At 63.3% G+C, this 56618-nt stretch carries 49 protein-coding genes, 3 tRNA genes and 2 pseudogenes (1 of these 54 running past the window's edge); 10 read left to right on the top strand and 44 right to left on the bottom strand.

The annotated features are described in order from the left end of the window. The 10 genes from B7G52_RS08580 to rpsB all read right to left on the bottom strand — a co-directional run. Positions 1-133, bottom strand: partial view of an OmpH family outer membrane protein gene (locus tag B7G52_RS08580; protein ID WP_096697197.1) — the 5' portion only. The gene continues 374 nt to the left of window position 1, outside the view; the window shows 133 of its 507 coding nt (coding positions 1-133); the start codon lies at positions 131-133; its stop codon lies beyond the left edge, outside the window. Beyond that, entirely contained in the window at positions 133-2439 is a 2307-nt protein-coding gene (gene bamA, locus B7G52_RS08575; protein WP_096697196.1) for an outer membrane protein assembly factor BamA, read from the bottom strand. Before bamA ends, B7G52_RS08580 begins: the two co-directional genes overlap by 1 nt. 13 nt (positions 2440-2452) lie before the next feature. Next, positions 2453-3805: an RIP metalloprotease RseP gene (gene rseP, locus B7G52_RS08570; RefSeq protein ID WP_096697195.1), complete on the bottom strand. Its 1353-nt coding sequence runs from the start codon at positions 3803-3805 to the stop codon at positions 2453-2455. 13 nt (positions 3806-3818) lie between these two features. Continuing rightward, positions 3819-5006, bottom strand: coding sequence for a 1-deoxy-D-xylulose-5-phosphate reductoisomerase (gene ispC / locus B7G52_RS08565; protein ID WP_096697194.1), 1188 nt, complete (start codon positions 5004-5006; stop codon positions 3819-3821). A gap of 12 nt (positions 5007-5018) precedes the next feature. After that, entirely contained in the window at positions 5019-5855 is an 837-nt protein-coding gene (locus tag B7G52_RS08560; protein ID WP_096697193.1) for a CDP-archaeol synthase, read from the bottom strand. Next, positions 5855-6604 (bottom strand): polyprenyl diphosphate synthase, encoded by a 750-nt coding sequence (gene uppS, locus B7G52_RS08555; protein WP_096697192.1) that lies wholly within the window; start codon positions 6602-6604, stop codon positions 5855-5857. Before uppS ends, B7G52_RS08560 begins: the two co-directional genes overlap by 1 nt. A gap of 27 nt (positions 6605-6631) precedes the next feature. Then, positions 6632-7192, bottom strand: coding sequence for a ribosome recycling factor (gene frr / locus B7G52_RS08550; protein WP_096697191.1), 561 nt, complete (start codon positions 7190-7192; stop codon positions 6632-6634). A gap of 229 nt (positions 7193-7421) precedes the next feature. Next, positions 7422-8132, bottom strand: coding sequence for a UMP kinase (gene pyrH / locus B7G52_RS08545; RefSeq protein WP_096697190.1), 711 nt, complete (start codon positions 8130-8132; stop codon positions 7422-7424). Positions 8133-8194: 62 nt separating this feature from the next. After that, positions 8195-9109, bottom strand: a complete 915-nt coding sequence (gene tsf, locus B7G52_RS08540; protein WP_096697189.1) for a translation elongation factor Ts — start codon at positions 9107-9109, stop codon at positions 8195-8197. 115 nt (positions 9110-9224) lie between these two features. After that, a complete protein-coding gene (gene rpsB, locus B7G52_RS08535; protein WP_096697188.1) occupies positions 9225-9977 on the bottom strand; it encodes a 30S ribosomal protein S2 in 753 nt (250 codons plus the stop codon). A 361-nt stretch (positions 9978-10338) separates the two neighbouring features. Here rpsB and B7G52_RS08530 point away from each other — a divergent pair, with 361 nt between their 5' ends. Further along, positions 10339-11610: a D-amino acid dehydrogenase gene (locus B7G52_RS08530; RefSeq protein WP_096697227.1), complete on the top strand. Its 1272-nt coding sequence runs from the start codon at positions 10339-10341 to the stop codon at positions 11608-11610. A 17-nt stretch (positions 11611-11627) separates the two neighbouring features. Next, a complete protein-coding gene (locus B7G52_RS08525; protein ID WP_096697187.1) occupies positions 11628-13199 on the top strand; it encodes an NAD(P)H-hydrate dehydratase in 1572 nt (523 codons plus the stop codon). Here B7G52_RS08525 and B7G52_RS08520 read toward each other — a convergent pair. Next, a complete protein-coding gene (locus B7G52_RS08520; protein WP_096697186.1) occupies positions 13146-13694 on the bottom strand; it encodes a YggT family protein in 549 nt (182 codons plus the stop codon). The two genes, B7G52_RS08525 and B7G52_RS08520, sit on opposite strands and share 54 nt — an antisense overlap. A 51-nt stretch (positions 13695-13745) precedes the next feature. Then, on the bottom strand, positions 13746-16034 hold the full coding sequence (rnr, locus tag B7G52_RS08515) for a ribonuclease R (protein WP_240523372.1): 2289 nt from the start codon (positions 16032-16034) through the stop codon (positions 13746-13748). A gap of 275 nt (positions 16035-16309) precedes the next feature. Here rnr and B7G52_RS08510 point away from each other — a divergent pair. Beyond that, a tRNA-Leu gene (locus B7G52_RS08510) sits at positions 16310-16394 on the top strand. A 111-nt stretch (positions 16395-16505) separates the two neighbouring features. On the opposite strand, the gene rimO is transcribed toward B7G52_RS08510, so the two are convergent. The 5 genes from rimO to B7G52_RS08485 form a co-directional block, all read right to left on the bottom strand. Further along, entirely contained in the window at positions 16506-17915 is a 1410-nt protein-coding gene (gene rimO, locus B7G52_RS08505; protein WP_096697184.1) for a 30S ribosomal protein S12 methylthiotransferase RimO, read from the bottom strand. Between the two features lie 63 nt (positions 17916-17978). Next, on the bottom strand, positions 17979-18515 hold the full coding sequence (phaR, locus tag B7G52_RS08500; protein ID WP_096697226.1) for a polyhydroxyalkanoate synthesis repressor PhaR: 537 nt from the start codon (positions 18513-18515) through the stop codon (positions 17979-17981). Positions 18516-18736: 221 nt separating this feature from the next. Then, positions 18737-18813 (bottom strand) — tRNA-Val (locus B7G52_RS08495). A 76-nt stretch (positions 18814-18889) separates the two neighbouring features. Further along, a complete protein-coding gene (locus B7G52_RS08490) occupies positions 18890-21124 on the bottom strand; it encodes a bifunctional (p)ppGpp synthetase/guanosine-3',5'-bis(diphosphate) 3'-pyrophosphohydrolase (protein ID WP_096697225.1) in 2235 nt (744 codons plus the stop codon). A gap of 98 nt (positions 21125-21222) precedes the next feature. Beyond that, positions 21223-22122 carry an alpha/beta fold hydrolase gene (locus tag B7G52_RS08485; RefSeq protein ID WP_096697224.1) on the bottom strand — a complete coding sequence of 300 codons (900 nt, stop codon included), beginning with the start codon at positions 22120-22122 and terminating at the stop codon, positions 21223-21225. A gap of 92 nt (positions 22123-22214) precedes the next feature. Between B7G52_RS08485 and B7G52_RS08480 the strand changes: the two genes are divergently transcribed. Further along, positions 22215-22997: a 3-hydroxybutyrate dehydrogenase gene (locus B7G52_RS08480; RefSeq protein ID WP_096697183.1), complete on the top strand. Its 783-nt coding sequence runs from the start codon at positions 22215-22217 to the stop codon at positions 22995-22997. A 349-nt stretch (positions 22998-23346) separates the two neighbouring features. Beyond that, positions 23347-23961 carry a porin family protein gene (locus B7G52_RS08475; protein WP_096697182.1) on the top strand — a complete coding sequence of 205 codons (615 nt, stop codon included), beginning with the start codon at positions 23347-23349 and terminating at the stop codon, positions 23959-23961. A 55-nt stretch (positions 23962-24016) separates the two neighbouring features. On the opposite strand, the gene B7G52_RS08470 is transcribed toward B7G52_RS08475, so the two are convergent. The 10 genes from B7G52_RS08470 to uvrB form a co-directional block, all read right to left on the bottom strand. Next, positions 24017-24091: transfer RNA gene (locus tag B7G52_RS08470), tRNA-Val, on the bottom strand. A 34-nt stretch (positions 24092-24125) separates the two neighbouring features. Next, the gene (dnaQ, locus tag B7G52_RS08465) at positions 24126-24833 is read right to left on the bottom strand and encodes a DNA polymerase III subunit epsilon (RefSeq protein ID WP_096697181.1); all 708 of its coding nucleotides are present in this window, start codon (positions 24831-24833) and stop codon (positions 24126-24128) included. Positions 24834-25024: 191 nt separating this feature from the next. Continuing rightward, positions 25025-25363 carry an ISC system 2Fe-2S type ferredoxin gene (fdx, locus tag B7G52_RS08460; RefSeq protein WP_096665493.1) on the bottom strand — a complete coding sequence of 113 codons (339 nt, stop codon included), beginning with the start codon at positions 25361-25363 and terminating at the stop codon, positions 25025-25027. Between the two features lie 19 nt (positions 25364-25382). Then, positions 25383-27257: a Fe-S protein assembly chaperone HscA gene (gene hscA / locus B7G52_RS08455; RefSeq protein WP_096697180.1), complete on the bottom strand. Its 1875-nt coding sequence runs from the start codon at positions 27255-27257 to the stop codon at positions 25383-25385. Positions 27258-27292: 35 nt separating this feature from the next. Continuing rightward, a complete protein-coding gene (gene hscB / locus B7G52_RS08450) occupies positions 27293-27814 on the bottom strand; it encodes a Fe-S protein assembly co-chaperone HscB (protein ID WP_096697179.1) in 522 nt (173 codons plus the stop codon). A gap of 139 nt (positions 27815-27953) precedes the next feature. Further along, positions 27954-28277 (bottom strand): iron-sulfur cluster assembly protein IscA, encoded by a 324-nt coding sequence (gene iscA / locus B7G52_RS08445; protein ID WP_096665502.1) that lies wholly within the window; start codon positions 28275-28277, stop codon positions 27954-27956. A 17-nt stretch (positions 28278-28294) separates the two neighbouring features. Beyond that, a complete protein-coding gene (gene iscU / locus B7G52_RS08440) occupies positions 28295-28690 on the bottom strand; it encodes a Fe-S cluster assembly scaffold IscU (RefSeq protein ID WP_096697178.1) in 396 nt (131 codons plus the stop codon). Positions 28691-28721: 31 nt separating this feature from the next. Then, positions 28722-29939 (bottom strand): IscS subfamily cysteine desulfurase, encoded by a 1218-nt coding sequence (locus B7G52_RS08435; RefSeq protein ID WP_096697177.1) that lies wholly within the window; start codon positions 29937-29939, stop codon positions 28722-28724. A gap of 98 nt (positions 29940-30037) precedes the next feature. Continuing rightward, positions 30038-30574, bottom strand: a complete 537-nt coding sequence (gene iscR / locus B7G52_RS08430; protein ID WP_096665511.1) for a Fe-S cluster assembly transcriptional regulator IscR — start codon at positions 30572-30574, stop codon at positions 30038-30040. A gap of 264 nt (positions 30575-30838) precedes the next feature. Further along, positions 30839-32941: an excinuclease ABC subunit UvrB gene (uvrB, locus tag B7G52_RS08425; protein WP_096697176.1), complete on the bottom strand. Its 2103-nt coding sequence runs from the start codon at positions 32939-32941 to the stop codon at positions 30839-30841. 173 nt (positions 32942-33114) lie between these two features. Between uvrB and B7G52_RS08420 the strand changes: the two genes are divergently transcribed. Continuing rightward, positions 33115-34311: an amino acid aminotransferase gene (locus B7G52_RS08420; protein ID WP_096697175.1), complete on the top strand. Its 1197-nt coding sequence runs from the start codon at positions 33115-33117 to the stop codon at positions 34309-34311. A gap of 182 nt (positions 34312-34493) precedes the next feature. Here the strand turns inward: B7G52_RS08420 and B7G52_RS08415 are convergent, their stop codons facing one another. Then, positions 34494-34859 carry a nuclear transport factor 2 family protein gene (locus B7G52_RS08415; protein ID WP_096697174.1) on the bottom strand — a complete coding sequence of 122 codons (366 nt, stop codon included), beginning with the start codon at positions 34857-34859 and terminating at the stop codon, positions 34494-34496. A gap of 20 nt (positions 34860-34879) precedes the next feature. Next, on the bottom strand, positions 34880-35734 hold the full coding sequence (ygiD, locus tag B7G52_RS08410; protein ID WP_170954718.1) for a 4,5-DOPA dioxygenase extradiol: 855 nt from the start codon (positions 35732-35734) through the stop codon (positions 34880-34882). A 245-nt stretch (positions 35735-35979) separates the two neighbouring features. On the opposite strand from ygiD, the gene B7G52_RS08405 reads away from it, so the two are divergent. Both B7G52_RS08405 and rsxB read left to right on the top strand, forming a co-directional pair. Beyond that, a complete protein-coding gene (locus B7G52_RS08405; protein WP_096697172.1) occupies positions 35980-37374 on the top strand; it encodes a polyhydroxyalkanoate depolymerase in 1395 nt (464 codons plus the stop codon). A 27-nt stretch (positions 37375-37401) separates the two neighbouring features. Beyond that, complete coding sequence (gene rsxB / locus B7G52_RS08400) at positions 37402-38064, top strand: electron transport complex subunit RsxB (protein ID WP_096697171.1); 663 nt, start codon at positions 37402-37404, stop codon at positions 38062-38064. An 8-nt stretch (positions 38065-38072) separates the two neighbouring features. Here the strand turns inward: rsxB and B7G52_RS08395 are convergent, their stop codons facing one another. From B7G52_RS08395 to scpA, 12 genes and pseudogenes are all read right to left on the bottom strand, one after another. Then, positions 38073-38513: a cyclic nucleotide-binding/CBS domain-containing protein gene (locus B7G52_RS08395; RefSeq protein WP_096697170.1), complete on the bottom strand. Its 441-nt coding sequence runs from the start codon at positions 38511-38513 to the stop codon at positions 38073-38075. A 295-nt stretch (positions 38514-38808) separates the two neighbouring features. After that, entirely contained in the window at positions 38809-39864 is a 1056-nt protein-coding gene (locus B7G52_RS08390) for a 2-oxoacid:ferredoxin oxidoreductase subunit beta (RefSeq protein WP_096697169.1), read from the bottom strand. After that, the gene (locus tag B7G52_RS08385; protein ID WP_096697168.1) at positions 39861-41708 is read right to left on the bottom strand and encodes a 2-oxoacid:acceptor oxidoreductase subunit alpha; all 1848 of its coding nucleotides are present in this window, start codon (positions 41706-41708) and stop codon (positions 39861-39863) included. Before B7G52_RS08385 ends, B7G52_RS08390 begins: the two co-directional genes overlap by 4 nt. Before the next feature lie 118 nt (positions 41709-41826). Then, entirely contained in the window at positions 41827-43728 is a 1902-nt protein-coding gene (locus B7G52_RS08380) for an FAD-dependent oxidoreductase (protein ID WP_096697167.1), read from the bottom strand. A gap of 200 nt (positions 43729-43928) precedes the next feature. After that, the gene (locus B7G52_RS08375) at positions 43929-44426 is read right to left on the bottom strand and encodes a VOC family protein (RefSeq protein WP_096697166.1); all 498 of its coding nucleotides are present in this window, start codon (positions 44424-44426) and stop codon (positions 43929-43931) included. Further along, a complete protein-coding gene (locus B7G52_RS08370) occupies positions 44423-44704 on the bottom strand; it encodes a cupin domain-containing protein (RefSeq protein ID WP_096697165.1) in 282 nt (93 codons plus the stop codon). The genes B7G52_RS08375 and B7G52_RS08370 overlap by 4 nt, the downstream gene beginning before the upstream one ends. 18 nt (positions 44705-44722) lie before the next feature. Then, on the bottom strand, positions 44723-46846 hold the full coding sequence (locus tag B7G52_RS08365) for an acetyl/propionyl/methylcrotonyl-CoA carboxylase subunit alpha (protein WP_096697164.1): 2124 nt from the start codon (positions 46844-46846) through the stop codon (positions 44723-44725). Between the two features lie 114 nt (positions 46847-46960). After that, positions 46961-48493, bottom strand: a complete 1533-nt coding sequence (locus tag B7G52_RS08360; RefSeq protein WP_096697163.1) for an acyl-CoA carboxylase subunit beta — start codon at positions 48491-48493, stop codon at positions 46961-46963. Positions 48494-48514: 21 nt separating this feature from the next. Beyond that, a complete protein-coding gene (meaB, locus tag B7G52_RS08355) occupies positions 48515-49534 on the bottom strand; it encodes a methylmalonyl Co-A mutase-associated GTPase MeaB (RefSeq protein ID WP_170954720.1) in 1020 nt (339 codons plus the stop codon). Positions 49535-49762: 228 nt separating this feature from the next. Continuing rightward, a pseudogene (locus B7G52_RS24010) lies at positions 49763-49972 on the bottom strand (GIY-YIG nuclease family protein); the annotation flags it as partial. Positions 49973-49977: 5 nt separating this feature from the next. Continuing rightward, a complete protein-coding gene (locus B7G52_RS23270; RefSeq protein WP_141397409.1) occupies positions 49978-50475 on the bottom strand; it encodes a hypothetical protein in 498 nt (165 codons plus the stop codon). 76 nt (positions 50476-50551) lie between these two features. Continuing rightward, positions 50552-52720, bottom strand: a complete 2169-nt coding sequence (gene scpA, locus B7G52_RS08350) for a methylmalonyl-CoA mutase (RefSeq protein WP_096697161.1) — start codon at positions 52718-52720, stop codon at positions 50552-50554. A gap of 141 nt (positions 52721-52861) precedes the next feature. On the opposite strand from scpA, the gene B7G52_RS08345 reads away from it, so the two are divergent. After that, positions 52862-53497: a GntR family transcriptional regulator gene (locus tag B7G52_RS08345; RefSeq protein ID WP_096697160.1), complete on the top strand. Its 636-nt coding sequence runs from the start codon at positions 52862-52864 to the stop codon at positions 53495-53497. Positions 53498-53515: 18 nt separating this feature from the next. Here the strand turns inward: B7G52_RS08345 and B7G52_RS08340 are convergent, their stop codons facing one another. The 3 genes from B7G52_RS08340 to dusA form a co-directional block, all read right to left on the bottom strand. Next, entirely contained in the window at positions 53516-54136 is a 621-nt protein-coding gene (locus B7G52_RS08340) for a hypothetical protein (RefSeq protein ID WP_205853038.1), read from the bottom strand. A 78-nt stretch (positions 54137-54214) separates the two neighbouring features. Beyond that, on the bottom strand, positions 54215-55132 hold the full coding sequence (locus B7G52_RS08335; protein ID WP_096697159.1) for a DMT family transporter: 918 nt from the start codon (positions 55130-55132) through the stop codon (positions 54215-54217). Continuing rightward, positions 55125-56156 (bottom strand): tRNA dihydrouridine(20/20a) synthase DusA, encoded by a 1032-nt coding sequence (gene dusA / locus B7G52_RS08330; protein WP_240523369.1) that lies wholly within the window; start codon positions 56154-56156, stop codon positions 55125-55127. Before dusA ends, B7G52_RS08335 begins: the two co-directional genes overlap by 8 nt. A 180-nt stretch (positions 56157-56336) precedes the next feature. On the opposite strand from dusA, the pseudogene B7G52_RS23775 reads away from it, so the two are divergent. Continuing rightward, positions 56337-56618: pseudogene (locus B7G52_RS23775) on the top strand (hypothetical protein); the annotation flags it as partial.

Below are 56618 nucleotides of genomic sequence, written 5' to 3'. Positions count from 1 at the left end.
CCTTGGCACTGTTGGCTTCGCGAAAGATGCGGTCAATGACGACGACGCCGATCTTGAAGTCCTGCGCGCCTGCCGCAGACGCGGCCAGCGCCATCACGGCAGCGAGGAGGAACTTGGATGAAAAGGATTTCATTAGAAGGATGTACCAATCTGGAATTGCAGTCTCTGGATTTTATCCGTCGGCTTCTTGTTCAAAGGATGGGCAAACGCCAGGCGCAGGGGCCCGAGCGGCGAAATCCAGCTCACGCCAAAACCCACCGATGAGCGCATCTCGCCGAGTGAATATTTCTCATTCTCGCCAAACACATTGCCCGCGTCCACAAAACCGAAGAGGCGCAGGGTCCTGTCGTTGCCCGCGCCGGGAAACGGCGCCAGCAATTCGGCGTTCAGTGTGATCTTTTTCGGTCCACCGATGGAGTTGTTCTGGCTGTCACGCGGGCCCAGGGTGCCCGGCTCATAGCCGCGCACCGAACCCAGGCCGCCGGAATAGAAATTCTTGAACACCGGGAAAGGTTGTCCGTTCAGGCCCTTGCCCCAACCCAGTTCGGTGTTGAGCGCAATGGTGAACTGCTTGTTCAGCGGGATGTACTGCTGGAACTGGTAGTTGCTGCGCAGGAATCGGGCGTCACCGGCAACGCCCCAGTCGCCGTAAACGCGCTGGAAACGCCCCTTGGTCGGGACGATGGCGCTGTCGCGCTCATCGCGCGACCAGCCAATGGTCAAGGGCACGGAGTTGCTCTTGGCGCCAAAGGTGTTGACATAGGTCTGATAGACCGCCGGGAGGTTGGTGCCGGAAATGTCGATCTGCTCCACGCCGCCGCCGAAGTACACCGTATCGACTTCACTGAACGGCACGCCGAAACGCATGCTGGCGCCGGTGGTTTTGAGTGCATAGTCGGTGTTCACCACGCCGATCTGGCTGCTGTAGGGCCGCGAGGTGCGGGTGTACACGTCGATGGTCCGTGAAATGCCGTCGTTCGTGAAATAAGGGTCCACGGTGCTCAGCACCATTTGCCGGTTGTACTTGCCGGTGTTGACCTCCAGGCCCAGGTAGTTGCCGGTGCCAAAAGCATTTTCCTGCTTGAAACCGAACACCAGCGACAAGCGGTCGGCGCTGGAAAAGCCGGCGCCGAGCTGCAGGTTGCCCGTGGGTTTTTCCGCCACGGCCAGGTTCAGGTCCACCTGGTCGGGCGTGCCCGGCACTTCCTGCGTGTCGATATTGACTTCGGTGAAAAATCCGAGGCGGTCCACGCGGTCTCGCGACAGGCGGATCTTGTCGCCGTCGTACCAGGAGGCCTCGAACTGCCGGAACTCCCGGCGCACCACTTCATCGCGCGTGCGGTTGTTGCCGCTGATGTTGATGCGTCGAACATAAGCGCGGCGCGAGGGCTCGCCCTGCAGCACAAACGCCACGCGGTTGTTGGCCCGGTCGATTTCGGGCTGGGCCTCGACCTTGGCAAAGGCGAAACCGAAACTGCCGTAATACTCGACGAAGGCCTTGACGGTCTGGGCCACCTGGTCGGCGTTGTAGGGCTCGCCGGGCTTGATGGTGACCAGCGACTTGAACTCCTCCTCGCGCTCGAGGAAGTTGCCTTCGAGCTTGACACCGGAGACCGTGAAACGTTCACCCTCGGTGATGTTGACGGTCACCGAAATATCCTGTTTGTTCGGGGAGATGGCGACCTGGGTCGAGTCGACCTTGAACTCCAGGTAGCCGCGCGTCAGGTAGTAGGAGCGCAGGGTTTCGATGTCTGCATTGAGCTTGGCCCGCGAATAACGGTCCGACTTGGTGTACCAGCTGAGCCAGCCGCCGGTGTCCAGGTCGAACAGGCCGCGCAAGGTGGACTCGCTGAACACCTTGTTGCCGACGATGCGGATTTCCTTGATCTTGGCGACATCGCCTTCGGTCACGCTGAAGGTCACATTGACCCGGTTGCGCTCGATCGGGGTCACGGTGGTCACCACCTCGGCGCCGTACAGGCTGCGGTTGATGTACTGCCGCTTGAGCTCCTGCTCGGCGCGGTCTGCCAGCGCCTTGTCGAAGGGCCGGCCATCGGTGAGCCCGATTTCGCGCAGCGCCTTCTTGAGTACTTCCTTGTCAAATTCCTTGGCCCCGACGAAGTCCACGTCGGCCACCGTCGGGCGCTCCTCGACGATCACGACCAGCACATCACCGCTGACTTCAAGCCGCACGTCCTTGAACAGGCCCAGCCCGAACAGCGCGCGGATCGCACCAGCCCCCTTGTCGTCGTTATAGGTCTCACCGACACGGAAAGGCAGCGATGCAAAAATGGTTCCAGGTTCAACGCGTTGCAGGCCTTCCACGCGGATATCGCGCACGGTGAAAGGATCCACGGCCCAGGCTGCATGCGCGATGAGAAAGCTGGCCACCACCGCGGAAACGCTGCGGACCTTGAATCGTTTGATTTGTTTTTGCATGAAAAGTATGGAGTTAACCCAAAAGCCGGGAGACATCGTTAAACAGGGCAACTGACATCATGCCCAGCAGGATTGCAACGCCACCGCGCTGCAACCGGTCCATCCACGCGTCAGACACGCTTTTGCCGGTAATCGCCTCCCAAAGATAATACATCAGGTGCCCCCCGTCCAAAACCGGCAGCGGCAGTAAATTGAGCACACCCAGACTGACGCTGATCAGTGCCAGAAACAGCAGATAAGCCGTCCAGCCGATGCTCGCCGACTTGCCGGCGTAGTCGGCAATCGTCAGCGGCCCGCTGAGGTTTTTCAGGGAGGCCTCGCCGATGACCATCTTGCCCATCATTTTCAGCGTCAGCGCCGAGACCTGCCAGGTACGGACCACGCCCTGCCACAGGCCATCGAGCGGGCCGTACCGCACCGTCACCATGGCCGGCGGTGCGCCGACATAGGCGCCAATGCGGGCGATCGACCGGCCGGCCTCCTGCCTGATCTCGGGTGTGACCGGCACATCCATCGCCTGCCCGGCCCGCTCAATGCGCCAGGTCTGGGTGCCGCTGGAAGCCCGGATGGTTTCACGCAGTTGCGGACCATCGACGATGGCCAGGCTGCCGATGCGCAGCACCAGGTCGCCGCTGCGCAGGCCCGATTTCTCGGCGGCACCTCCGGCCATCAGCTCGCCGATCACCGGCTGGGTCCAGGGGCCGATGATGCCGATCTTGCGAAACAACTGGGCATCGGCGTCGGCGGCCTGGAGCTGGCCCAACGGCAACACCAGTTCTCGCGACGCGGCCGCAGCCGCATCGGGTCCGCCTATCGCCAGCCGCACGTCGCGGCCGTTCAGCGCGCCCTGGGTCAAGAGCCAGCGCAGCTCCTCGAAAGAACGCATGTCCTGCAGGGCCTCGCCGTCCAGGGCCGCCTGCTGCACCCGCTCGCCACCGCGCAAGCCGGCGCGCTCGGCAATGGACCCGGCCACGGGGCTGGCCAACACGGGCTCGGGCTCCTGCAGACCGCTCCAGTTGACGATGGCATACAGCACGATGGCCAGCAACAGGTTGGCTGCCGGCCCGGCTGCCACCACCGCTGCACGCGAACGCAACGGTTGGGTGTTGAAGGCCAGATGGCGTTCTGCCGGATCGACCGGTCCTTCCCGCTCGTCCAGCATCTTGACGTAGCCGCCCAGCGGCAACATGCCAATGGAAAATTCGGTGGGGCTGTTTTTGAGGCGCCAGGTGTAGATCGGCTTGCCAAATCCGACGGAGAACTTCAGGACCTTGATGCCGCAGGCCACGGCCACGCGGTAGTGCCCGTACTCGTGGACAGCAATCAGGATACCCAGGGCAACAACAAAGGCGACCAAGGTCAGCATGGAAAAACTCCTGTCAAGTCGTCAGATTGCCGGCGATGCGGGTGGCCGCGGCGCGCGCCTGCGCATCCAGCGCCAGCAAGTCCCCGATGCCCCGGATTTCAGAGGCGCTCACGGTGTCCAGAGTTCCACGGTTCACGGCGTGAATCTGGTCGAAGCGTATCCGCTTTTCAAGGAAAGCGGCCACCGCCACCTCGTTGGCGGCGTTCAGCACCGCCGTGGTGCCGACAGGCGCATCGAGCACCTCCCAGGCCAGCGGCAAGCCGGGAAAATGCGCATTGTCAGGAACCGCGAATGTCATGGTGGCCAGCGCCCGGAAATCGAGCGCCTGCGCACCCGAAGAAATCCGCCCCGGCCAGGCCAGGCCGTAGGCGATCGGCACCCGCATGTCGGGCGTGCCGAGCTGCGCCACCACCGAGGTGTCGCGGTATTGAACCATCGAATGAATGATGCTTTGCGGATGAATCACCACCTCGATCTGCGCCGGCGCCAGACCGAACAGGTAGCGTGCCTCGATCACTTCGAGCGCCTTGTTCATCATGGTGGCCGAGTCCACCGAAATCTTGCGGCCCATCACCCAGTTCGGGTGGGCGCAGGCCTCGTCGGGCGTGACATCGCGCAGCGTGGCCGGCGCCCGGGTGCGAAACGGCCCGCCGGAGGCGGTCAGGATGATCTTGTCGATGCGCTCCAGCCAGGCCGCCGGGTCTTCCGGCAGGGACTGGAAGATCGCCGAGTGTTCGCTGTCGATGGGCAGCAACTGCGCCCCGCCCTCGCGCACGGCCTGCATGAACACCTCGCCGCCGACCACCAGCGCCTCCTTGTTGGCCAGCAGCAGCCGCTTGCCGGCGCGCGCGGCGGCCATGCAGGCCGCCAGCCCGGCCGCGCCCACGATGGCCGCCATCACGGTATCCACCCGCTCATCCGATGCTATCATTTCAAGAGCATCCGGCGCAAGCAGGACTTCGGTTAAAAGCCCGTTGTCCTTCAAGCTTTGGGCCAGGAGGCGGGCATGCGGGGCGCTTGCCATGACGGCGTACGACGGTTTGAAGCGCAGGCACTGGGCCAGCATCAACTCGGTCTGCGTGGCCGCACTGAGCGCGAAAACCTCAAAGCGGTCGGGGTGGCCGGCAATCACGTCCAGCGTGTTGACCCCGACCGAGCCGGTCGAGCCCAGCACCGTGATACTTTGTTTTTTCAATGGCATGGGATGGGATGGCTAGACGGTGATCAGCATCATGGCCAGCGGCAGCACCGGCAACAGCGCATCGACCCGGTCCAGCACGCCGCCGTGGCCCGGCAGCAGGCCACTGGAATCCTTGGCGCCGGCGCTGCGCTTGATCAGGGACTCGACCAGGTCGCCCACCACGCTGAGGGCCGCCAGGAACACCATGGCCAGCAACGTCACGGCGAAGCCGTGCTGCGCCGCCAGGCGCGCATACAGACTCTCACCGGTGGCATCGAGCAGCAGCCAGGCGATACACAGCACCAGCACCCCCGCCATGCCGCCCCAGACACCCTCCCAGCTTTTGCCGGGGCTGATCGACGGGGCCAGCTTGCCCTTGCTGAAGCGCCCACCCAGCGCCTTGCCGGCGAAATAGGCGCCAATGTCGGCGACCCAGACCAGCAAGAGCACCGACAGCAGAAACTCGATGCCGATGAAACGTGCCTGCGCCACGGCCAGCCAGGCCAGCCAGAGCGCCAGCACACCCACCACCAGGCGCACGGTGCGCGGAATGCGCGACCAGCCGGCCACGCCGCCACGCAGCAGCCAGGCGCCCGCCAGCACCCAGCCTGCGCCGGCCAGTCGCCACAGCAAGGGCAGCGGTTGGTCGAGCAGCCCCAGGTCCCAGGACATGCCGCACAGCACCACGCAGGCAAAACCGGCCATCAGCGCGCTGAGCTGGCCATAACCGTTCAGGCGGGCCCACTCCCAGGCACCCGCGGCGATCAGCACTAGGGCGACCACGGCAAACGGCACCGGGGTGCGGTAAAAAAGCGCCGGCAGCAGGATGGCCAGCATCACCAGCGCCGTGATCACGCGTTGCTTGAGCATCAGGCAGCCTTCATGTCGGGGTTGGGGTTGGAGTTTGACGAGACGACTTGCGCGGAGGTCTGGCCAAAACGCCGCTCGCGGCTGCGGTAGACCGCGATGGCGTCGTCGAGCGCCGCCTCGTTGAAGTCAGGCCAGAGCTTGTCGGAAAAATGCAGTTCGGAATACGCCGCCTGCCAGAGCAGGAAATTGCTGATGCGCAGCTCGCCGCCGGTACGAATCACGAGGTCCGGGTCGGGCACATGGGCCAGCGCCAGCGCACGGTCCAGCGCCATTTCGGTGATCTCCTGGCCCGCGGCAGCCAGCTTGCGTGCCGCCTGCGCGATGTCCCAGCGACCACCGTAGTTGAAACACACATTGAGGATCAGGCGCTGGTTGTCCGCGGTGGCCTGCTCGGCCTGATTCAGCCCGGCCTTGAACTTGTCGGACAGGCGCTGCCGGTCGCCGACAAAATGCAGTTGCACGCCATTGGCCTTGAGCGAGGGCACTTCCCTGGCCAGCGACAGCGCCAGCAACTCCATGAGGCCGGAGACTTCGTCCGGTGGCCGGTTCCAGTTCTCCGAAGAAAAGGCAAACACGGTCAACACGCCGATGCCGCGGGCCATGCAGGCCTGCACGCAGCGGTTCAGCGCGCCCACCCCCTGCTTGTGGCCGGCGATGCGCGGCAGGAAACGCCGCGTGGCCCAGCGGCCGTTGCCGTCCATCACGATGGCGACATGGTGTGGAACGGCGGTGGAGCTTGGAGTGGCCATGTCAGCGATCAGGCCGGTGCAGCGGGATCAAACCGCCATGATGTCTTGTTCCTTGCCTGCGACCAGCTTGTCGACTTCGGCAATGAAACGGTCGGTGAACTTCTGCACTTCGTCGTGGGCGCGGCGCTCGTCGTCTTCCGACGCCAGCTTTTCCTTGACGAGTTTCTTGACGCCGTCGTTCGCATCACGGCGCAGATTGCGGATGGCGACCTTGGCGTGCTCACCTTCGCCACGGACCACCTTGGTCAGCTCCTTGCGCCGCTCTTCGGTCATGGCCGGCATCGGCACGCGAATCAGGTCTCCCTGGGACGCCGGGTTGAGTCCAAGGTCGGAGTCGCGGATGGCTTTTTCAATCTTGGCGCCCATGCCTTTTTCCCAGGGCGCGACGCTGATGGTGCGCGCATCGAGCAGCGCCACATTGGCAACCTGGCTGATCGGCACCATGGCGCCGTAGTAGTCCACATGCACGGTGTCCAGCAGTCCGGGGTTGGCACGGCCGGTGCGGATCTTGGTCAAGGCATGCTTGAAGGACTCCACCGACTGCTGCATTTTCTGCTCGGCCTGGCTCTTGATATCGGGAATGCTCATGATTGAAATCTCCGGAGGATTCTTGTTCTGCAAAGTCTAGTACTGCAACCCGAAAGTAGCGGAACAAAATGAAAGTGATGGATTCGCGCCCAGGGCAAGGCGCAAGCCGCAGCGAAGGCTGGCCGCCTTCGCAAGGGTTGCAACGCCGCCGTGGGTGCGAAGACGCGCTTTCATGTTTCGATATTTTCGGGTTGGAGTACGAAAGGGATGGCATGCACACCGGCAGGCTTCAGACGTGGACCAGCGTTCCCTCGTCTTCGCCCTGCACCACGCGCTTGAGCGCGCCGTGCTTGAAGATGCTGAAAATTTTGATTGGCAGTTTCTGGTCGCGGCACAGCGCAAAGGCGGTGGCATCCATGACTTCGAGGTTTTTGCCCATGGCCTCATCGAAGGTGATGTTGGTGTAACGCGTGGCCGAAGGGTCTTTCTTCGGGTCCGCGCTGTACACGCCGTCAACCTTGGTGGCCTTGAGCACGATCTCGGCCCCGATTTCCGCGCCGCGCAGGGCGGCCGCGGTGTCGGTCGTGAAGAAAGGATTGCCGGTGCCCGCTGCAAAGATGACGACCTTGCCCTCTTCGAGGTATTGCAGGGCCTTGGGGCGCACATACGGCTCCACGATGCGTTCGATGCCGATCGCCGACATGACACGCGGCGTGAGGCCGGCCTTGTCCATGGTGTCGCCCAGTGCCAGGGCATTCATCACGGTGGCCAGCATGCCCATGTAGTCGGCCGTCGCGCGGTCCATGCCGACCGAGCCGCCGGCCACGCCCCGGAAAATATTGCCGCCGCCGATCACGACAGCCACTTCCACGCCCATGCGGGTGATGTCCGCAATTTCCTCGACCATGCGCACAATCGTCGCGCGGTTGATGCCGAAGGCATCGTCTCCCATCAAGGCTTCGCCTGAAAGTTTCAACAAGATTCGCTTGTAGGCTGGCATGGGGGAGTTCCTGTCGTTTTTATGGGCGTAAGTTTAGCGGCCTTTCGGATCAGCAGGCGCAATCAGGCCGCTTTGGCGGCGGCCACCTGGGCGGCCACTTCAGCCGCAAAATCGTCGACCTTCTTCTCGATGCCTTCGCCGACAACATACAGCGTGAAAGCCTTCACGGTCGTGCCTTTTTCCTTGAGCATCTGCTCAACGGTCTGCTTGTCGTTTTTCACGAACGGCTGGTTGAACAGGGACACTTCCTTGAGGTATTTCTGCACGCCGCCGTCGATACGCTTGGCAACAATTTCGGGGGACTGCACAGGCTTGCCGGCGGCGGTGGCCACCGCGGCATCCTCGGCAGCCTTGGCGGCAGCGACCGAACGCTCGCGGGCCACCAGCTCGGCAGGCACCTGGTCGCTCGACAGCGACACCGGCTTCATCGCGGCCACGTGCATGGCGACGTCCTTGGCGGGCACTTCGTCGCCTTCGTACTCGACGACCACGCCGATGCGCGTGCCGTGCAGGTAGGAGGCCAGCTTGCCGCCTTCAAAACGCTTGAAGCGGCGCACGCTCATGTTTTCGCCGATCTTGCCGATCAGGCCCTTGCGCACGTCTTCCACCGTCGGGCCGAAACCGTCCAGGCTCAAAGGCATGGCACCGATCGCGGCCACGTCGACCGGGTTATTCTTGACGATGCCCTTGACCACCGCGTCGGTGAAAGCCAGGAAGCTGTCGTTCTTGGTGACGAAGTCGGTTTCGCAGTTGATCTCGACCAGCGCGCCCACGGCACCTTCGCTGTGGAAAGCGATCACGCCCTCGGCGGTGATGCGGGAGGCAGCCTTGCCAGCCTTGTTACCCAGCTTGACGCGCAGGATCTCTTCGGCTTTTTCGAAATTGCCTTCGGCCTCGGTCAGTGCCTTCTTGCACTCCATCATCGGTGCGTCGGTTTTTGCGCGCAACTCTGCGACCATGCTTGCTGTGATTGCCATCTTCAGTTCTCCGTATGTCGTGTTGACTTCAAATAAAGGGGGGTGCCTTTGGACAAGGCTGTGAAAAAGGGGCTACGCGAGCCCCTTTTTCGCGTCAGGCGCAGGGCCGCGACGATCAGGCTGCGGCGTTTTCCACTTCGACGAATTCGTCGGTGCTTTCGGCGGAAGCCATCTTGACGACTTCATTGCCGGCAGCGGCGCGGCCTTCGATGATCGCGTCGGCGATGCCGCGGGCATACAGCGCCACGGCCTTGGACGAGTCGTCGTTGCCCGGGATGACGTAGTCAATGCCAATGGGGGAATGGTTGGAATCGACCACGCCGATCAGCGGAATACCCAGCTTCTTGGCTTCGAGCACGGCGATCTTGTGGAAACCCACGTCGATCACGAAGATGGCGTCGGGCAAGGCATTCATGTCCTGGATGCCGCCGATGTCTTTTTCCAGCTTTTCCATTTCACGCTTGAACGTGAGCTGCTCTTTCTTGCTCAGGGTGTCGAGACCGACTTCCTGCTGGGCCTTCATTTCCTTGAGGCGCTTGATCGAGGTCTTGACCGTCTTGAAGTTGGTCAGCATGCCGCCCAGCCAGCGCTGGTCGACAAAAGGCACGCCGGCGCGCTTGGCTTCGGCGGAAACGAGTTCGCGCGCCTGGCGCTTGGTGCCGACCATCAGGATGGTGCCGCGGTTGGCGGACAGCTGCTTGGCGAACTTCATCGCGTCCTCGAACATCGGCAGCGATTTTTCGAGGTTGATGATGTGGATACGGTTGCGGTGGCCGAAGATGTACGGGGCCATCTTGGGGTTCCAGAAGCGGGTTTGATGACCGAAATGGACGCCGGCTTCCAGCATTTCACGCATGCTTGTTGACATAGAGATACTCCAAAGGTTGTGTCTAAAATCAGCGCTTATCACCTGAAAGCATGGTTAAAAGCTCCCGGGCAACACCTTGAATGGCTGATTTGCGATTTGCTGCACGACGGCGGAATTGCCTTTCGTACAGCCTGCTGAGTATAACATCCCTGCCTGTGCCAACGTCCCCGCCCGAGCCCTGCCACGCCCCATCCCCTGTAGCCGGCCGCGCACCGGCCAGGGTTTCCGGTCCCGTCGACACTTCAAAAACAATAGCAGCACGCGCTTTTCCCGCGCTGGCTTGCATCCGATTGAGCCCCAGAAACATGAACCCACCGACTTTCTGCCCCAGCCCCTGTCTCCACCCTGCGGGGACGGCCCCATGAGGGTCGCCGTCATCGGCGCCGGCATCATCGGCATCACCACCGCCTGGGAGCTCGCTCAGGATGGCCACGAGGTCACCGTTTTCGAGCGCCGGGGCGCGGCCGCCGAAGAAAGCAGTTTTGCCAACGCCGGCGTGGTGGCACCAGGCTACGTGACACCCTGGGCGGCGCCCGGCATGCCGGGCAAGGTGCTGGGCCACCTGCTGGGCCGCCACGCCTCGGTCAGGCTCAGCCTGCCGCTGTCCGGCCGTGAGCTGGCCTGGATGTGGCAATGGTGGCGCGCCTGCCGGCTGGAAACCTACCTGGCCAACCGGGCCCGCCTGCAGCGCCTGGCCTTTTACAGCCGGGCGCGCCTGCACCAGATCACCGCCGAACGCCAGTTCGAGTACGACCACAGTCCCGGCTACATGGTGCTGCTGCGCGCGGAACGGGACGGCCAGATGGTCGAACCCGGCCTGCAGTTGCTGCGTGATGCCGGGGTCAGCTTCCGGCAGATCGGCTCCGACGAGGCGCGCCGGATCGAGCCGGCGCTGAACCCGGACACGCCCTTGCTGGGCGCGATTCACCTGCCCGACGACGAAGTGGCCAACTGCCGCCAGTTCGCCCTGCTGCTCAAGGCCGAGGCCCAACGCCTGGGTGTGACTTTTGAGTTCAATACGGCCGTAGCCCAGATGGACCGTACGCAGCCAGCTACTTTTTTGATAGCAGACAAAACGACGCCGCGCAACTTTGACGCGGTGGTGCTGTGCGCCGGTCTGGCCTCGGCCTCGCTGCTACGGCCGCTGGGCATCCGGATTCCACTGGCAGCGGTGTACGGCTACTCCCTGAGCGCGCCGCTTCGCGAGCCACTGAACGCGCCGCGCAGTGCCCTGATGGACGAACGGTACAAGGTCGCGATCTCGCGCCTGGGCAACCGCGTGCGCGTGGCCGGCAGCGCCGAAATCGGCGGCCGGCCCAACAAAAAGAGTGCCGCGGCCCTCCAGACGCTGTACAAGGTGCTGCAGGACTGGTTCCCGGGCGCCGCCCACACCTCCAACACCACCACCCATGTGCAGGAATGGAAAGGCGTGCGGCCCATGCTGCCGGACGGTCCGCCCATCCTCGGCGCCAGCGGCCTGCCGGGCCTGTGGCTCAACCTGGGCCACGGTTCCAGCGGCTGGGCGCTGAGCTGCGGCAGCGCGCGGGCCGTCGCCGACCTGGTCGCCGGCCAGGCGCCGGAGATTGACCTGGAAGGGCTGGACCTGAGCCGGCTCAAGTCCCCGGCCGTCTGAAGCTGCACAATCGGCCCATGCAAGCCGTCGCCCCTGCCCTCAGCCTGCCGCTCCACGGGGTGGCCGCCACGCGCCTGCTGGAGCAGCAGGCGGCAGCCCACCTGGCGCCCCACACCCTGATGCAGCGCGCAGGGCTGGCCACCGCGCGCCTGGCCCTGGCGCTGGCGCCGCACGCGCAGCGCATCTGGATCGCCTGCGGACCGGGCAACAACGGCGGCGACGGCCTGGAAGCGGCCATGCACCTGCACCAGTGGGGCAAAACCGTGGTGGTGACCTGGCTGGGCGCGCAAAACGAGGCCCGGGTGCCCGCCGATGCGCTGGCCTCGCTGGTGCGCGCCCGTGCGGCCGGCGTGCCCTTTGCCAGCGCGCCCCCGGCCGGCTTTGACTTCGCGATCGACGCCCTGCTGGGCATAGGCGGCGCCCCCCGCCCTGCGGCGCCCTCGGGCCGGACCGATCTGCTCGGCCAGTGGCTGGCGCTGCTGCGGGCCAGCGCGCAGCCGGTCCTGGCAATCGATATTCCGAGCGGGCTGAACGCCGATACCGGTGCATTGATTGCTCCTGAATCGATAGCTACCCGCGCTTTACCGTCAAGGGCTGGTGCCCGATTTACCTTGAGCCTTTTGACGCTGAAACCGGGCTTGTTCACGGCCGCCGGCCGCGACTTGGCCGGGCAGGTCTGGTGGGACGACCTCGGCGTCACCCCTGCATCGGTGCTGGCGCCCGACGCCTGGCTGCTGGGCCGGGACCGTGCCGGGGCGCACCACCGGGCGCAGGCGGCGCACGCCAGCCACAAAGGCAGCTTTGGCGATGTCGCCATCCTCGGCGGGCAGTCCAGCCCGGAAGCCGCCACCCACATGAGCGGCGCCGCCCTGCTGGCCGGGCGTGCAGCCCTGCATGCGGGCGCCGGCCGGGTGTTTGTGGCCCTGCTGGGCGGCGCCGGCCTCACCGTGGACCCGCAGCAGCCCGAGCTGATGTTCCGCAGTCCCGCGGCGCTGGACCTCAAGGCCCAGGTGCTGGTCTGTGGCTGCGGCGGCGGCGACGCCGTGGCCGGCGTGCTGCCGCGTGTGTTGTCCGGCGCGCAGGCGGCCGTGCTGGACGCCGATGCGCTCAATGCCATCGCCGCCGACACCCAGTTGCAGACCCAGCTCCAGGCCCGCCAGGGCCGCGGCTACCGCACGGTCCTGACGCCGCATCCGCTGGAGGCCGCGCGCCTGCTCGGCAGCAGCGCAGCCGCGGTGCAGGCTGACCGCCTGCAGGCGGCGCGGCAGCTGGCTGAACAATTCGGCTGTGTGGTGGTGCTCAAGGGCTCGGGCACGGTGATCGCCGTCCCGGACCAGGTCAGCGCCATCAACCCCACCGGCAACGCGCGCCTGGCCACGGCCGGCACCGGCGATGTGCTGGCGGGCATGGTGGGTGCCCGGCTGGCCGACGGACAGACTGCATTTGACGCCGCCTGCAGCGCCGTTTTCCAGCATGGCCAGCTGGCCGATGACTGGCCGGCGGTCCACCCGGGGCAGACACTGACCGCTTCCCTGCTAGCCCAGGATCATCAGGCCGATCTGCAGCAAGAGCAGCAGCACCAGCGCTGACAGGTCCACCCCGCCGATCGCCGGGATGATGCGCCGCAGCGGCGCCAGCAACGGCTCGGCCAGCCGGCCCAGCAGGCCATACATGGGCGAGCCGGGCTGCAGCCAGGAAATGATGGCGTAAACCAGCACCACCATGAAGGCCAGTTGCAGCGCGACACGCAGCAGCATCTTCAGGCCCATCAACAGCAAAGCCGGCAGCATGGCCAAAGTCAGGTTCAGCAAGGCTCCGAACAGGGCCGCCCACACCAGCGCGTACACCAGCGCCAGCAGGAAGGCGGCCAGCACACTGGCCCAGTCCACGCGCGACTGCGCCAGCGCCTTGGGCAACACGCGCCGCAAGGGCTTGACCAGCCAGTCCGTCACGGCCATCACAAAGTAGCCGGGCTGCGCGCTCATGTTGATGCGCAGGCGGTTCATCCAGGCACGCATCAGCGCCGCGCCTATCAGCACGAAGAACAGGCTATCCACCAGAAAGGACAGGATGCGGATCAGCATGGTTGTTTGTTCCCCGGCAGGGCTGGCAATGGATCAGGAGTGCTCATGCGTTTACCGCCGAGGTTTCTTGCTCTGCTTGCGTCCGGCGCTGGAGGCCGACTTCTTGACCGCCGCCTTCAGCGCCTGGATCGGCGACTTGGCCGTCCGGCTGCCCGCCGCACTGCCCTCGCGTGCGCCGGCACGCTGCTCGGTCCCCTTGCCCGCGCGCTTGCCACCGCGCTGCTCGCTGGCCTTGCGCGGCAGGGCGCGCTCCTGCTCGGGCAGGTCGGAAGTACGGCCACCGGCCTTGTCCTTCATGGCGCGGGCGAGCAGCTCTTCACCCTCGCGCACCAGTCGGAAGTCGATCTTGCGGCCGTCGAGATCGACCCGGCTGACCTGGACCCGCACCCGGGTGCCGATGGCGTAGCGGATGCCGGTGCGTTCGCCGCGCAGCTCCTGGCGCGCCTCGTCAAAGCGGAAATACTCGCCGCCCAGTTCGGTGATGTGCACCAGGCCCTCGACATACATCGCATCGAGCGTGACGAAAATGCCAAAGCTCGTGGCTGCCGTGACGACGCCGCCGAACTCCTCGCCCAGATGCTCGCGCATGTATTTGCACTTGAGCCAGGCTTCCACGTCGCGGCTGGCTTCGTCGGCACGGCGTTCGTTGGCGCTGCAATGCAGGCCGGCCGCCTGCCAGGCGAGCTGGTCGGCCGTGGGCTTTTTCGGTTTCTGGTCCGGCTCGGTGACGCGCGAGGCCAGCCGTTTCGACAGCTTGGCCTCGGCCTCGCCAGGGGTGGGCAACACCGGCAGCTGGTACCTGGACTTGGTCAGCACCGCCTTGATGACGCGGTGCACCAGCAGGTCCGGGTAGCGGCGGATCGGGCTGGTGAAGTGCGTGTAGGCCTCGTAGGCCAGGCCGAAGTGGCCGGCGTTCATGGGGGTGTAGATCGCCTGCTGCATGGAGCGCAGCAGCATGGAATGGATCTGCATCGCATCGGGCCGGTCCTTGGTGGCCATGGCGATCTGCTGGAACTCGCCCGGCGCGGGGTTCTCCGTGATCGTCATGCCAATGCCCAGGGCCTTCAGGTAGGTGCGCAGTATGTCCTTCTTCTCGGGCGTCGGGCCCTCGTGCACGCGGAACAGGCCTTCGTGTTTGCTCCCGGAAATGAAGTCCGCAGAACAGACGTTGGCCGCCAGCATGGCCTCTTCAATCACGCGGTGGGCAACGTTGCGGGTGCGCGGCACGATTTTTTCGATGCGCCCGGCCTCGTCGCAGACGATCTGGGTTTCGGTGGTTTCAAAGTCCACCGCGCCGCGCGCGCCACGCTCCTTGAGCAGCGCCTGGTAGACGTCATGCAGGTCCAGCAGGTGCGGCACCAGCGCCTTGCGCTGAGCCGCTTCCGGGCCGCGCGTGTTGGCCAGGATGGCGGCAACTTCGGTATAGGTGAAACGCGCGTGACTGAACATCACGGCCGGATAAAACTGGTAGGCGTGGACTTCGCCCTTGGCGTTGACCAGCATGTCGCAGACCATGCACAGGCGCTCGACGTTGGGGTTCAGCGAACACAGGCCGTTGGAGAGCTTCTCGGGCAGCATGGGGATCACGCGGCGCGGAAAATAAACGCTGGTTGCACGGTCGTAGGCGTCGATATCGATCGCACTGCCGGTTTCCACATAGTGGCTCACGTCGGCAATCGCCACCAGCAGGCGCCAGCCTTTGCCGCGGCCCACCTTGGCCGGTTCGCAATACACCGCGTCGTCAAAGTCACGCGCGTCTTCACCGTCGATGGTCACCAGCGGGATGTCGGTCAGATCCACGCGGCCTTTTTTGTCGGCAGGCCGCACGGCGTCCGGCAGGGTGCGGGCCAGCGCCAGCGCGGCGTCGCTGAACTCATGCGGCACGCCGTATTTGCGCACGGCAATTTCAATTTCCATGCCCGGGTCGTCGATTTCACCGAGCACTTCCTTGACGCGGCCAACCGGCTGGCCAAACAGCGCCGGCGGCTCGGTCAGCTGGACCACCACGATCTGTCCGGGCTTGGCCGTACCGATGGCGCCCTTGGGGATCAGCACATCCTGGCCGTAACGCTTGTCCTCGGGCGCCACCAGCCAGACACCGCTTTCCTGCAGCAGGCGGCCAATGATGGGATTGGGCGAACGTTCAATGATTTCCGTGACGCGGCCCTCGGGCCGGTTCTTGCGGTCGTGCCGCACGATGCGCGCCTTGACGCGGTCCTTGTGCAGCACCGCGCGCATTTCGTTGGGCGGCAGGTAGATGTCGGCTTCGCCGTCATCACGCAGCACGAAGCCATGGCCATCGCGGTGGCCTGAAACAGTGCCTTCAAATTCGGCGAGCAGTCCGGCGCCTGGGACGTTGCTGTGGGTAGTTGTTTTGATAACTGGTCTCTCTTCTTGAGATGATTAATGGGGGAAAAAATTCCGGCACCGGCTTGCTGCCGGCGGGAAATCCGTCTTGTCTGTATTTTTCTGCATGTCAAAAGCCGGCGGTTTGCCGGACCGTGGCGTGAAGTTGCGAGCCTGGCGTGTGATGCCCCTCATGGCCCGCGCCTCGATTGAAATTTTTTGGAATCCGGACCGGAAAACCGATTCTGTAATGGTACACTGCTGGCTGTGCCCGGGTGGCGGAATTGGTAGACGCGCACGGTTCAGGTCCGTGTATCGCAAGATGTGGAGATTCGAGTTCTCTCCCGGGCACCAGATACATCAAATCCAGCGAAAGCTGGTACAAAAAAGGCCACTGCCAACACAGTGGCCTTTTTGCTTTCCAGGCGCTTTTTCAGCACTTGGGCCAGCCCCATCCGGACGTCTTCAGACCGGCACCGCCACCAGATCGTGGCCTTGCGTGCCGACAATCCGGGCCTTGGTGAATTCCCCGACCTTCAGCGTCTTGCTGATTTTCTCGGGCGGCAACAATTTCACGACACCGTCGATCTCGGGCGCGTCGGCATAGCTGCGGCCCACGCCACCCTTTTTACCCATGCCGGGCGCGGAGTCCACCAGCACCTGCATGGTGGCCCCCACACGCTGCTGCAGCTTCGCCGCCGAGACCGCTTCGGCCACGGCCATGAAACGAGCGCGGCGTTCTTCGCGAAGCTCCAGAGGCAGCATGCCCGGAATGTCGTTGGCCGTGGCGCCCGCCACTGCGCTGTAGGCAAAGCAGCCCGCGCGGTCAATCTGCGCTTCGCGCATGAAGTCCAGCAGGTGCTCGAACTCGCCCTCGGTCTCGCCGGGGAAACCGGCAATGAAGGTGCTGCGAATCACGATCTCGGGGCAGATCTCGCGCCAGCGTGCAATCCGCTCCAGATTTTTCTCGCCGCTGGCCGGTCGTTTCATGCGCTTGAGCACATCGGGGTGGCTGTGCTGCAGGGGCACGTCCAGGTACGGCAGGACCTTGCCGGTGGCCATCAGCGGCAGGATCTCATCCACACTGGGGTACGGGTAGACGTAATGCAAGCGCACCCAGGCGCCGTAGGGCTCGGCAATCTCGCCGAGCGCCTGCACCAGTTCCAGCATGCGGGTCTTGACCGGCTTGCCGTCCCAGAAGCCGGTGCGGTACTTCACATCCACACCGTAGGCCGAGGTGTCCTGGCTGATGACGAGCAGTTCCCGCACGCCGCCCTCAAACAATGCGCGCGCCTCGTTGAGCACGTCGCCTATCGGTCGCGACACCAGGTCGCCGCGCATCGACGGGATGATGCAGAAGGTGCAGCGGTGGTTGCAGCCTTCGCTGATCTTCAGGTAGGCATAGTGCCGCGGCGTGAGCTTGATGCCGGCGATGCCAAAGGCGTTGGGAACCAGATCCACAAACGGGTCGTGCGGCTTGGGCAGGTTCAGGTGCACCGCGTCCATCACTTCCTGCGTCGCGTGCGGGCCGGTCACGGCCAGCACACTCGGGTGCATCTGGCGCACCAGGTTGCCGCCGCCCTCGCCCGCCTTCGCGCCCAGGCAGCCGGTCACGATGACCCGGCCGTTTTCGGCCAGTGCCTCGCCAATGGTGTCCAGGCTTTCCCGGACGGCGTCGTCAATGAAACCGCAGGTGTTGACGATCACCAGGTCGGCGCCTTCAAAGGTTTTGGAGGTCTGGTAACCCTCGGCGCTGAGCTGCGTCAGGATCAGTTCGGAGTCGGTCAGGGCCTTGGGGCAGCCGAGGCTGACAAAACCGACGCGGGGCGCCGTGTTCAAGGTGGGGGATGGTGGGGTCGCAAGGGCTTGGCTCATGCCCTCTATTGTCTCAGAGCCGGCCCGCTGCGGCCGCTGGCGCCCGAAATGGCCTGGACGCGGTCAGCGCTTCAGGCCCAGGGCGGCCAGCATCTGCTCGCTTTGTTTTTGCATCTGCTCCTGCATTTGCGTGAACACGGTTTTCGACTGCTCGACATAGCTGCCCATCATGCCTTGCATGGCCGGCGACTGGGCATTGACAAACTGCGCCCATGCTTCCGGCGTCAGGCCCTTGGACTGCTCGGACATCTTGAGCTGCAAGTCCATGAAAGACTGGACGTTTTTCTCGAGGTAGGAACCCATGAAGCTCTGCATCGCATTGCCGTAGAAACGGATGATGTTGCCCAGCACCGCCTCGGTGAACATGGGCGCGCCGCCGGCTTCTTCTTCCAGGATGATCTGCAGCAGGATGCTGCGTGTCAGGTCCTCGTTGGTCTTGGCATCGCGCACCACGAAATCGGTGCTGTCCATGACGAGGTTCTTGACTTCGGCCAACGTGATGTAGGCCGAGGTATCGGTGTCGTAAAGACGGCGGTTCGGGTATTTCTTGATGACACGCGGCGACGCCGCCTTGCCGTTACCGCCCTTGGTGCCCGGTATTTTTCCCGGCGTGTTGCCGACGGGGGGAGCCGAGTCGGTTGACTGGCTCCTGGACTGACTGGTGGGCTTGCTCTTGGGCACTGTGCGAACTCCTGTGAATGACTGCCTGCACCAATGCACAGTGTCATCACATTCTAGGAAGTATGCTTACCTTCAATCCCCTTGGTTTACCCTGTGTGAGCGTGTGATGCACGGCTGACGGGAAAACAACTTCAGGAAATTGGTAGGCGCGATTGGACTCGAACCAACGACCCCCACCATGTCAAGGTGGTGCTCTAACCAGCTGAGCTACGCGCCTAAGGACTGTTCGACCTCATCATTGTAGCAGGGCAAACCCGGCCTTTCGCGCCCGCGTCGATTTTTTTGCCAACAAATCAACGCCTGCGCGCCGAGCGCACGCCATTGACCTCGGCGACGATGGCCAGCACCTGGTTGAGCCGGCCCGAGTGGGCCACCTCCACCGTGAAGGTCATCCAGGCCGTGCCGCCGCGGTTGTCCTTGACCGATGTGGTCTGCACGCCAATGACGTTCATTTTTTCCCGCGCAAACACTTCCGAGATATCGCGGAGCAGGCCTTGCCGGTCGGCCGCTTCCACGGCCACATCCACCGGGTACACCGAGCCTTCGCTGCTTTTGGGCTGGCTCCACTGCACCTCGATCACCCGGTCGGGGCTGCCGCTGGCCATGTTCCTGAAGTTGCTGCAATCGCTGCGGTGGATGCTCACGCCCTTGCCTTTGGTGACAAAACCGAGAATCGCATCGGGCGGTGCCGGCTTGCAGCACTTGGCCAGCTGCGTGAGCAGCGAGTCGATGCCGACCACCAGCACCCCGCCCTTGCGCCCGCGCTCGGACGACTTGTCATGTAGCCGGGCCTTTTTGGCCAGCACATAGTCGTCCTGCGTGGGCGGCGGCTCGGGCGGCTTGAGCATGTTTTCAATGGTGCGCAGCGACAGCTCGTCCTTGCCCACCACTTCAAACAGATCCTCGGCGCTCTTGAAGCCCAGCTGCGTCGCGACATCCTCGAGCTTCATCGCGGTCTTGCCCTCGCGCTGCAGCAGTTTTTCCACTGCCTCGCGTCCGCGCGCCACCGTTTGCGCCATGGCCTGGGCATTGAACCAGGCACGCACTTTCGACCGCGCGCGGTGGCTGGCCAGAAAGCCGAGTTCGGGGTTGAGCCAGTCACGCGACGGGCCGCCCTCCTTCGTGGTGACGACCTCCACCGTCTGCCCGTTCTGCAGCGGCGTGTTCAGCGGCACCATGGCGCCATCGATGCGTGCGCCGCGGCAGCGGTGGCCCAGGCTGGTGTGCACGCTGTAGGCAAAGTCGAGCGCCGTCGCTCCCTGCGGCAGTTCGACGACGGCCGCGTCCGGCGTCAGGACGTAGATGCGGTCTTCAAACAACCCCTGGTTGGCGTCGCGCGCCTTGGCCGCCACCGGCCCCGACAGGTCGCGCTCCCAGGCCAGCAACTGCCGCAACACGGCAATTTTTGCGTCGTACTCGCTGCTGGCCGACACGCCGCTGTAACCCTTGGTGCCGGCCTCCTTGTAGGCCCAGTGGGCAGCCACGCCATGCTCGGCATGGTCGTGCATGGCCTGCGTGCGGATCTGGATCTCGACCGCGCGCTGCTGCGCATCGCGCACCACCGTGTGCAGCGACTGGTAGCCGTTGGATTTGGGCTTGGCGATGTAGTCGTCGAATTCGCCCTCGACCGGCGTGAAATGCGAATGCACAAACCCGAGCGCCGCGTAACAACCCTTGACGTCGGCGGCAATCACGCGCAGGGCGCGGATGTCGAAGACCTGGTCGAAATCGAGTCCCTTGCCGCGCATCTTCTTGACGATGCTGTAGATGTGTTTGGGCCGGCCCTGCACCAGCGCGGCAATGCCGTTGCTGTTCAGGTCGCGCTCCAGCTGCGCCCGCAGCGCTTCCATGAAAATCTCGCGCTCGGCACGTTTTTCATCGAGCAGGCGGGCAATGCTTTTGTAGGTGTCCGGCTCCAGAAAGCGGAAGGCCAGGTCTTCCATTTCCCACTTGATCTGCCAGATGCCCAGGCGGTTGGCCAGGGGTGCAAACACGTTGAGTGATTCGCGCGCCACGGCCAGCGGGCAAGGTTGCCGGATGGCCGCAAAGTGACGCAGCGTCTGCAGCCGGGACGCGAGGCGCAGCATGACGACCCGCAGGTCGCGCGAAAACGCCAGCAACATCTTGCGCACGTTTTCAGTCTGTGCCGCCGGGTCTTCCAGCTGCGCCCTGGCATCGGCGGCGCGGGCCTGTTTCTGCACATGGACGAGCTTGGTGGTCTCCATGGCCAGGGCGGCGAAGTTGGCGCCGAAAGCCTTGGCAATCACCTCCTGCGGCTTGTTCAGGTGCGCGCAGGCGTGAACGAGGTAGGTGGCGGCCTGCATGGCCTCGGAACCGCCAATGGCCTTCAGAATGGCCGCGACGGCATCCGCATGGGCCAGGATGTTTTCACCGGTGTCCAGCGTTTCACTGGCGATCAGCGGCTCGGCAAAGGCCCTGGCGCGGGCCAGCGCGTGCGGCTGGTCCGGCAGGCTGTCCGCCGTGGCCGTCACGATGGACGCATTGGGCAGCGGCGTCATGGGCGTCATGGGCGCCACGCCCGTGTTGGGCTTCAAAGGCAATTTGGGCGGGGCGCCAGGCCCGGCCCCGGCATGTTTCGTCACAGGCAGCTTTTCAATAAAAAATTTCAGACAAGAAGAAAATCGCCCACCGTGCTGACCTGATCCATTGCCACCAGGGTCGGTGCATGGCCGACCCCTTCAAACTCCACCAGGCGGGCCCGGGGACCGCGCTGCGTCATGGCCTGCGCCGTGACGCGGCTGAGCAAGTCCGATTGTGCGCCGCGCACGACCAGTGTCGGCGCCCGAATGTTGTCAAAAAGTTGCCACAACAGGGCTTCGCCTTCGCGCGCCGAGGCTTCGGTCGCCGCCTGGACCGGTACCGCAATGGCCGGGTCGTAATGCAGCATCACACGGCCATCGACGGCACCAGGCACAGGCTTGACCATGTGGCGCGACAACGCCAGCCATTGCTCGGGCGTGTGCGGGCCAAAGCTGGTCGAGATCGCCCACATCGCGTCGGCAGCGTGCTGCAGCGAGGCGAAATGGCCGGCTTTGCCGAGGTAAGCCGCAATACGCGTGATGGCCTGCCACTCGATGGCCGGCCCCACGTCGTTGAGGACCAGCTTGCGCACCGGCGCGGACAAGGGCAGCTCGGGCTGGCCGGCAATGGCCATGCCGATCAGGCCGCCCATGCTGGTGCCGACCCAGTCCAGCGTCGTGACCGGCGCTTGCTGGTGCAGGTGCGCCAGCAGTGCCATCATGTCGGCGGCGTACTGCGGGATCTGGTAACCCATGGGGTCCTGGAGCCAGTCGCTGCAGCCGCGGCCGGCCACGTCGGGGCACACGATACGGACCTCGTCCGACAGGTACTCGGCCAGCACATCAAAATCCCTGCCCTGGCGCGACAGGCCGTGAACACACAGCACCACATGCGGGTTGGCCGGATCGCCCCACTCCCAGTACGCCATGCGGTGCCCTCCCGAAACGTCGGGGCACGATACGTAGTTCAGCGTAGGTTCAGTCATGGCCAGGGAATCCGGGTTGCAGGCTTGATAATTGCCCGAGCCGCTGTTGTTCAGCGTCTGACAGGCATCGTAAATCATCCGGAGAAAACTTCATGCTCAAAGGTAAAACTGCACTCGTGACCGGCTCCACCAGCGGCATCGGCCTGGGGATCGCCAAGGCGCTGGCGGCGCAGGGGGCCAACATCGTGCTCAACGGTTTCGGCGACGCCGAAGGCCCCAAGGCGGAAATTGCAGCGCTGGGCGTGAAAGTGGCCTACCACGGTGCCGACATGAGCAAGCCCGCCGAGATCGAAGCCATGATGACTTTTGCCGCGGCGCAATTCGGGCAGGTGGACATTCTGGTCAACAATGCCGGCATCCAGCATGTGGCCAGAATCGAGAACTTTCCGGTCGAACGCTGGGACGCCGTCCTGGCGATCAACCTGAGCAGCGCCTTCCACGCCACGCGGCTGGCCCTACCGGCCATGCAGGCCGCCAATGGCGGTAAGGGCTGGGGCCGCATCATCAATGTCGCTTCGGTGCACGGCCTGGTCGGCTCGGCGGAAAAATCCGCGTACGTTGCCGCCAAACACGGCATCGTCGGCCTGACCAAGGTCACGGCCCTGGAAAACGCCACCACCGGCGTGACCTGCAATGCCATCTGTCCGGGCTGGGTGCTGACGCCGCTGGTACAAAAACAGGTGGACGCCAAAGCCGCGGCAGGCGCCATCTCCAACGAGCAGGCCACGCAGCAGCTGCTGGGCGAAAAAGAGCCCTCGATGCAATTCACCACGCCCGAGGAACTGGGCGCGCTGGCGGTGTTTTTCTGCTCGCCGGCTGGCAACAATGTGCGCGGCGTGGCCTGGAACATGGACGGCGGCTGGGCAGCGCAGTAAAGCGCCGAAAACCTGCGACGCAGGAAGCTGGCGGCCGGGTGCCGCCAGCCCTGCATTGGCCCAGAAATAAAGCCAAATTAGCCATCAGCCCTTGATGGTCGCTGACCAGCAGCTATTAATTTCATAGCAAATTGAGCCTGCTCGCACCCTGCCCGCACGGCTGGCGTACGGTGGCCGGCTGGCGACGCCATGGCCCGCCACCGCGATCTGCTTCCGCCTGTCCTACATGCGTGTCAGGCGTTTCCTACAAGCCGTTCCGCCCTGAACGTTTAAATTGGTTGCGTCGTTTGTCGGTCCGTTCCACCAAGGGGCGGATCATCATCGAATCGTCATTCTGCGAGGAGTCATCGTGAAAAAAATTCATCGTGTTCTCTCCAGCATGCTGCTCGGTGCAGCAGCCGTCGCCGGCAGCCTGCCCGTCCAGGCCCAGACCAGCAGCCCTTCCTCGAGTTCCGGCAACAGCGCCTGGTACGCCGCTGGCAGCGCTTACCTCGGCTTCAATGCCGGTCGCTCCAGTTACCGGCAAGGATGCGGCACCGGGGTGTTCAACTGCGGTGACAAGGACAATGCCTACAGCATCTACGGAGGGGGCATGTTCAGCAACAACTTCGGCCTGGAGCTGGGTTACCTCGAGATGGGCAATATCGACCGTGGCGGAGGCACGACCCAGGCCCACGGCATCAACCTGAGCCTGGTCGGCAAGGTGCCGCTCAGCCCGACCTGGGGCCTGTTCGGCAAGGTGGGCACGACCTATGGCCGCACCAGCGTGTCATCCACGCCGGGTTCGGGCGTCACCAGCGGCGACGAGGACGGCTTCGGGCTGTCGCTCGGGGCGGGTGTGAGTTACGACTTTACCGACAGATGGTCTGCGGTCCTGCAATGGGAGCGCCATGACTTCAAGTTTTCCGGCTCGGGACGCGACAACGTGAACGCCACCACGCTGGGCCTGAAGTACCGGTTCTGAAACCACCGGGGCAGAGAAAAAGCCCCAAGTCGCAAGCGACTTGGGGCTTCAATTCTGGTGGGCGGTGCAAGTTTCGAACTTGCGACCCCTGCAGTGTGAATGCAGTGCTCTACCCCTGAGCTAACCGCCCTGTTTGGTCAGCCTCAGATTATAAGGGGTTTTTGTCACGCACCGGCCAGTTCGCGCCAGACAGTTTTGCCTTTGCTGCTTTTATCGATGTCCGTCAGCAGGCTTTCGTGGGCGGCGATCTCCTGATCGTTGGCCAGCAGCAGCGGCAAATCGAAACCGCTCAGGTCCATCGCCACGGCGACGCCCCCCTCCTGCGTGTTGCCGCCCACGTCCATCACCAGCGAATTCTGCCCGCGCGTCAGGTTGATGTAGACGTCGGCCAGCAGTTCGGCGTCGAGCAGGGCGCCGTGCAGCGTGCGGCCCGAGTTGTCGACGTCCAGGCGGTCGCACAGGGCGTCCAGCGAATTGCGTTTGCCGGGATACAGCTCCTTGGCCATCATCAGGCTGTCAGTGACCTTGGCCACGCAGTTGCGTATCGACGCACGCCCCATCAGCTCGAGCTCCTTGTCCAGGAAGCTGATGTCGAAAGGCGCGTTGTGGATGATGACCTCGGCCCCCTCCAGATACGCCAGCAACTCGTCGGCGACCGCCGGAAATTTGGGCTTGTCCTGCAGGAACTCGTTGCTGATGCCGTGTACCTTGAGCGCGTCCTCGTGGCTGTCGCGCTCGGGGTTCAGGTAGAAGTGCTTGTTGTTGCCGGTGAGCTTGCGGCCGATCAGCTCGACGCAGCCGATTTCGATGATGCGGTCGCCGTTTTCAGCGGACAGGCCGGTGGTTTCAGTGTCTAGAACGATTTGGCGCATGGTTTAGATGATAGCTGCGCTGGGTCAGTGGATGTTTTTTCGCCGGGCCGCCCCAAGGAAAAATGCGCCCCCTCGGGGGGCAGCGCAGCACACGCAGTGGCAAGCGTGGGGGCAAGCTTTCCGACGGGCCGCCCCTAGGAAAAATTGCCCCCTCGGGGGGCAGCGAGGACACGCAGTGCCGAGCGTGGGGGCTAGTGGACTTCCTTGGCGTGGTTGATCGAGTATTTGGGAATCTCGACCGTCAGGTCGGTTTGTGCCACGATGGCCTGGCAGCTCAGGCGCGAGTTGGGCTCCAGGCCCCAGGCGCGGTCCAGCAGGTCTTCCTCGCTCTCGTCCATCTCGTTGAGCGAGCGCATCCCTTCGCGCACGATGACATGACAGGTGGTGCAGGCGCAGCTCATGTCGCAGGCGTGTTCGATGTTGATGTTGTTGTCGAGCAGCGCCTCGCAGATGGACGTGCCCGCAGGCGCGGACACTTCGGCACCGTTGGGGCAGTATTCAGGATGGGGCAGTATTTTGATGATGGGCATGGGGTGTTCGGTCCGGGGGTCAGACCGTCGCTATGTTTTTTCCGGCCAGGGCCTGGCGGATGCCCCGGTTCATGCGCTGGGCCGCAAAGTTTTCGGTCCCGCCAGCCAGGGCCTTGATGGCGGCTTCGATCTGCGCGGCATCGCCCTGCTGCCGGATGACCGCCAGGTCGGTCATCAGGCGGTCGATCTCCACCTTTTCCTCGGGGGTCAGCAAGTCGGCATCGGCAGCCAGGGCGCTGCGGGTCGCCAGGATCATGCGGTCGGCATCGACCTGCGCCTCGGCCAGCGCGCGCGCCTGCATGTCCTGCTGGGCCGTCGAAAAACTCTCCTGCAGCATGCGGGCAATGTCGGCGTCGGACAGGCCGTACGATGGCTTCACGTCAATATGCGCTTCCACGCCGCTGCCCTGCTCCCTGGCGCTGACGCTGAGCAGGCCATCGGCGTCCACGGTGAAGGTCACGCGGATGCGCGCCGCGCCCGCGGCCATCGGCGGAATGCCGCGCAGCTCGAAACGCGCGAGGCTGCGGCAGTCGACCACCAGGTCGCGCTCACCCTGCACCACATGCAGGGCCAGCGCGGTCTGGCCATCCTGGTAGGTGGTGAAGTCCTGCGCCATCGCGGTCGGGATGGTCTGGTTGCGCGGCACGATGCGTTCGACCAGGCCCCCCATGGTTTCGATGCCCAGTGACAGCGGAATCACGTCGAGCAGCAGCAGGTCGCTGCCGGTGCTGTTGCCGGCCAGCTGGTTGGCCGAAATGGCGGCGCCCAAAGCCACCACCTCGTCGGGGTTCAGGTTGGTCAGGGGCTCGCGGCCAAACAGGCCGGCCACGGCGCGGCGCACCTGGGGCATGCGCGTGGACCCGCCCACCAGCACCACACCCTGGACCTCGTCCTTGCCCAGCCCGGCATCGCGCAAGGCCTTGCGCGCCACCGTCAGCGTGCGCTGGGTCAGCCCGGCCGTGGCAGCTTCAAAGTCCGCGGCCTTCATGTCAAATTGCACGTTAACCTTTGCCAGACGGGCGGAGAATGCTACTGAATCCGTAGCAGACAAGGCCTCCTTGCAAGCCCGGGCGGCCTGCAGCAAGGCGGCTTTGTCGCCGGGTGTGAGCGTGTCGGCGGCCAGGCCCGCCTTGGCCAGCACCCAGTCGACCAGCGCGCGGTCATAGTCGTCGCCGCCGAGGGCCGAGTCGCCGCCGGTGGCCACGACTTCAAACACGCCCTGCGTCAGGCGCAGGATGGAAATATCGAAGGTGCCACCACCGAGGTCATAGATCGCGTAAACCCCCTCGCTGGCGTTGTCCAGGCCGTAGGCAATGGCCGCCGCGGTCGGCTCGTTGATCAGGCGCAGCACGTTGAGCCCGGCCAGTTGCGCGGCATCCTTGGTGGCCTGGCGCTGGGCGTCGTCAAAATACGCCGGCACCGTGATGACCGCGCCGAAAATCTCGTCGTCAAAGGTATCTTCCGCCCGGTAGCGCAGCGTCGCCAGGATCTCGGCACTGACTTCGACCGGGCTTTTTTCTCCTGCCACGGTTTGCAGCGTGACCATGCCGGGCTGGTCGATCAGCTGGTAAGGCAGTTGCGCGCGGTTGCCGATGTCCTGGATGCCGCGGCCCATCAGGCGCTTGACCGAGGCGATGGTGTTCTGCGGATCATCCACCTGCGCAGCCAGGGCGTCGAAACCGATCTGGCGGCTGGTGGCGCCGTTCTCGTCCACCAGGTAACGCACCACGCTGGGCAGCAGCACGCGGCCCTGCGCATCGGGCAGGCACTCGGCCACGCCGCTGCGCACGCTGGCCACCAACGAATGGGTGGTGCCCAGGTCAATGCCGATGGCAATGCGCCGCTGGTGCGGATCGGGAGTCTGTCCGGGTTCGGAAATTTGCAGTAGGGCCATGAATGTGTGGGGTCGCGCTGGAGGTCTGTGACAGGCTATTGTCCCAGCGAGTCGATGCGCGCATCAATCTCGCTGCCAAAGCGCTCAATAAACATAAGGCTTCTCACCTGCTGGGCGGCGGCCGGAAAGTCTTTCTCCCGGTCCAGCGAATGCTCTATTTTTGATAGCTGCTCGCGCTTGCTGTCCAGGGTCTGGGCGGCAATTTCTTCCAGACTGTCGAGTCCTTGCGCCTCTTCCAGCGCTTCCCGCCATTGCATCTGCTGAATCAGGAAATCCGGCGGCATGGCCGTGTTGCTCTCGGCCCGGATGGGCGCGCCGTGCAGCTCGCAGATGTAGATCGCACGTTTGAGCGGGTTCTTCAGCCGCTGGTAGGCCTCATTGATGCGTACCGACCACTGCATGGCCAGGCGCTGGGCGGCAGCGCCCTGCGCTGCAAACCGGTCGGGATGCGCTTCACGCTGCAACTCTTTCCAGCGCGCGTCGAGCAAGGCGCTGTCCTGCGCGAACTGCACAGGCACGTCAAAGAGTTCGAAATCGTTGGATTGGAGGCTTGTCACGGAAAACCCGTTTTCGGGATGGGAAGCGTAGCGAGCGGGCGTCAGCGAGGTGCGGCCAGCGCGGAGCCACCGGAACGTACTTCAGGTACGTGAGGATGGCGAGCACTGCCCGCGCCTCGATCACGCCTGCGCAGTAGCTTCACACCCGAAAAGATTCGCCGCACCCACAGCGGTCGCGCTCATTCGGATTGATGAACTTGAAGCCCTCATTGAGGCCCTCACGCACAAAGTCGAGCTGGGTGCCGTCGATGTAAGCCATGCTTTTCGGGTCCACCAGCACCTTCACGCCGTTGTCTTCAAACACCACGTCTTCAGGCGCTATCTCGTCGGCATATTCGAGCTTGTAGGCCAGGCCGGAGCAACCGGTGGTTCTGACGCCCAGGCGCACGCCCACGCCCTTGCCGCGTTTGGCCATGTAGCGGGTGACGTGTCGTGCTGCAGCATCGGTGAGGGTAACGGACATGGGAAAAGCTTCGCAGGTCAATGAGGTTGGTGGGCGTGCTTCAACTTGTAGTCGCTGACGGCCGCCTTGATGGCGTCTTCGGCAAGGATGGAGCAATGGATTTTCACGGGCGGCAGGGCCAGCTCTTCGGCAATGGCGCTGTTCTTGATGCTTGCCGCTTCGTCCAGGGTCTTGCCCTTGACCCACTCGGTCACGAGTGAGCTCGATGCAATCGCCGAGCCACAGCCGTAGGTCTTGAAACGCGCGTCTTCAATCACGCCGGTCAGCGGGTTGACCTTGATCTGCAGCTTCATGACGTCGCCGCAGGCCGGTGCGCCGACCATGCCGGTGCCTACCGTGTCGTCGCCCTTTTCAAACGAGCCGACGTTACGGGGGTTTTCATAGTGGTCCACCACTTTTTCGCTGTATGCCATTTTATTTACCTCTTCAAGCTGTTTGCGCTGCTTAGTGAGCAGCCCACTGGATGGTGGACAGGTCCACACCATCCTTGAACATTTCCCAGAGCGGCGACAGGTCACGCAGTTTGGCGACATTTTCCTTGATCGTCGCGACGGCGTAATCAATCTCTTCTTCGGTGGTCCAGCGGCCTATGGTCATGCGCAGGCTGCTGTGGGCCAGCTCGTCGCTGCGGCCCAGGGCGCGCAGCACATAGCTGGGCTCGAGGCTGGCCGAGGTACAGGCCGAACCACTGGACACCGCCAGGCCCTTGATGCCCATGATCAGGGACTCGCCTTCAACATAGTTGAAGCTCATGTTGAGGTTGTGCGGCACGCGCTTGTCGGCATGGCCGTTGAGGAAAACCTCTTCCACGTCTTTCAGGCCGGCCAGCATGCGGTCGTGCAGGGCACGGATACGCTGGTTTTCGTCGTGCATTTCCGCCTTGGCAATGCGATAGGCCTCGCCCATGCCCACACACTGGTGCGTCGGCAAGGTGCCGGACCGCATGCCGCGCTCGTGGCCGCCACCGTGCATCTGTGCCTCCAGCCGCACGCGCGGCTTGCGCCGCACATACAGCGCGCCTATGCCTTTGGGGCCATAAGTCTTGTGCGAGGTCAGGCTCATCAGGTCAACCGGCAGGGTGGCGAGATCGATATCCACCCGGCCGGTGGCCTGCGCCGCGTCCACATGGAAAATGATACCTTTTTCGCGGCACAGGGCGCCAATCGCGGGGATGTCCTGGATGACGCCAATCTCGTTGTTGACGAACATGACGCTGACAATGATGGTGTCGGGGCGGATCGCCGCCTTCAGTACCTCGAGGTCGAGCAGGCCATCGGCCTGCACGTCGAGATAGGTCACGTCAAACCCCTGGCGCTCCAGCTCGCGGCAGGTGTCGAGCACGGCCTTGTGCTCGGTCTTGACCGTGATGATGTGTTTGCCCTTGGACTTGTAGAAATGCGCCGCGCCCTTGAGCGCCAGGTTGTTGGACTCGGTCGCACCGCTGGTCCAGACGATCTCGCGCGGGTCGGCACCGATCAGCTCGGCCACCTGTTCGCGGGCTTTTTCCACGGCGGCTTCTGCTTCCCAGCCCCAGGCATGGCTGCGCGAAGCGGGATTGCCGAAATGCTCGCGCAACCAGGGAATCATGGCGTCCACCACCCGCGGGTCACACGGGTTCGTGGCGCTGTAGTCCATGTAAATGGGGAAGTGTGGGGTTTCCATGTGGCTAGCTTTTTATTTCAGGGCTGGCTGGCAGCATCAAAAAATGGACGGCAGTCTCCGGCAATCGGGCCCTCGCAGGCCAGCAAGGCCAGGACCGCTCAGGACTTCGAAAACGCGTTGCCCAAGGCAAACACCGAATTGGGCGCATTGACGCGCATCGGCTTGGCCACAGGCGCGGTGAAGATGGCTTTCTTCACCATGGGTGTATTTTCAACCACCACCCCTTTGGCCAGCTGGTCGTCGACCAGCTTTTGCAGGGTCACGGAGTCGAGAAATTCCACCATGCGGCTGTTCAGCGAGGCCCACAATTCGTGCGTCATGCAGCGTCCACCGTCACCGAGACAGTTTTCCTTGCCGCCACACTGGGTCGAGTCGATGGGTTCGTCCACCGACACAATGATGTCAGCCACGGTGATGTCTGCCGCCTTGCGGCCCAGGGTATAACCGCCGCCGGGGCCACGGGTGGACTCGACGAGTTCATGGCGGCGCAGTTTGCCGAACAGTTGCTCGAGGTAGGACAGCGAAATCTGCTGGCGCTGGCTGATGGCGGCCAGGGTAACGGGGCCGTTGTTCTGGCGCAGGGCCAAGTCAATCATCGCGGTGACCGCAAAGCGGCCTTTGGTCGTGAGGCGCATTTTCAAGCTCCTTAAAAGTTGGCTTGACTGTCGTTTGGCTCACCCTGTCAGCTTGTGGCTTTGCAGGGAACTTTTTCTCCACCCGCCCCGGCCTGTCGGCCTGATCGGCTACAGGGCTTTTTGTTGTTCTGTTTGTTCTTGACTGTTTTCGTCAAGTATAGCACAGAAGCCCGACCGATTCACTCGTCATTGTACCGGTCGGATCAGTTTGTCCAGGACAAACAGTGCGAAATTCGTGATGAAAGTCCTGCTTCCGCTTCGCCTTCAGCCGGCCACCGGCGGCACATTGTCCACACCCGGCGCGCCAAATGCCTGCGCCTTGAGCACATGCAACTGGTCACGCACGCTTGCCGCCCTTTCGAACTCCAGGTTTTTGGCGTGTCCGATCATCTGTTTTTCCAGCCGCTTGATTTCGCGGGCAATGTCTTTCTCGCTCATGTCCTCCACCAGGGCCTTCTGCAGCTCGAGCTTTTCCGCTTCCTTGCCGGATTTCTCGCTGTAGACGCCGTCGATCAGGTCCTTGATGCGTTTGACGATGCTGCGCGGCGTGATGCCGTGTTCGAGGTTGAAAGCGATCTGTTTGTTCCGGCGGCGTTCGGTTTCATCCATCGCCTTTTTCATGGAGTCGGTGATGCGGTCCGCATACAGGATGGCCCGGCCGTTGAGGTTGCGGGCCGCCCGGCCTATGGTCTGGATCAGGCTGCGCTCAGAGCGCAGAAAGCCCTCCTTGTCGGCATCGAGGATCGCGACCAGGCTGACTTCGGGAATGTCCAGGCCTTCACGCAGCAAATTGATGCCGACCAGCACGTCGAAGGTGCCCAGGCGCAGGTCGCGCAGGATTTCGACCCGCTCGACCGTGTCCACGTCGCTGTGCAGATAACGCACCTTGACGCCGTTGTCGGTCAGGTAATCGGTCAGCTGCTCGGCCATGCGTTTGGTCAGCGTGGTGATCAGCACCCGTTCGTTTTTATCGACACGAATGCGGATTTCCTGCAGCACGTCGTCGACCTGGTGCGTGGCCGGCCGCACTTCGACCTCCGGGTCCACCAGCCCGGTGGGCCGCACCACCTGCTCCACCACCTTGCCGGCATGCTGCTGCTCGTAAGCCGCCGGCGTAGCCGAGACAAAAATGGCCTGGCGCATCTTGGTCTCGAACTCCTCGAACTTCAGCGGCCGGTTGTCCAGCGCGCTGGGCAAGCGAAAGCCGTATTCGACCAGCGTGGTCTTGCGCGAACGGTCGCCGTTGTACATGGCGTTGAGCTGGCCGATCATGACGTGGCTCTCGTCGAGAAACATGATCGCGTCTTTCGGCAGGTAGTCGCACAGCGTCGACGGTGGCGAGCCCGGTGGCGCGCCGCTCAGGTGGCGCGTGTAGTTCTCGATGCCCTTGCAGTGGCCGATCTCGCTGAGCATCTCCAAGTCGAAGCGCGTGCGCTGCTCGATGCGCTGCGCCTCGACCAGCTTGCCGTCGCCGACAAATTGCTTGACGCGCTCGGACAGCTCGATCTTGATGGTTTCGACCGCGGCCATGACCTTGTCGCGCGGCGTCACGTAATGGCTCTTGGGGTAGACCACAAAACGCGGCACCTTCTGGCGTATGCGCCCGGTCAGCGGGTCGAACAGCTGCAGCGACTCGATCTCGTCGTCAAACAGCTCGATGCGGATGGCCAGCTCGGAATGTTCCGCCGGGAACACGTCGATCACGTCGCCGCGCACGCGGAAGGTGCCGCGCGCAAAGTCCTGGTCGTTGCGCGCATACTGCATGCGGATCAGGCGCGAGATCACGTCGCGCTGGTTCATCTTGTCGCCGGCGCGCGCGATGAAACGCATCTGCGTGTAGTCCTCGGGCGCGCCAATGCCGTAAATCGCGCTGACCGTGGCGACGATGATGGTGTCGCGCCGCTCCAGCACGCTTTTCGTCGCCGACAGGCGCATCTGCTCGATGTGCTCGTTGATCGCCGAGTCTTTTTCGATGAACAGGTCGCGCTGCGGCACGTAGGCCTCGGGCTGGTAGTAGTCGTAATAACTGACGAAATACTCCACCGCATTCTTCGGGAAAAACTCGCGAAACTCGCTGTACAGCTGCGCCGCCAGCGTCTTGTTGGGCGCAAACACAATGGCCGGCCGCCCCATCCGGGCAATCACATTGGCCATGGTGAAGGTTTTGCCCGAGCCGGTCACACCGAGCAGGGTCTGGAACACCTCGCCATCGTTGAGGCCCTCGACCAGTTGCTCAATGGCCACCGGCTGGTCGCCGGCCGGAGGGTAAGGCATGAAGAGCTCGAACGGCGAGTCCGGAAAACGCACAAATTCGCCGTTGGCAGGCGCTTCGCTGGACTCGGGCATGACTTCAATCAGTTCTGGCATAAAAAACTCAATCCTGGCCCGCTAAAATCTGGGGCAACCAAACAGAATACGACATTTGGCGGGCGGGCGGAACCTGGGGCTGCCGATCTGCCGGCTGTCTGCCTCAGACCCGGTAAACCAGATGGCGTGCCGGTCCGTTTAAAAAACACAAACCACCCTTCCAGAGGATTTTCATGTCGCTTTTCACCGCCGTCGAAATGGCCCCCCGTGACCCTATATTGGGCCTGAACGAGCAATTCAATGCCGATACCAACCCGAACAAGGTCAATCTCGGCGTCGGTGTTTATTACGACGACAACGGCAAGCTGCCCCTGCTGCAGTGTGTGCAGGCCGCCGAAAAGGCCATGATGGCATCGCCCAAGCCGCGCGGCTACCTGCCCATGGACGGTGTGGCCGCCTATGACGCGGCCGTCAAGGCGCTGGTATTTGGCGCCGACAGTGAGCCCGTCAAAAGCGGCCGCGTTGCCACCGCCCAGGCCATAGGCGGCACCGGCGGCCTGAAAATAGGTGCCGACTTCCTGAAAAAGCTCAGCCCGGACGCCAAGGTCCTGATCAGCGACCCCAGCTGGGAGAACCACCGCGCCCTGTTCGCCCAGGCCGGCTTCACCGTGGAAAGCTATCCCTATTACGACGCCGCCAAACGCGGCGTCAACTTCGAGGGCATGCTCGCGGCCCTGAATGCCGCGCCTGCCGGCACCATTGTGGTTTTGCACGCCTGCTGCCACAACCCGACCGGCTACGACATCACCAGCGCGCAGTGGGACCAGGTGATCGCTGCCGTCAAGGCGCGCCAGCTGACCCCCTTCCTAGACATGGCCTACCAGGGCTTCGGCCAGGGCATCCAGGAAGATGGCGCCGTTATCGGCAAGTTTGTCGCCGCCGGTCTCTCCTTCTTTGTCTCGACCTCGTTTTCCAAAAGCTTCAGCCTGTACGGCGAACGTGTCGGCGCCCTGTCGGTGTTGTGCGAGAACAAGGACGAGGCCGATCGCGTGCTGTCGCAACTCAAGATCGTGATCCGGACCAACTACAGCAACCCGCAGATCCACGGCGCCACCGTGGTCGCCAACGTGCTGAACAACCCCGAACTGCGCGCGCTCTGGGAGAAAGAGCTGGGCGAGATGCGCGTGCGCATCAAGGACATGCGCCAGAAGCTGGTGGACGGGCTGAAAGCCGCTGGCGTGAAGGAAGACATGAGCTTCATCACCCAGCAGATCGGCATGTTCAGCTACTCCGGCCTGACGAAAGACCAGATGGTGCGCCTGCGCAATGAATTCGGCGTCTACGGCACCGACACCGGCCGCATGTGTGTGGCCGCGCTGAACAGCCACAACATCGCCCACGTCTGCGCGTCCATCGCCAAGGTGATGTAAATCGGCCTGGCCGGCCTGCCGCGCGGTTGGGCGCGGTGGCCCCGGCTCAGGCGGCCCGACCCGGCGCCACCCGCGGCAGCTTTCCAGGATTCATGACAAAAAACGCCCGCAACCCTTATGAAACAAGCACAACAAGCTATCTATTTGATAGTGACAGCGGTTGCGGTTAGTGCAGTCCTCGGTCAACCACCGACCGTCGTCGGATCGTAGAAAAAGCGCTCTTCCACAATCTTGTCGCCCTCCCAGCGCTGGTGCGCCAGTTCGTCGATGCGCAGCATCGAGCCTGAAACACGGGTGAACTCGAACACCCAGTGGATCACGACGAAGTCGCCGTCGACCAGGAAGGAGTCCACCGGCAAGGTGCGCATCGCGCTGCAGGCGGCCATGACGGCCCGCTCGTAGCTGACCAGCGTATCCCGGCCGCGCCGGGGCGGCTCGCTGTTTTCCTGCATGCTGGCATCGGGCGCATAAAACTGCTCGATAGCCTCGACGTAGTGGCCCTGCTCCACCAGTGCGATGAATTCCTGGACAGTTTGGCGGCTTGGCATGGTGTTGCTGGGTTCCTGGTTCAGCCCCAGATCACGGAGCGCATGGAGATCGAGCCGAATTGGAAACTGGTATTGAAAAAACGTGGCGCTTCACTGCTGTCCACCGCCGCTGCCGCATACAGCAGCGGCAGGTAATGTTCATGGGTCGGGTGCGCCATCAGCGCCAGCTGGCCCAGCTTCTGGAAGTTCTGCAGGGCGTCCAGGTTGCCCTGTTGAATGTAGCCCCCTGTGGTCTGGTCGAACTCCAGCGCCCAATCATAGGCCTGGTGGCCGGCCGCGCCGCGCTGCGCCTGGCGCAGGTTGTGCACGATGTTGCCGCTGCCCACGATCAGCACACCGCGCTCGCGCAGGCCCTTGAGCTGTCTGGCCAGCGCGTAGTGGTCGGACGGCGGGCGGCCGTAGTCCATGCTCAGCTGCAGCACCGGGATGGCGGCGTCGGGAAACATGGGTTGGAGCACCGACCAGGCGCCGTGGTCCAGGCCCCAAGCCTTGAGGTCCACCCCCAGCGGCGCCGAGCCGCGCTGCCTGACAAAACGGCTGATCTCGCGTGCGGCGGCGGGCGCGCCCGGCGCCGGGTACTGCTGGTCGAACAGCTCCTGCGGAAAACCGCCGAAATCATGGATGGTCTTGGGTTGCGCCATGCCGGTCAGCCACCAGCCCTCGGTCAGCCAATGGGCTGAAATGCACAATACCAGCTGCGGCGGCGGGTACTGGCTGCCGAACGCCGCGCCCAGCTCCTGCCAGCTGCGGCGGTATTCGTTGTCGCCTATCGCGTTCATGGGGCTGCCGTGGCCGACAAACAGCACTGGCATCCGGTCGGATTTTTTCAGTGAAGTGATTTCGTCAAGCGCCAGGGCGCTGGTGATTTCGGTCATAAACATCCATCAGGTAGGAGCCAGGGCCGGCGGCCTTGGTGCTTTGCGTCGCTTTATTGAGGCTTTTCGCCTGTCTTCCGGGAGGAAGTTCAGGCATCCAGCGGCCAGACATGTGAGATTTTCCATTGAATGGCAAAAAGAAGTGTCATCCGACCCTTTTGTATTGGTGTTTGCCCTCCATTTAATCGTAAGCACACCTGTTATTATTTGCTGCACTGCAGCATATTGTTGTACAAAGGTCATCCATGCTTTATCAAGTTTATGAAACCCAGCGTTCGCTGATGGAGCCGTTTGTCGACTTCGCCCAGGCCGCCGCCAAGCTCTACAACAATCCGCTGTCGCCCTTGAGCCAGAGCCCGCTGGCGCAGCGGGCGGCCGCCGGCTACAGCCTGATTTACCGCCTCGGCAAGGACTACGAAAAACCGGCCTTCGGTCTGACCACCGTCGATGTGGACGGTACCGGCGTGGCCGTGCACGAACGCATCGAGGTGGACAAGCCCTTTTGCGAGCTGCGCCGCTTCAAGCGTTTTACCGACGATCCGGCCACCCTGACCAAACTCAAGGGCCAGCCGGCGGTGCTGATCGTGGCGCCGCTGTCGGGCCATTACGCCACCTTGCTGCGCGACACCGTCAAGACCATGCTCAAGGACCACAAGGTCTACATCACCGACTGGAAAAACGCCCGCACCGTGCCGCTGTCCGACGGTGCCTTCGCGCTCGACGACTACGTCAACTACGTGCAGGAATTCATCACGCACGTGCAGGGCATCTACGGCAACTGCCACGTCATCAGCGTGTGCCAGCCGACCGTGCCGGTGCTGGCCGCCATTTCGCTGATGGCCAGCCGGGGTGAAACCACGCCGCTGTCCATGACCATGATGGGCGGGCCCATCGATGCGCGCCGGTCGCCGACGGCCGTCAACAACCTGGCCATGAACAAGAGCTTCGAATGGTTCGAGAACAACGTGATCTACCGCGTGCCGAGCAACTTCGCGGGCGCCGGGCGCCGTGTCTACCCGGGTTTTTTGCAGCACACCGGCTTTGTCGCGATGAATCCCGACCGCCACGCCACCAGCCACTATGACTACTTCAAGGACCTGATCAAGGGCGACGACGCCAGCACCGAAGCCCATACCCGGTTTTACGACGAGTACAACGCCGTGCTGGACATGGACGCCGACTACTACCTGGACACCATCAAGACCGTGTTCCAGGAGTTCAAGCTGGTCAACGGCACCTGGGATGTGAAGTCCAGGGAAGGCAAGCTCGAGCGCGTGCGCCCGCAGGACATCACCACCACGGCCCACTTCACGGTCGAAGGCGAACTCGACGACATCTCCGGCTCCGGCCAGACCGAAGCGGCCCACGGCCTTTGCTACAACGTGCCCAAGGCACGCCAGAAGCACCTGGAAGTCAAGGGTGCAGGCCACTACGGCATTTTCAGCGGCCGCCGCTGGCGCGACATCGTGTACCCGCAGGTCAAGGCCTTCATTCTTGAGCACAACCAGGGGCCCACCCTTTCCGAACAGGCCAAGGCAGCACCCAAAAAAACAGTCAAACCAGCAGCCAAACCGGCCGCCAAGGTGGCGCCCAAGCCAGCCACCCGCAGCGTCGCCAAAAAGAGCACGGCCAAAAAGTAAGCCCCTCCCGCCGCTGAGCACCGTGCCGTGAACCTGCTCGCCGAGCGGCTCAATGCCGCGCTACCGCAAACGCAGTGCACACGCTGCGGCTACCCCGACTGCGCGGCCTACGCGCAGGCCCTGGCCGACGGCGAGGCCGGGATCAACCAGTGCCCGCCCGGCGGCGCCGAAGGCATCGCGCGTCTGGCCCTGATCACCGGCCGGCCCGCCCTCCCCCTCAACCCCGAGAACGGCAGCGAAGGCCCGCGCCAGATGGCCGTCATCGACGAGGCCTGGTGCATAGGCTGCACCCTGTGCCTGGACGCCTGCCCGGTGGACGCCATTGTCGGTAGCAACAAACTCATGCACACCGTGATCGAGTCCTGCTGCACCGGCTGCGAACTCTGCGTTCCCGTGTGCCCGGTCGACTGCATCAGCCTGGAAAACGTCACCGGTGAGCGCACCGGCTGGGCCGCCTGGTCAGAGGCCGACGCTGCCCTGGCGCGCAATCGCTATGAATTTCATAGCATTCGGTGCAAGCAGGAAAAGGGCAACCATCAGAAAAGGCTTGAAGAAAAAGCTGAAGCCGCACTGGCCGACCTGCCGGGACACTCCCAGCACACGGACCCCGTCATCCTGGACCAGAAACGCGCCATCATTGAAGCAGCGCTGGCACGCTCACGCGCCAGGCGCGACGCAGGCAACAGCTAGGGCCCCTCTCAGCCCAGCGCGTCATTGACCGAGTCCCGGAACTCGGCCAGGCTGACGGCGCTGTCAATCTCGCGCGGCAAGGCATCACGAATCGAAAACACCCCCAGGATTTTTCCGGCCGACGACACAATCGGCAAATGCCGGAATCCGCGCTCCAGCAGGATTAACACGGCATCCGAGACGGTCATCTCGGGCACCACACACAGGGGGTTGTGCGTCATGACCTCGGACACCGGCGTTTTTTTGGCATTCAGGGCCTTGGCCAGCACACGGGTCATCAGGTCACGCTCGGTCAGGATGCCCTGCATGACGCCGGCAGCGTCAATGATCAGCACGCTGCCGCAGTTGGCTTTGGTCATCACACAGGCCGCCTGCCAGACGCTGGCCTGCGGCGGGCAACTCACCACATGCCGGCGCGGGATGGATTGAAACACGGTACGTTCAGACATGAGGGTCCTCCTGTCCAGTGGGAGCGGGTTAGGGCCTGTTCACACTATTTATACGAGTGCGAACGTGGTGAAAACAGCGCCAATCAAGGCGCGCGACGACCGCCAGACCGGGCGTCTGGCGTAGGAGTGCAACGCGGAGTGGCGCTGTTTTCACCCCGTTCCCTCCGGGTTGCGGCCAAAAAGGCCATGCGCAGCGTTGCAAAGCCTTGCCGGGCGCCAGCCCGGCTGCATTTTGCGCCTCACGCATGGCCTTTTTGACTCGCAACGCATCTTGCATAAATAGTGTGAACAGGCCCTAACGCAGGGATGAATTGACCTTGTCCAGCGCACGCGACCCCGGGCACAGGGCCGCAGCGCCCAGCTTGTTCAGCGGAGTGTCGCTGGTGTTGAGCGCCACATGCAGGTCGGTCGCCAGCGGGTCAACGTAGAGCAGGCCGGTGACCACTTCGCCACGCGCCTGGTGTGCGTTCATGTAACTCAGGGCCGCATAACGATCGGTGGGATCGTAGTCGGCGTGCAGCTTGCGAAAACGCAGGCTGGAACCATCGTGCTGCACCACGTCGATCACCTCGCCCGGCGCGTAACTGGTGGTGATTTCCTCGCGCGCGCTGATGAAGTCGATGCGGCTGACGGCCTCGTTGTGTTCGCGCACGTAGTCGTAACTCTTGGTGCTGCCGGCATGGTTGTTGAACGCCACGCAGGGGCTGATGATGTCGATGAAGGCGGCACCGCCGTGGCCGATGGCGCCCTTGATCAGCGGCACCAGTTGCGCCTTGTCGCCCGAAAACCCGCGTGCCACATAGGTGGCGCCCAGTTGCAGTGCCAGGGCCACCAGGTCCACCGGGCTGTCACTGTTGACCACGCCTTTCTTGCTTTTGGAGCCCTGGTCGGCCGTCGCCGAAAACTGCCCCTTGGTCAGGCCATACACGCCGTTGTTCTCCACCAGGTAGACCATGTTGACGCCGCGCCGCATCGCGTGGGCGAACTGGCCCAGGCCAATCGACGCCGAATCGCCGTCCCCCGACACACCCAGGTACAGCAGCTCGCGGTTGGCCAAGTTGGCGCCGGTCAGCACCGAGGGCATGCGGCCATGCACGGTGTTGAAGCCATGGGAGGCGCCGAGAAAATAGTCCGGCGTTTTGGAGCTGCAGCCTATGCCCGAGAGTTTGGCGACGCGGTGCGGCTCGATGTCGAGTTCCCAGCAGGCCTGGATGATGGCCGCCGAGATCGAGTCGTGCCCGCAGCCGGCGCACAGCGTGGAAATCTTGCCTTCGTAGTCACGCCGGGTGTAGCCGACCTTGTTGACCGTCAGCGAGGGATGATGCAGCTGTGGTTTGGCCAGATAAGTCATAACGCACGCTCCTTGCCTTGCGGCTGTGAGGTCTCTGCCCCGGCCTGCGCCTGCTGCAGGATGGCCCCGGTGATGAAACGCGCGGTGATCGGCGTGCCGTCGTAATGCAGCACCCGCACCAGGCGCGCCGGATCGACATCAAGCTCGTTGACCAGCAGGCAATGCATCTGTGCATCGCGGTTCTGCTCGACCACAAACACCTTGTCATGCGCAGCGATGAACTGCGCGACCGGCGCAGGAAACGGAAAGGCGCGCAGGCGCAGCGCATCGATGTGGATGCCGGCTTCGGTCAACACATCCAGCGCCTCGTTCATGGCCGGGCTGGTGGATCCGAAATAAATCACGCCCAGCCGGGTCGGGCGCGCGGCGGGCCGCAGCACCGGCTGCGGCACCAGCGTGGCCGCGGTCTCGAACTTTTTCAGCAGCCGCTGCACGTTGTAGATGTAGTCCGGGCCACGCTCGGAATACTGGGCGTAGGCATTGCGCGTCGTGCCACGCGTGAAATAGCTGCCCTTGCTGGGGTGCGTGCCCGGCAAGGTGCGCCAGGGGATGCCGTCGCCGTCCACATCCTTGTAGCGGCCGAAGTCCTTGCCCGCCTCCAGCTCCTCGGCCGTCATCACCTTGCCGCGGTCGTAACCGCGGCTGTCGTCCCAGGCAAAGGGCTCGCACAGGCGCTGGTTCATGCCGATGTCCAGGTCGGTCATCACAAACACCGGCGTCTGCAGCCGGTCGGCCAGGTCCAGCGCCGCGGCGGCATGTTCGAAACACTCGTGCGGGTCTTCCGGCAGCAGCAGCACATGTTTGGTGTCGCCATGCGAGGCATAGGCGCAGGAGATCAGGTCGGCCTGCTGGGTACGTGTCGGCATGCCGGTGGACGGCCCGCCGCGCTGCACATTGATGATGGTGACCGGGATCTCGGCAAAGTAGGCCAGCCCGAGGAACTCGGTCATCAGCGACACGCCCGGCCCCGAGGTGGCGGTGAAGGCACGCGCGCCGTTCCAGCCCGCGCCCACCACCATGCCGATGGAGGCGATTTCGTCTTCGGCCTGAACCACGGCGTAGTTGTGCCGGCCGGTCGCGGGGTCCACCCGGTACCTGGCGCAGTAGGACTGGAAGGCCTCGGCCACCGACGAGGACGGTGTGATCGGGTACCAGGCGGCCACCGTGGCGCCGCCATAGACGCAGCCCAACGCCGCGGCGCTGTTGCCGTCGACAAAGATCCTGTCGCCGACCATGTCGCGGCGCTGCACGCGTATGCCCAGCGGCGCCTGCAGGTGCTCGCTGGCGAAGTCCCGGCCCAGGTGCAGGGCCTGCACATTGGAGGCCAGCAGCTTTTCCTTGCCCTTGTACTGCTCGCCGAACAGCTTTTCGAGCACCTCGGGCTCCATCTCCAGCAACACCGACAGCGCGCCCACATACACGATGTTCTTGAACAGCTGGCGCTGGCGCGGGTCGCTGTAGACCGCATTGCAGATCTCGGTCAGCGGCATGCCGATGACGTGGATATCGTCACGGAAGCTGGACGCCGGCAGGGCCCGCGTGCTGTCGTAAAACAGGTAGCCGCCCGGTTCCAGCTCGGCCACATCCGCATCCCAAGTCTGCGGGTTCATGGCCACCATCATGTCGACGCCGCCGCGCCGGCCCTGATAGCCCTTGTCACTCACACGCGCCTCGTACCAGGTCGGCAGCCCCTGGATGTTGCTGGGAAAAATATTGCGCGGGCTCACCGGCACCCCCATGCGCAAAATGGCCTTGGCAAACAGCTCGTTGGCCGAGGCCGAGCCCGAACCGTTGACGTTGGCGAACTTGATCACAAAGTCGTTGACGGCTTCAATCTTTTTCATTGCGCAGCTCCGTTTACTCCCTCTCCCCATGGGAGAGGGTCGGGGTGAGGGTCGCCAGGACGGCGCGATACCCTCACCCTGGCCCTCTCCCGGAGGGAAAGGGAACAAGATATCTCTGTCATGCGGCCCCCACTCGGGCGGCAGCCTTGTTGGCATCGCGGCAGGACGGCCCGGCCTGTGTCGTTGTCAGCAAAAATTTCTGCATGTCCCAGGCCCCGGTCGGGCAGCGCTCGGCACACAGGCCGCAGTGCAGGCAGACATCCTCGTCCTTGACCATCACCCGCCCGGTCTTGAGTTCGCCTGACACATAGAGGTCCTGCGCCAGGTTCAGCGCCGGCGCTTTCAGCCGCGTGCGCAGGTCGGCCTCGTCGCCGTTGGCGGTGAAGCTGATGCAGTCCATCGGGCAGATATCGACACAGGCGTCGCATTCGATGCAGGCCGGTGCGGTGAACACTGTCTGTACATCGCAGTTCAGGCAGCGCCCGGCTTCCTTGAAAGCCGTTGCGGCGTCGAAACCGAGCTCCACCTCGACGCGTATGCTGGCCAGCGCAATTTCCGCCTTGGCCCAGGGCACCTTGAAACGGGCATCGTTGGAGGTGTCGTTGTCGTAGCTCCACTCATGGATGCCCATCTTGGTGGACATCAAGTTGGTCATCGGATCGGGCCGGCGGCGGATGTCCTCGCCGTTCAGAAAGCGGTCGATCGACACCGCCGCCTCGTGTCCGTGTGCCACCGCCGTGATGATGTTTTTCGGACCGAAGGCCGCATCGCCGCCGAAAAACACATTCGGCAGGCTGGACTGGAACGTCTCCTTGCCCAGCACCGGCAGCCCCCCCTTGTCGAAGGTGATGCCGCAGTCGCGCTCTATCCAGGGAAAGGCATTTTCCTGGCCTACGGCAATCAACACCGCGTCGCACTCGACCAGCACATCCGGCACACCGGTCGGCACCAGGCTGCGACGGCCGCTGCCGTCATACACCGCCTGGACCACCTCAAAAGTCATGCCGGTGAGCTTGCCCTGGCGGTGTGCAAAAGACTTGGGCACGTGGAAGTTGATGATGGGAATGCCCTCGTGCTGGGCGTCTTCCTTCTCCCAGGGCGACGCCTTCATTTCGTCGAAGCCGCTGCGCACAATCACCTTCACGTCGGTGCCGCCCAGGCGCCGTGCGGACCGGCAGCAGTCCATGGCCGTGTTGCCGCCGCCGAGCACGATGACGCGCTGTCCAATCGTGGTGATGTGGCCGAAAGAGACCGAGGCCAGCCAGTCGATGCCAATGTGGATGTTCTCCGTGATCTCGCTGCGGCCTGGCAGGTCCAGGTCGCGCCCGCGCGGTGCGCCGCAGCCGACAAACACCGCGTCGTAGTCCTGCGCCAGCAAACCCTTCATGGAGGCGATGCGCTGGCCGCTCTTGAAGTTCACACCCAGGTCCAGGATGTAGCCGGTTTCCTCGTCGATCACCGACTCGGGCAGGCGAAAGCGCGGAATCTGGGTGCGTATGAATCCACCGGCCTTCGCTTCGCCGTCAAACACCGTGACCTCGTAACCGAGCGGCGCCAGGTCACGCGCCACCGTCAGCGAGGCCGGGCCGGCACCGATGCAGGCCATGCGCTTGCCGTTTCCGGGAGCGAGTTTGGGCATGCGCTGGCGGACATCGTCTTTCATGTCGGCCGCCACGCGCTTGAGCCGGCAGATGGCCACCGGTTCCGGATGAAATGGCCCCCCGGGTGCTTCGCCCCGGCCCCCCAAGGGGGCGCTCCCGGCTTGGGACGGCCCGGCGCCGGGACCATTGTTTTCCTCGACCCGGCTGCGGCGGCAGGCCGGCTCGCAGGGTCGGTCGCAGGTGCGGCCCAGAATGCCGGGGAAGACGTTGGACACCCAGTTGACCATGTAGGCGTCGGTGTAACGCCCCTGGCCGATCAGGCGTATGTACTCAGGAACGGGGGTGTGGGCGGGACAGGCCCATTGGCAATCGACGACCTTGTGGAAGTAGGACGGATTGGCTATGTTGGTAGGCTGCAAAACGCTGTCTCCTTCGCCCCGCTGCAACACCACCGGGTCAGGAGGCCGAGCCAGTTTACGCCCGGCCCGGCGGACAGCGCTCTCGGGTGAATCCCTCAGTCCCTTCTCAATCCTGTTTTGCCGGCATCAGAGCGCCTTACTCAACGTCTGCGGCGATCGAAAGCTGAAGCAGGGCTATCCCGAGAGGTTCGCTTCCTTTTTCAGCCAGCCAGCCTGGCAAAGGCCTGGACCACCTCAGGCGGCGCCTGCACCAGCTCGATCAGCACGCCCTCCCCGGCCACCGGAAACTCGTCGCTGGCCTTGGGGTGCAGGAAGCAGATGTCAAAACCCGCCGCCCCCTGGCGGATGCCGCCCGGGGCGAAACGCACGCCTTGCGCCGTCAACCAGGTCACGGCGGTGGGCAGGTCGTCGATCCACAGGCCGACGTGGTTCAGCGGCGTGGTGTGAACCGCCGGTTTTTTGTCCGGGTCCAGCGGCTGCATCAGGTCCACCTCGACCTTGAACGGCCCGCTGCCGATGGCGCAGATGTCTTCATCGACGTTTTCGCGCTCACTGACAAAGTTGCCGGTGACCTCCAACCCCAGCATGTCCACCCACAGGGTACGCAGGCGGTCCTTGCTGGTGCCGCCTATGGCGATCTGCTGGATGCCCAGCACCTTGAAAGGCCTGTCCTGAGCCTGCCGAAGGGGCCGGCTCATGAGGCAGCGGCCGTACGGCGGCCGACCCGGTAAGTCACGCCATGGGGGCCGGCGCATTCCAGGTGCGGCGTCCCCGCCGCCAGGCGGAAGACATCGCCCGCGGCGTAGGTGCTGGACACACCCGCCACCACCAGGGTGATCTGCCCGTCGGTGACCAGCGCACAGGCATCAAACGGGTGCTGGTGTTCACCCAGCTGGTAACCCGCCGGCCGGCTGATGGTGGTGATCTCGCTGAAGTGTTCGGTTTTCAGCAAGGCTTCAAATGCTTGAGGATTCATGGCGTGTCCCGTTTCAGTTCAGGCAAACTCGACAATCGGCTGGTCCACGCTAAGGGACTCGCCCTTGGCGGCCAGCACCTTGCCGACCACGCCGTCGGCGGTGGCAAACAGCACGTTTTCCATCTTCATGGCCTCGATCACCGCCACGCGTTCGCCGGCCTGCACCTTCTGGCCGGGCTGCACCGCCACCTCGACCAGCAGGCCGGGCATGGGCGAGAGCACAAAACGGCTCATGTCCGGCGGCGCCTTGTAAGGCATCAGGGCGTGCAGTTGTGCGGCACGCGGCGACAGCACCAGCGTGTCCAGCCGCGTGCCGTTGTGGGCAATACGAATGGCCAGGGGATTGCGGTCGACACCGCGTTCGACCTGGGCGGCAAACGGCTGGCCATTGACCGTGCCGCGGATGCGCGCACCGCCCAGGTGCCAATTGCTACATATTTCATAGCTGCCGGCGCCCGTCTCTATTCGGCTAGAGCCTGATTTGGCTTGATAGTCCCGCACCATGGCCGGTTGTGAGGTGTTTTTGCCCTCTGCGCCCAGGTTAACCACCACAAACTCCTCGCCGACGGTCACGCCGTGACCCGGCATCTGGCCGCTGATACCCGCGGCACGGCCGAGCAGGCGGCGGTTCACGTAGGCGGCCAGCGCCACCAGAAAACCTGGATCGTCATGCGGCACATCTTCGGCGCGGAAACCCTGGGCGTAGTTTTCGGCGATGAAGCCGGTGTTGAAGTCGCCGGCGACAAACTTCGGGTGCGCCAGCAGCGCCGCCTGGAACGGGATGTTGCTCGACACGCCGCGAATCACAAAGCTGTTCAGAGCCTCGCGCATCTTGGCAATCGCGTCAAGGCGGTCGGTGCCGTGAACAATCAGCTTGGCAATCATCGAGTCGTAAAACATCGGGATCTCGCCGCCGTCCTGCACGCCGGTATCCACTCGCACGCCGTAGAAGCCACCCTCACCCCTGCCCTCTCCCAGAGGGAGAGGAGGCGATTCACTCCCTCTCCTCTCGGGAGAGGGCTGGGGTGAGGGCTCCCCCGCCGCAAACATGGTTTCCTTTGGCGGCTGGAAACGCACCAGCCGGCCGGTGGACGGCAGGAAATTGCGGAACGGGTCTTCGGCATTGATGCGGCACTCGATGGCCCAGCCCTCGCGTTTGACGTCCTTCTGCGCCAGCGGCAGCTTTTCGCCAGCCGCCACGCGAATCATGAGTTCGACCAGGTCCAGCCCGGTGATGCATTCGGTCACCGGATGCTCGACCTGCAGCCGCGTGTTCATCTCGAGGAAGTAAAAACTCTGGTCCTTGCCGACCACAAACTCGACCGTGCCGGCCGATTCGTAGTTGACCGCCTTGGCCAGCGCCACGGCCTGTTCACCCATGGCTTTTCGCGTCGCTTCGCTGATGAAGGGCGACGGTGCCTCCTCGATCACCTTCTGGTGGCGGCGCTGGATCGAGCACTCGCGCTCGTTGAGGTAAAGCACGTTGCCGTGGCTGTCGCCGATCAGCTGGATCTCGATGTGACGCGGCTCCTCGACAAACTTCTCGATGAAAACGCGGTCATCGCCAAAACTGTTGCGTGCTTCGTTGCGGCAGGAGGTAAAGCCTTCAAAGGCTTCCTTGTCGTTGAACGCCACACGCAGGCCCTTGCCGCCACCGCCGGCACTGGCCTTGATCATCACCGGGTAGCCAATGCCCTTGGCAATCTCCACGGCTTTTTCCGCCGTCTCAATCGCATCGTTGACGCCGGGAATGCAGTTCACGCCCGCAGCGCCCGCGAGCTTCTTGGACTCTATCTTGTCGCCCATGGCGGCGATCGAGTAGTGCTTGGGGCCTATGAAGACGATGCCCTCTTCTTCGACCCGCTTGGCAAAACCGGCGTTTTCACTGAGGAAACCATAACCCGGGTGAATCGCCTGCGCGCCCGTCTGCTTGGCCGCCGCAATGATCTTGTCGGCCTGCAGGTAGCTGTCCCGGCTGGGCGCGGGCCCGATGTGGACGGCCTCGTCGGCCAGCTCGACATGGCGGGCATCCTTGTCGGCGTCGGAATACACCGCGACGGTCTGGATGCCCATCTTGCGGGCGGTCTGGATGACGCGGCAGGCGATTTCGCCGCGGTTCGCGATCAATATCTTGCTAAACATGTTGGTTTCCTCAAGGTCTTGTCATGCCGGACCTGATCCGGCATCCAGGCTGTTGTTGGTTGGCAATAAGTGCTCATCGTGAGATGGATTGCGGATCAAGTCCGCAATGGCACATCAAAGTGGAATGTTTCCATGCTTGCGCCACGGGTTTTCCAGTTTCTTGTCCTTGAGCATCACCAGCGAGCGGCAGATGCGCTTGCGGGTTTCGTGCGGCAGGATCACGTCGTCGATGAAACCGCGTGCACCGGCCACAAAAGGGTTGGCAAAACGCGCCTTGTACTCCGCCTCTTTCGCGGCCAGCTTGACCGGGTCGCCCTTGTCTTCGCGGAAGATGATTTCGACCGCCCCCTTGGCGCCCATCACCGCAATCTCGGCATTCGGCCACGCGAAGTTGACGTCGCCGCGCAGGTGTTTGGAGCTCATCACGTCGTAGGCGCCGCCATAGGCCTTGCGCGTGATCACGGTGATTTTCGGCACGGTGCATTCGGCATAGGCATACAGCAGCTTCGCGCCGTGTTTGATGATGCCGCCGTACTCCTGGCTGGTGCCGGGCATGAAGCCGGGCACGTCGACGAAGGTGATCACCGGGATGTTGAAGGCATCGCAAAAACGCACGAAACGCGCGGCCTTGATGCTGCTCTTGATGTCCAGGCAGCCGGCGAGCACCAGCGGCTGGTTGGCCACGATGCCGACCGACTGGCCTTCCATGCGGGCAAAGCCGATGATGATGTTCTTGGCGTACTCGGGCTGGATCTCGAAAAAGTCGCCGTCGTCCACCGTCTTGACGATCAGCTCCTTCATGTCGTAGGGCTTGTTCGGGTTCTCGGGCACCAGCGTGTCCAGGCTCAGGTCCATGCGGCCGGCCGGGTCGGCGCTGGGTCGGATAGGCGCTTTTTCGCGGTTGTTCAGCGGCAGGTAGTTGTAGAGCCGGCGCAGCATCAGGAGCGCTTCGACATCGTTGTCGAAGGCCAGGTCGGCCACGCCGCTGCGCGTCGTGTGGGTGGTGGCGCCGCCCAGTTCCTCGGCCGTCACTTCCTCATGCGTCACGGTTTTCACCACCTCGGGGCCGGTGACAAACATGTAGGAGCTGTCTTTCACCATGAAGATGAAGTCGGTCATCGCGGGCGAATACACCGCGCCGCCGGCGCAAGGGCCCATGACCATGCTGATCTGCGGAATCACGCCCGAGGCCATCACGTTGCGCTGGAACACGTCGGCATAACCGCCCAGCGAGGCGACCCCTTCCTGGATGCGCGCGCCGCCGGAATCGTTCAGGCCGATCACCGGCGCACCGACCTTCATGGCCTGGTCCATCACCTTGCAGATTTTCTCGGCATGGGCTTCGGACAGCGCGCCGCCGAACACGGTGAAGTCCTGGCTGAACACAAACACCAGGCGGCCGTTGATCATGCCGTAGCCGGTCACCACGCCGTCGCCGGGGATCTTGTTGCCCTCCATGCCGAAGTCGGTGCAGCGGTGCTCGACAAACATGTCCCATTCCTCGAACGTGCCTTCGTCGAGCAGCAGCTCCAGCCGCTCGCGCGCCGTGAGTTTGCCCTTGCCGTGCTGGGCGTCTATGCGTTTCTGCCCGCCGCCCAGGCGGGCCGCGGCGCGTTTCGTTTCGAGTTGCTCAAGAATGTCTTGCATGGTTTGCTTTCTATATGCTCATTATTTGGTAGCTGCCAGCGCCCGACCAGATTGGGCTGCAAGCAGATTTCGTGCTGCGGTGGAGGCCGGGATGCGGCCGCTTTCGACATCGGCCACCAGGGTGGGCAGCAAGGCGCTGACCGCCGGATCCTGCCGGAAGGCCTGCTTGAGCCCGGCGTCGATGCGCTCCCACATCCACGCGAGCGACTGGTGCCGGCGGCGTTCGGCCAGCCGGCCGTTGGCGATCTGTATGTTCCTGAACTGCGTCACCGCTGCCCAAAAAACATCAACCCCCTTGTTGTGCAGCGCGCTGAGCTGGATCACCTGGGGGTGCCAGAAGGTGTCGTAGGCCGCGGCCTGGGCCTGGCCCATCGCGTTGTTGACCAGCCCGAACAGGCGCATGGCCGAGGCAATCTGCGCCTGCGCACGCATCGCGGCATCGGCGTCGATGTCGGCCTTGTTGATGACGACCAGATCGGCCAGCTCCATCACGCCCTTCTTGATCGCCTGCAGGTCGTCGCCGGCATTGGGCAGTTGCATCAGCACAAACATGTCGGTCATGTTGGCCACCGCCGTTTCACTCTGGCCCACACCGACGGTTTCAACAATCACCACGTCGTAACCGGCCGCTTCGCAAACCAGCATGGCCTCGCGCGTTTTTTCCGCCACGCCACCCAGGGTGCCGCTGGACGGGCTGGGGCGGATGTAGGCGCGTTCGTGCACCGACAGCTTTTCCATGCGTGTCTTGTCGCCGAGGATGGAGCCGCCCGAGACGCTCGACGACGGGTCGATGGTCAGCACGGCCACGCGGTGGCCCTGCGCGATCAGGTACAGGCCCAGCACCTCGATGAAGGTGGATTTGCCGACGCCGGGCACACCACTGATGCCCAGGCGGAAGGCCTTGCCGGTGTGCGGCAACAAGGCCGTCAGCAGTTCGTCGCCCTGCGCGCGATGATCGCCGCGCGTGGATTCGAGCAGTGTGATGGCTTTGGCGATGGCACGGCGCTGCGCGGCGGCGTCGCCATGCAGAATTCCGTCCAGAAGAGCAGCCCCGGCAACCGTCCCCGCCCGTTCGGGCTGAGCTTGTCGAAGCCGCCCGTCCTGAGCGGAGTCGAAGGAAGCCTGTCGAAGCCTTGCATCACTTTCAACCCCTTCGACCCCTTCGTCGGGGCTCAGGACCGGCAGCTCACGGCGAACGGCCTTTTTCGCTTTGGCAAGCGCCTGAATCTTGTCCCAATTCCCGGCAATCAATGCTTCTTTCTTGGCCCGCGACCAGCCTTTAATTTGCTGCTCGAACGCAATCGCGCCCTCGCGGGTTTCGAACTCACCTTGCCACATCAATTCAACGGGCTTGCAAGTCGCCGTATAGCCGGTATCAGCTGCTTGGTGCTGCTGCATACGCAATTCAAGGTTATCCGTATGCCCGCAATAGTAGGAGCTGTCTGAGCAACGCAAGAGATAAACAAAAAAAGGACGCATGTCTTTCATTTCCAGTGCTTCGGATCGCTTTGAAACTCGTCTGCTTCCAATCGCCGCAGCTCACTGAAAAATTCGTTCGACTGCTCACTTGTGCGCGTTTTCACTTCTCCCCACGCTCGATAAAAAGCCGGTAATGACAAATTAAAACGCATGCCCATGCACCAATTTTTCCAAGCCACATCGCCTATGCGGTCCTGTCGCCTCAACATAACTTGCGTATTACTAAGATCAAAATATCGGAAAAACTCATCAAACGCCTTCTGGTATTCAGAATCATCCAAATCAGAATCAAGCAATGCTTTCGTAGGAATTTCCTTAACTAAATCTCGATATTCTCTTTCAAGATCATCTTCAAAAGCCAACTGGGCGATTCTCTTGGCAAGGCTTAGTTGCCTCCAAACAAGAAATAAACCCAAAACGGAAACAACTGCAGCCATTGCAGAAATCCACTCCGGCGGTTTATCTCGAATTGAATCTGTCAGCCAAACAAGATCGAGATTCATTTGGATGGTTTCTGGTGAAAGGCTTCGACAGGCTCAGCCCGAACGGTTTTCAGAATGACGCAGAGCAAGGGCCGAATCACTTCAGCGCAGCCTTGATCTGCTCCAGCACATCCTTGGCACTGGCCGGAATCGGCGTGCCTGGACCGTAAATGCCTTTCACGCCGGCTTCATAAAGCATGTCGTAGTCCTGCCGCGGAATCACGCCGCCGACGAACACGATGATGTCGTCGGCGCCCTGCTTTTTCAGTTCGGCGATGATGGCCGGCACCAGCGTCTTGTGGCCGGCCGCCAGCGTGGAAACGCCCACCGCGTGCACATCGTTTTCAATCGCCTGTCGCGCGCATTCTTCGGGTGTCTGGAACAGCGGCCCCATGTCCACGTCGAAACCGAGGTCGGCAAAAGCCGTGGCCACCACCTTGGCGCCGCGGTCATGGCCGTCCTGGCCCAGCTTGGAAATCATCACCCGCGGGCGCCGGCCCTGGGCCTCGGCAAAAGCGTTGATTTCAGACTTGAGGTTTTCCCAGCCTTCGGCCGAGTCATAAGCTGCTGCGTACACACCGGTCACCTTTTGTGTATCGGCGCGATGGCGCCCGTAAACTTTTTCCAGCGCATCGCTGACCTCGCCCACCGTGGCACGCAGGCGCATGGCCTTGATGCATAAATCGAGCAGGTTGCCATCGCCCTTTTCAGCGGCGGCCGTCAGGGCTTCCAGCGCGGCCTGCACCGCCGCCGGGTCGCGTTCGGCGCGGATGGCCTTGAGACGCGTGATCTGCCCGTCGCGCACCGCCACGTTGTCGATGTCACGGGTTTCAATCGCATCTTCGGTCTTGAGTTTGTACTTGTTGACGCCGACGATGACGTCCTTGCCGCTGTCGATGCGCGCCTGCTTTTCAGCGGCCGCCGCCTCGATCTTGAGCTTGGCCCAGCCGCTGTCCACGGCCTTGGTCATGCCGCCCATGGCATCGACTTCCTCGATGATGGCCCAGGCGGCATCGGCCATGTCCTGGGTCAGTTTTTCCATCATGTAGCTGCCGGCCCAGGGGTCGATCACGTTCGGGATGTGGGTTTCTTCCTGGATGATGAGCTGGGTGTTGCGCGCGATGCGCGATGAAAACTCGGTCGGCAGCGCGATCGCCTCGTCAAAGCTGTTGGTGTGCAGGCTTTGCGTGCCGCCAAAGACCGCGGCCATGGCCTCGATGGTGGTGCGCACCACGTTGTTGTAGGGGTCTTGCTCGGTCAGGCTCCAGCCGCTGGTCTGGCAATGCGTGCGCAACATCAGGCTCTTCGGGCTCTTGGCGTTGAATTCCTTCATGATGCGGCACCAGAGCAGGCGGGCCGCGCGCATCTTGGCGACTTCGAGGTAGAAGTTCATGCCGATCGCCCAGAAGAAGCTCAGGCGCCCGGCAAAGCCGTCGACGTCCAGGCCCTTGGCGATCGCCGTCTTCACATACTCCTTGCCATCGGCCAGGGTGAAGGCCAATTCGAGTGCCTGGTTGGCGCCGGCTTCCTGCATGTGGTAACCGGAGATGCTGATCGAGTTGAACTTCGGCATGTGTTGGGCCGTGTACTCGATGATGTCGCCGATGATGCGTATGCTGGGCGCCGGCGGGTAGATGTAGGTGTTGCGCACCATGAACTCTTTGAGAATGTCGTTCTGGATGGTGCCGCTGAGCTGGTCCTGCGCCACGCCCTGCTCTTCGGCCGCGACCACATAACCGGCCAGCACCGGCAGCACCGCGCCGTTCATGGTCATGGAGACCGACACCTTGTCCAGCGGAATCTGGTCGAACAGGATTTTCATGTCCTCGACGCTGTCGATCGCCACGCCGGCCTTGCCGACGTCGCCGGTCACACGCGGATGGTCGCTGTCGTAGCCACGGTGCGTGGCCAGGTCGAACGCGACCGAGACACCCTGCCCGCCGGCAGCCAGCGCCTTGCGGTAAAAGGCATTCGATTCTTCCGCCGTGGAAAACCCCGCGTACTGGCGGATGGTCCAGGGCCGTACCGCGTACATGGTGGCCTGCGGGCCGCGGATAAAGGGCTCAAAACCCGGCAGGGTGTTGGTGTAAGGCAGGTCCTTGACGTCTTCCGCGGTGTACAGCGGCTTGACGCTGATGCCGTCGGGAGTCTGCCAGTTCAGCGCGTTGACGTCGCCGCCGGGCGCCGATTTGGCGGCCGCCTTGGCCCAGGCCTCCAGGCTGGCAGAGGCGAATTCAGGGCTGGAGGAAGGTTTTGGGGTGCTCATGGCGCATGCTTCAATGGGGTTGGGCAGGCAACCTGCCGATTCGGTGATTTTACGTTATTTATAATTATTGATGCAAAATTTAGTTTCGGATAAGATTGCATTGTCCAGCCCTCCGGCTGTCATTGACACCTTCACAAGACCATGGCCGCTGTTTCACTGACCCCCCGCGCACTTTACGAAGAGGTGGCGGAGCTTTTGCGCCAGCGCATTTTCAGCCGCGAACTGGCGCCCGGCAGCTGGATTGACGAGCTCAAGCTGGCCGAGGAATACGGCATCAGCCGCACGCCGCTGCGCGAAGCCCTGAAAGTGCTGGCCACCGAAGGCCTAGTGACCATGAAAGTGCGGCGCGGCGCCTATGTCACCGAAGTGTCCGAACGCGACCTCGCCGACGTCTACCACCTGCTCTCCCTGCTGGAAAGCGACGCCGCGGGTGTGGTGGCGGCCCAGGCCACCGAAGCCCAGCTGCAGGAGCTGCAAACCCTGCACCGCGAACTCGAAAAAGCCGTGTCCAACCGCGAGCGGTTTTTCCAGATCAACGAAACCTTCCACATGCGCCTGCTGGAAATCGCCAACAACCGCTGGCGCGACCAGATGGTGGCCGACCTGCGCAAGGTCATGAAGCTCAACCGCCACAACTCACTGCTCAAAAGCGGCCGTATCGAAGAGTCGTTGGCCGAACACCGCGCCATCATGGCGGCGCTGGCCGCACGCGATGCCGATGCCACTGTGCTGCGCATGCGCGAACATTTCAGGAACGGGCTGGAAGCGGCTACCTGAACAAAAAAGCCCATCGTTTCAGGCAGCCTTCGAGCCTGCGCGCAACCTGTCTAAAACCTTTTTTCCATCAGGCATACCAGACATGGTTCTGAGGAAAACGACATTTCTACTCAAGAGTTTTTTCACTTCGATCGCCGGCATTGGTACGGGTAGTCGCTTGAAATTTTTCAATTCCTGATAATGACATTCATCCTTGTCCCCACTGCGATCCTTCTTCAGCGTAACCCCGGATCCTTCACCATACGCAACGATTCCCACTGAGTTCTCATAGAGAAAAACAATATCGCCTTTTTTGATGCGGTCGATGTTGTACTTCCACGGATCGTAAAAAGCAGCGGCAACGCCGTCAGCCATCATCCATCGATGATCCTCATCCGTATGCCTTTTGTTGGTGTTAAGCACATGGAACCCCCCCGACTCCTCATCGCCATCCGGCTCATTCCATTTCAGCTCTTCTTTTGCAACTGATGCGCCCTCCTTGATCAGACTGAGCAATATTTCCTGCCGAGACAACTCCAAGTGTTCTCCCAAATCATCGATGAACAAATGCAATTCACGGGGCATGCGAACAGTCGATGCAATCAACTCTTCCTTGGCTTTTTTTGAATCCTGTATCAATGACCTTAAGGCGCTCATCATTCTCTCCTTTTGTTAAAAGAATAGATTATGAACCATATTAAATTCATTAATTGAATTAAATCTGATTCAAATATGAATCTAGCCAGTCTTCATCGACGATTTCATTGGCCGTGTGACCAGAAACACCCCCGGCAGGATCAGCAGCGCACCAACCGCATGGTGCCAGCCCGGCGGCTCTCCGAGCAGCCAAGCAGCCCCCGCCGCGTAAAGCGGGCCGAGGTACAGCGCCACGGCCACCCGGCTGGCCCCGAGGATCTTCTGCGCCCAGCCATAGATCCAGTAGGCACCCACGCCGGGAATCAGCGCGGCCACCAGCACCAGCAGCAAGGCCTGGCCACCCAGGGCGTCTGCGCCGGGCCGCGTCGCCTCCCACACGGCTGGGGGCAACAGGACCAGGGTGCCGCCGAGACAGATCGCGGCCAGCCGCGCCGTCGCACTCAGGGAACTGGGCCACCTTTTCTGCAGCAGCGCATAAGCCGCCCAGGACACGGTGGCCGCCAGAATCCAGGCATCGCCTGCCACAAACTGCACGTCGGCCAGGGCCGTCCAGCGCCCCTTGACGACCACGTGAACCACGCCCGTCAGCGCCAGCAGCACGCCCGCGGCCTGCCGCGCGCCAAAACCCTCGCCCAGCCACCACATCGCCCCCAGGGCAATCAGCACCGGGGAGGCCGAATAGATCAGCGCAATGTTCATGGCCCCGGTGGAGCGCGCCCCTTCGTACACCCAGGCACCACAAATCAGCATGCCCAGGGTGCCGAGCACCAAGTATTGCCGCCAGGCCCGCGTGATTGCCGCCCGTTGTTCCCACAATTCCGCCCGCGTGATCACCACCAGGATCAGGGCGGCCAAGCCCCAGCGGCCCAAGGCCAGCATGTAGGGCCCGATGACGCCGGGCGCCCTGCGCGCCACGATGTAGTTGACAGCCCAGAGCGCCGGCACCAGCCACAGGAGCAGCAGCGCCCGGCGCGTCTCGCGCTGCGCGGCATCAGACATGCGCCGTCACCGCAAGCTGCAATGAAAATTCAGCGCTTTCGCCGGCAGCGCCTGGCGCATGGGCCAGCGCCATCACCTCGCGCGGGTGCAGGCTCTTGAGCTTGTGATCGCTCCAGACCTGGCGCCAGCGGCGCGCGCCCGGCAGGCCGTGGCGCAGGCCCAGCATGTGGCGGGCGATTGTCGGCCAGGGCGTGCCGTGTTCCGTGAACTCCCTGGCCATGTAGTCGGCCATGTGCGCCTCGACGGACTCACGCGTCGCCTCGCTGGGTGCCGCGCCGAAAAAAGCCTCATCCCAGGAGGCCAGCCACCAGGGGTTGTGGTAAGCCTCGCGACCGATCATCACGCCATCGAGCTCGCGCAGTTGCGCTGCCACCTGCTCACTGGTGGTGATGCCACCGTTGATGACGATGGTGAGGTCGGGAAACTCGCGCTTGAGCCGGACCACCATCTCATAACGCAGTGGCGGCACCTCGCGGTTTTCCTTCGGGCTCAGCCCCTTGAGCCAGGCATTGCGCGCATGCACGATGAAGGTCGTGCAGCCGGCTTCGCTGACCGCACCGACAAAGTCGCGCACGAATTCGTAGCTCTCGCCCTTGTCGATGCCGATGCGGTGCTTGACGGTGACGGGCACCTTCACCACGTCGACCATGGCCTTGACGCAATCGGCCACCAGTTGCGGCTCGGCCATCAGGCAGGCGCCAAAGGCACCGCGCTGCACACGCTCGCTGGGGCAACCGCAGTTGAGGTTGATTTCGTCGTAGCCCCATTGCTCGCCGAGCCGGGCGCAGTGCGCCAGATCGGCCGGCTCGCTGCCGCCCAGCTGCAGCGCCACCGGGTGTTCTTCGGCGTTGAAGCGCAGGTGCCGCGCCACATCGCCATGGATCAGCGCGCCGGTGGTCACCATCTCGGTGTACAGCAAGGCATGGCGTGACAGCAGGCGGTGAAAGTAGCGGCAATGCCGGTCGGTCCAGTCCATCATTGGGGCCACGCTGAGGCGGTGTGCGGGGAAAGAACCGGAATTCATGGTGGAAGGAGCGGATTCAGGGGGCATGGAGGCCATAGTTTCTCATGCGGGCCTGACCGACGCCGCTGCAAGGTTGCGAAATTGCTGCACCAAAGGGTAGGCCCCCACACCGGCAGGGGCACGCAAGCCGGATAATGGCAGCCTGGGCCGCACCTGCGCCGGCCTTCCCAATACCAAGCCATGACCAAGACCGACCTGCCCCTGCGGATGAACCGTCCCGTCCCTTCCCTGGAGCCATCGTGCCCGGCGCCCCTCTTCCTGCGCCGGCGCGGGACCGGCCCGCGCGCCGCCGTTCTGCTGCCCCTGTTGCTGGCACTGGCGGCCTGTACCTCGGTGCCGCTGCCGCCATGGCCGTCGCCCACCGGCACAGTCACGCCCCCGCCGCGGGTGGTGGTGGCACCGGCGCCCGCCCCCATTCCTGCCGTTGTCGTCCAGCCTATCCCCGACCGGCCGGCGCTGGCC

Source organism: Polaromonas sp. AER18D-145, from assembly GCF_002379095.1.
GTDB lineage: Bacteria > Pseudomonadota > Gammaproteobacteria > Burkholderiales > Burkholderiaceae_C > Polaromonas.
The sequence above is the reverse complement of the archived record's forward strand: the minus strand, read 5'-3'. Positions and strand labels throughout refer to the sequence as shown.

What these genes read in the sequence shown, in the direction of transcription:
- B7G52_RS08395 (WP_096697170.1), bottom strand. Translation starts at nt 38,513, where the DNA reads ATGTCTGAACGTACCGTGTTTCAATCCATCCCGCGCCGGCATGTGGTG.
- B7G52_RS08560 (WP_096697193.1), bottom strand. Translation starts at nt 5,855, where the DNA reads ATGCTCAAGCAACGCGTGATCACGGCGCTGGTGATGCTGGCCATCCTG.
- rimO (WP_096697184.1), bottom strand. Translation starts at nt 17,915, where the DNA reads ATGAGCCAAGCCCTTGCGACCCCACCATCCCCCACCTTGAACACGGCG.
- B7G52_RS08370 (WP_096697165.1), bottom strand. Translation starts at nt 44,704, where the DNA reads ATGAATCCTCAAGCATTTGAAGCCTTGCTGAAAACCGAACACTTCAGC.
- rpsB (WP_096697188.1), bottom strand. Translation starts at nt 9,977, where the DNA reads ATGTCAACAAGCATGCGTGAAATGCTGGAAGCCGGCGTCCATTTCGGT.
- hscA (WP_096697180.1), bottom strand. Translation starts at nt 27,257, where the DNA reads ATGGCCCTACTGCAAATTTCCGAACCCGGACAGACTCCCGATCCGCAC.
- B7G52_RS08335 (WP_096697159.1), bottom strand. Translation starts at nt 55,132, where the DNA reads ATGTCTGATGCCGCGCAGCGCGAGACGCGCCGGGCGCTGCTGCTCCTG.
- dnaQ (WP_096697181.1), bottom strand. Translation starts at nt 24,833, where the DNA reads ATGCGCCAAATCGTTCTAGACACTGAAACCACCGGCCTGTCCGCTGAA.
- rseP (WP_096697195.1), bottom strand. Translation starts at nt 3,805, where the DNA reads ATGCTGACCTTGGTCGCCTTTGTTGTTGCCCTGGGTATCCTGATTGCT.
- frr (WP_096697191.1), bottom strand. Translation starts at nt 7,192, where the DNA reads ATGAGCATTCCCGATATCAAGAGCCAGGCCGAGCAGAAAATGCAGCAG.
- iscA (WP_096665502.1), bottom strand. Translation starts at nt 28,277, where the DNA reads ATGTCCGTTACCCTCACCGATGCTGCAGCACGACACGTCACCCGCTAC.
- iscR (WP_096665511.1), bottom strand. Translation starts at nt 30,574, where the DNA reads ATGCGCCTCACGACCAAAGGCCGCTTTGCGGTCACCGCGATGATTGAC.
- scpA (WP_096697161.1), bottom strand. Translation starts at nt 52,720, where the DNA reads ATGAGCACCCCAAAACCTTCCTCCAGCCCTGAATTCGCCTCTGCCAGC.
- B7G52_RS08520 (WP_096697186.1), bottom strand. Translation starts at nt 13,694, where the DNA reads ATGCTGATCCGCATCCTGTCCTTTCTGGTGGATAGCCTGTTCTTCGTG.
- uppS (WP_096697192.1), bottom strand. Translation starts at nt 6,604, where the DNA reads ATGGCCACTCCAAGCTCCACCGCCGTTCCACACCATGTCGCCATCGTG.
- B7G52_RS08360 (WP_096697163.1), bottom strand. Translation starts at nt 48,493, where the DNA reads ATGCAAGACATTCTTGAGCAACTCGAAACGAAACGCGCCGCGGCCCGC.
- B7G52_RS08345 (WP_096697160.1), top strand. Translation starts at nt 52,862, where the DNA reads ATGGCCGCTGTTTCACTGACCCCCCGCGCACTTTACGAAGAGGTGGCG.
- B7G52_RS08530 (WP_096697227.1), top strand. Translation starts at nt 10,339, where the DNA reads ATGAGGGTCGCCGTCATCGGCGCCGGCATCATCGGCATCACCACCGCC.
- fdx (WP_096665493.1), bottom strand. Translation starts at nt 25,363, where the DNA reads ATGCCCATCATCAAAATACTGCCCCATCCTGAATACTGCCCCAACGGT.
- ispC (WP_096697194.1), bottom strand. Translation starts at nt 5,006, where the DNA reads ATGCCATTGAAAAAACAAAGTATCACGGTGCTGGGCTCGACCGGCTCG.
- B7G52_RS08340 (WP_205853038.1), bottom strand. Translation starts at nt 54,136, where the DNA reads ATGATGAGCGCCTTAAGGTCATTGATACAGGATTCAAAAAAAGCCAAG.
- B7G52_RS08415 (WP_096697174.1), bottom strand. Translation starts at nt 34,859, where the DNA reads ATGCCAAGCCGCCAAACTGTCCAGGAATTCATCGCACTGGTGGAGCAG.
- B7G52_RS08420 (WP_096697175.1), top strand. Translation starts at nt 33,115, where the DNA reads ATGTCGCTTTTCACCGCCGTCGAAATGGCCCCCCGTGACCCTATATTG.
- B7G52_RS08390 (WP_096697169.1), bottom strand. Translation starts at nt 39,864, where the DNA reads ATGACTTATCTGGCCAAACCACAGCTGCATCATCCCTCGCTGACGGTC.
- B7G52_RS08385 (WP_096697168.1), bottom strand. Translation starts at nt 41,708, where the DNA reads ATGAAAAAGATTGAAGCCGTCAACGACTTTGTGATCAAGTTCGCCAAC.
- tsf (WP_096697189.1), bottom strand. Translation starts at nt 9,109, where the DNA reads ATGGCAATCACAGCAAGCATGGTCGCAGAGTTGCGCGCAAAAACCGAC.
- B7G52_RS08435 (WP_096697177.1), bottom strand. Translation starts at nt 29,939, where the DNA reads ATGGAAACCCCACACTTCCCCATTTACATGGACTACAGCGCCACGAAC.
- pyrH (WP_096697190.1), bottom strand. Translation starts at nt 8,132, where the DNA reads ATGCCAGCCTACAAGCGAATCTTGTTGAAACTTTCAGGCGAAGCCTTG.
- B7G52_RS08525 (WP_096697187.1), top strand. Translation starts at nt 11,628, where the DNA reads ATGCAAGCCGTCGCCCCTGCCCTCAGCCTGCCGCTCCACGGGGTGGCC.
- B7G52_RS08365 (WP_096697164.1), bottom strand. Translation starts at nt 46,846, where the DNA reads ATGTTTAGCAAGATATTGATCGCGAACCGCGGCGAAATCGCCTGCCGC.
- bamA (WP_096697196.1), bottom strand. Translation starts at nt 2,439, where the DNA reads ATGCAAAAACAAATCAAACGATTCAAGGTCCGCAGCGTTTCCGCGGTG.
- B7G52_RS08485 (WP_096697224.1), bottom strand. Translation starts at nt 22,122, where the DNA reads ATGACTGAACCTACGCTGAACTACGTATCGTGCCCCGACGTTTCGGGA.
- uvrB (WP_096697176.1), bottom strand. Translation starts at nt 32,941, where the DNA reads ATGCCAGAACTGATTGAAGTCATGCCCGAGTCCAGCGAAGCGCCTGCC.
- dusA (WP_240523369.1), bottom strand. Translation starts at nt 56,156, where the DNA reads ATGAATTCCGGTTCTTTCCCCGCACACCGCCTCAGCGTGGCCCCAATG.
- B7G52_RS08405 (WP_096697172.1), top strand. Translation starts at nt 35,980, where the DNA reads ATGCTTTATCAAGTTTATGAAACCCAGCGTTCGCTGATGGAGCCGTTT.
- ygiD (WP_170954718.1), bottom strand. Translation starts at nt 35,734, where the DNA reads ATGACCGAAATCACCAGCGCCCTGGCGCTTGACGAAATCACTTCACTG.
- B7G52_RS08480 (WP_096697183.1), top strand. Translation starts at nt 22,215, where the DNA reads ATGCTCAAAGGTAAAACTGCACTCGTGACCGGCTCCACCAGCGGCATC.
- B7G52_RS08490 (WP_096697225.1), bottom strand. Translation starts at nt 21,124, where the DNA reads ATGACGCCCATGACGCCGCTGCCCAATGCGTCCATCGTGACGGCCACG.
- B7G52_RS23270 (WP_141397409.1), bottom strand. Translation starts at nt 50,475, where the DNA reads ATGAATCTCGATCTTGTTTGGCTGACAGATTCAATTCGAGATAAACCG.
- B7G52_RS08375 (WP_096697166.1), bottom strand. Translation starts at nt 44,426, where the DNA reads ATGAGCCGGCCCCTTCGGCAGGCTCAGGACAGGCCTTTCAAGGTGCTG.
- iscU (WP_096697178.1), bottom strand. Translation starts at nt 28,690, where the DNA reads ATGGCATACAGCGAAAAAGTGGTGGACCACTATGAAAACCCCCGTAAC.